Genomic DNA, 54,353 nt, shown 5'->3' with positions numbered 1-54,353 from the left:
CGAGCGCCTCCTGCATGGCGATGTGGGTCATCGCCGATTTGGCCGCGGCGCCGTGCCAGTGCTTTTCGCCGGCCGCAAAGGAGACGACGTCGCCGGCCCTGATCTCCTGGATCGGCCCGCCCCAGCTTTGCGCGAGGCCGGCACCGGACGTGACATAGAGCGTCTGGCCGAGCGGATGCGTGTGCCAGTGGGTGCGGGCGCCGGGCTCGAAGCTGACCAGCGTGGCCCTGAGCCGCGCCGGTGCCTCTTTCTCGATGATCGGCGTCTGCAAAACCCGGCCGGTGAAATATGTCTCCGGCGCAACGATCGTCGGCACGCTGCCGCAGGCAATGATCTTCATCGGCGCAATCCTCGATTTGATTCCTCGGTGTGGGGACTTAGACCCTACCACTTTCGTCCGATGCCGGCTGCATGTCCTGCCCGGCTACGGGCAAGGCGAGGCCAGAACAGGCCGGTGCGCGTGCGGTAGGCGTTGTAGGCATCGGCCAGCCTTGTCCGCGAAAATTTTCGCTCTTCGTCCAAGGCCGCGATCACATAGATCGTAACGATGCCGGCGACCGGCACCACCGCCCACACCGACCAGGTCGCGATGCCCCATCCGATCCAGAAGATGATGTAGGACGTGTAGAACGGATGGCGGACATGGAGATAAGGGCCTTCGGTCACCAGGCTGTCGGGATTGTCCGGATCGAACGCGAAACGCAGCCGCGCCTTGCGCGAGACCGAGATCGCCCACCAGAAAAGCGCCGAGCTTGCCAGTTCGATGGCGAGCCCGACGATCTTCGCTGCAACCGGCTGCCGCTCGATCCACAGCAGTGCAAGAAAGAACAGCGCCGTGCCGACCACGACGGCCGAAATGATCATGGCGCCTTGAGACATGCTCGATGACTGGAAATGCGCGCGCATCGACCAGGCATATTGGCCGAGCGTGGCGATGCTGCTGATCGAGAGGAGAAGGTCGAGTGTGGATTCCATCATCAGGGTCCCGGGGTTAGCTGTGGTGGATTCGCTGCATCATACTCGGCAGAAACCGAGAAATCATTTCTTAACCACCGTTCTAAACAACATGGTGACCTCGGCATGCGATGTTGACCTCGAGACAATCCGAAGGTCCAACCAGCTATGGCCGTTTCCCACCGCACGATCCGCACGCCGCAAGCGGATTTGCGCCTCAGCCAGTCGTCGGGACCAGGCATCCCGCTTGTCCTGATCCACGGCTCGGGCAGTTCGCGCGCCGTATTCGCCCGCCAGTTCGACAGCCCGTTGGCCGCTGCCCATCGATTGATTGCTTTCGACCTGCCCGGCCATGGCGAATCGTCTGACGCCCGCGATCCGGCGACGGACTACACCATCGCCGGCCTTGCCCAGTCGGCGGCTCAGCTCCTCGATGCCTTGGGGATCGGCCGCGCCGTCGTCTTCGGCTGGTCGCTTGGCGGGCACGTGGCAATCGAGCTCGCGAGTTTCCACCGCGCCGTCGGCGGGCTGATGCTAACCGGCGCGCCGCCGGTATCCAAGGGCCCTTTCGGCATGCTGCGCGGCTTCCATGCGCATTGGGACATGCTGCTGGCGTCCAAAAAGACGTATTCCGAACGCGATGCCGAGCGCTTCGAAACGCTCTGCTTCGGCGACACCGCCGACCCGTCCTTCCGCAAAACCATCCTGCGCACCGACGGCCGGCTGCGCGCCGCGGTGACGCGCGGCATGCTCACCGGCAAGGGCGCCGACCAGCGACAGGTGGTCGAGCAAGCCGCATATCCGGTCGCCATCGTCAATGGCGAGAACGATCCGTTCGTCCGGCTCGGCTATTTTGAGACGCTCGCCTACGGCTCGCTGTGGGAGCATTGCCAAATCGTCCCCGGCGCCGGGCATGCGCCTTTCTGGGAACGTGCGGACCTGTTCAATCCGCTGCTCGCGCGCTTTGCCGAGACGGTGGCAGTGCAGCGCGTGGACGCAACCCCGCTGGCGTCGCGCCTAGCCGGCACCGGCTGAACCCGAACGTCAACTTCAAATCCCTTCAACTTCAAATCCCTTGCCCTCCCGGCCTGCCCGTGGGACGATGCCCTTTGGGTAGGTGGCAAATTGAAAAAAGCCTCGCCCGCGACGGCCGACAGGCCGGCCGCCGCTCACAGGGAAACGCCTGAGTGGAGGTCAGCCATGGGTACTCGCGCCGGAGGACGACGCACGGGACCGAAATGCATTGCCATAGTCGGTCCCTTCGCAAGCGGTAAGACGACACTTCTCGAAGCCATACTCGCCCGTACAGGCGCCATTCCCCGCCAAAATCCCGTTTCGTCGGGAAATACCGTTTCCGATCATTCGCCCGAGGCGCGTGCCCATGCGATGAGCGTCGAGGCGACCTTCGCTACCACCGAATTCATGGGCGAGCCGTTCACCTTCGTCGATTGTCCCGGTTCCATCGAATTCTCCTTCGAAGCCGAGCCGGTGCTGGCCGCCTGCGACGTCGCCGTGGTCGTCGCCGAAGCCGACGAGAAGAAGATCCCTGCCCTGCAGCTGATCATGCGCAAGCTCGATGATCTCGGCGTGCCGCGTATCCTTTTCCTGAACAAGGTCGACAAGGCGATAGCAGGCGTGCGCGACACGCTGAAGATGCTGCAGCCTGCAAGCTCGGTGCCTCTGCTGCTGCGCCAGATCCCGCTGCGCAAGGACGGCGTCGTCATCGGCTCGATCGACCTCGCTTTGGAGCGAGCCTACATCTACCGCGAATATGCCGAGAGCGAGGTCGCGCAGATCCCGAGCGACGACAAGGCGCGCGAGCTCGAGGCGCGCTTTTCCATGCTGGAGACGCTCGCCGACCATGACGACCGGCTGATGGAGCAATTGCTGGACGAGATCGAACCGCCAAAGGATGCCATCTTCGACGATCTTGCCGCCGACCTGCGCGACGGCATAGTGACACCGGTGCTGATCGGCACCGCCGAGAAGGGCAATGGCGTGCTGCGCCTGTTGAAGACAATCCGTCACGACGCACCCGACATCGAGGCGACGCGCCAGCGTCTCGGCGCGCCCGATGGCAATGCCACCGTGGTCCAGGTGATGAAGACCGTCCACACCCCGCATGGCGGCAAGCTGTCGGTGTCGCGCATCCTGTCCGGCCAGGTCGCCGACGCCGCCGAGCTGTTCCTTTCCAATGGCGAAACGGCAAAGGTCTCCGGCATCTACAAGATGCTCGGCAAGGACCAGTTCAAGCTGACTTCGGCCAAGGCCGGCGACACGGTCGCGCTCGGCAAGCTCGACGCCGTCAGGACCGGCCAGACGCTGAGCTCGACCAAGGGCGGCATCAAGCCGCTGGTCACGCTGGCGCCGCCCCAACCGGTCTTCGCCTTCGCTCTGCGGCCGAAAGAGCGCAAGGACGAGGTCAAGATGTCGGCGGCCATCCAGCGCCTGGCCGAGGAAGATCCCTCGCTCAACCTGCATCACAACCAGGATTCGGCCGAAACCGTGCTGTCTGGCCATGGCGAGATGCATCTGCGCGTCGTGCGCGAGCGGCTGGAAGGCAAGAACCAGATCCCGGTCGAAGGCCATGTGCCGGCCGTGCCCTACCGCGAGACGATCCGCAAAGCGACGCAGCAGCGCGGCCGCCACAAGAAGCAATCGGGTGGCCACGGCCAGTTCGGTGACGTGGTGATCGAGATCAAACCGCTGCCGCGCGGGTCAGGCTTCCAGTTCACCGATACGATCACCGGCGGCGTCGTGCCGAAGACCTACATCCAGTCGGTCGAGACCGGCGTGCGCGATTACCTGAAATCCGGGCCGCTCGGCTTCCCGGTCGTCGATGTTGCCGTCAACCTTTCCGACGGCTCCTACCATGCCGTCGATTCCTCCGATATGGCCTTCCAGATGGCGGCGAAGCTGGCGATGAAGGAAGGTATGGCCGCGTGCTCGCCGGTGCTGCTCGAACCGGTGATGAAGGTCGAGATCGTCACGCCGTCGGATGCGACGTCGAAGATCATCGCGCTGATCCCGCAGCGGCGCGGCCAGATCCTCGGCTACGACGCGCGGCCTGATTGGCCGGGATGGGACGTTGTCGAGGCGACCATGCCGCAGGCCGAGATCGGCGACCTCATCATCGAGCTGCGCTCTGCCACTGCGGGTGTCGCCAGCTACCGGGCCGTCTTCGACCACATGGCCGAACTCACTGGCCGGTTGGCCGACGAAGCGCTGAACGCCAACGGCAAGGCCGCCTGAAACGGCAGCTTGCGGCCAGAACACAAGGAAGCACACAAGGAAACGGCGCCCGGATCATCCGGGCGCCGTTTCGTTGCGGACCGTCTTCGTGGGAGGCGAAACGGCAGGTCCGCCGCATGCTTGCCGCCGGTGCCTGGCGGCGGAGGAAGGTTCGGACGCGGTAGCCGCCTGAGCCCGGGTCGTCCGAGTGATGCCCCCATCTCCCGGACGAGCCACACCGCGTCCTATGCTCTGCTTAATCGATTTGGCGCGCCCGCGGCATGTTACCCGAGGTTACATGTCACTGTTACGCGCCAGTTCCGGCCGATTTTCTGGCGATGTGTTGGTTTCGGGCAACAAAAAAGCCGGATCAATGAAGACCCGGCTGAGTTTGATTGGAAGTGCCTGTTAAGGCTAACCTCCAGAGGGGAACACTCGAGAGCGCTAATGGGAGGAGAACGCGCTCAGGAGATGATCTATATATGTGCTCTTCATGCCCAAGAAACAAGCATCTATTTTGCAACACACACATGCAAAAAGGCGCCGGCTGTGGTCTAATCCGTCCCGAAGCGCAATAGGACCAGTTGAATCGCTGAAATGCAGCCTGTGGCAAGGCAAAAATTGATCTGCAGCCGCGAATCAGCAGCGATTCTTGCTCGGAAAGTCGAAAACGCAGGATGACGTGGAATCGTGCAGCACGCGTTTGTTTTTTCGGCAGCCAGACCTTGCTGGTGCATGTCGCCTAAAATCCCGCCTCGGACTTGACCCGAGAGTGCAGCGGTTTGTGATGCATGAATAAGAACAAGACCTGAGGAGCGTTGCAGGAAACCGTTCAAGGGCGCGCCTTAGCGCATGATCCCGGTCGAACAGGAAGATAGAGCCCATCCCGATTTCATCGGGATGGAACAGGCTCTAGGTAAGGAGACCTCCATGCGAGCCACTTCGGCGATCGCCGGCAGCGTCATCTTCCTTGCTGTAGCGCCCGGCGTGGTCGCCGGACTGTTGCCTTGGCTGCTGACCGATCGCTATCGCCTGCCCTGGTCGAGACTGCCCGGTTTCGTTCCTGTGGGCTGGCTGCTGATTGTCGCCGGCACAGTCGTGCTGCTGCACGCCTTTGCCCGTTTTGCCCTGGAGGGTCTAGGTACGCCAGCCCCGGTCGCGCCGACCGAGAGGCTGGTCGTCGGCGGCATCTATCGCCATGTCCGCAACCCGATGTACGTCGCCGTGCTGTCGATCGTCCTCGGCCAGGCACTGCTGTTTTCGAGCGGGACGGTCGCCGCCTATCTAGTCATCGCCGCGGCCGCCATGATCTCCTTCGTGAAACTATATGAGGAACCGACGCTTGCCCGCCGCTACGGCGACGAATACGAAGCCTACCGCCGCGCCGTACCAGGCTGGCTGCCCCGGCTGACGCCTTGGCGCGGCTAATTTCTGGACGCCGACAATTGGCGAAACCGGCGAGACAGCTCCTTCTCCCCGTCACTATACCGGGGAGAAATGGCAGAGCGGTGAGGGCGGCGCGACACATCAGGACTACCAAACCGCGGAGCCCAAGTACGACATCAGACAAAAAGGCTGGTGCTGCCCATCTGGCTGCCGCTATCTTCTCCGTTATAGTGACGGGGAGAAGGACGCTTTCGCCGATCGCTGTTTGGGGTGTTGTAGGGTCGACATAAATGAGCTTTTCAGAATTTCAGCCACGCCATGTGCTCTGCATGCTGGGAAGGCAGGGTGGATATTCTGAGCTGTGTCGCTCAATTCAGTCGGCAATCGACAATTTCGCCCCGGGGTTTGAAATTGATACGCACTTTTCGCAGGACGCGCCGGATGATCGCATGGTTGAGTCGTTCGATGTGTCTTGGGATCGGGTACATAAGGGGGGACGGACTAAAGAGGACGAAGCGGCCGTCCATGAGCACGGTTGCGTGATTTATGTACTTGGTCCCCATATGGATATCGAAAGTACCGTTGAGACGTCGGCAATCGCCCTTCGCTTAATCGTGCATGCACTGAACAGTGATGCTATTGCCGCAAAAGGCGAGAGTGCTGGCATTGCGCACGGTGCGGCTCGATGGAAACAACTTGGCCGTGATGCGGAAAACGCGGAGGACGGCCCGAGTTTAGCACGTACTTGCCGCCTTGCCTTCAGCAAGCGGCCGTTAAGTGACGGAAAGTTCCTCTGTAGCGTCGGTTTCCATCTCGTCGGTCTGCCAGAGGTCTTCGCGCCAAGGAGTCTTTCCGACGATGAGCTGGTGCTCAGCTCGATAATCGACCGCGTTGCCGATGAGATGTTTACCGAAGGCGTCGGGCTGAGTTTAGTCCGTAACAATGGGATACTGCTACCCATCGAAGCATACGAAGAAGACGACTTCAAATTCAACCCGTATGGTGCCGTCTACTTGGGCGATCACGGCAAAAAGGATACCTTGTCGACAGGATCTAGAAACTAAAACGACCAGCTGCGCGCCTTGGCGATGATGAAATCGCGGAAGACATGCAGCTTCGCCTGGTTCTTCATCGCGTCGGGATAGGCGAAATAGGTATCGAAGGACGGCACTTCGGTTTCGGGCAACAACTGCACCAGCCCGGAATCCTTGCTGACCACATAATCCGGCAGCATGGCGATGCCGGCGCCGCCCTGCACCGCTCGCTTGATCGACAGGATGTCGTTGATCTGCAGCGTCGGCACCCTTTGCCCGCCTTCGAAATCGCCGACCGTCTCCAGCCAGTTCAGTTCCGACAGATGCGCCGGCACCGGCACGCCGAAGGTGACGATGCGATGGGCCTTCAGCTCGGCGATCGAATTCGGCTTGCCGTATTTGTTCACATAGGAGGGCGCCGCGTAGAGATGGAAATGCACGGTGAACAGGCGGCGCTGGATGAGGTCGGGCTGCTGCGGCTGGCGCAGCCGGATGGCGCAATCGGCCTGGCGCATTGTGAGGTCGAGCTCCTCATTGGCGAGGATAAGCTGCAGGCTGACCTCGGGATAGAGCTCGATGAATTCCTGCACGCGCTCGGTCAGCCAGCCGGCGCCGAGGCCGACCGTGGTCGTCACCCTGAGCACGCCGGAGGGCCGGTCCTTGGTCTCGGTCAGCCGCGACTTGATGGTTTCGAGCTTCATCAGCACGTCGTGCGCCGTGCGGAACAGCATCTCGCCCTGTTCGGTCAGAACCAGGCCGCGGGCGTGGCGATTGAACAGCGGCACGCCGACGTCATGCTCGAGCGCGCTGACCTGCCGCGAGATCGCCGATTGCGACAAATGCAGTGTTTCCGCGGCATGGGTGAACGACCCCGCTTCTGCTGCGGCGTGAAACACGCGTAGCTTGTCCCAATCCAACGCCATGATTTCCCCTCGTCCTGTTTTCTGGCGTCCGCCTGTTTTGGCGTCTGAATGAAAAATCAGGCTTTTGCGCGGCTTTTCTCAGCCGCTTATTCAACAATCACTCCGCCGCTTCGCGGTGAACCTCGATCCCCGCCAGATATTTTTCCGCCTCGAGCGCGGCCATGCAGCCAAGCCCGGCCGCCGTCACCGCCTGGCGGTAGATATCGTCGGTCACGTCGCCGGCGGCGAACACGCCCGGCATGTCGGTGCGGGTCGAATCCGGTGCCGTCCACAGATAACCGTTCGGCTTCTGCTTCAGCTTGCCGGCAAACAGCTCGACCGCCGGTGCGTGGCCGATCGCCACAAACACGCCGTCGACCACGAGATGCATCTCCTGCCCGGTCACCACATTGCGCAGCTTCAGCCCTTCGACCGAAGGCGGTATCGGCGCCTTGCCGGGCCGGCCGGTGATCTCGTCGACGACCGTATCCCAGATGACGCGGACATTGTCCTTCTGCAGCAGCCGCTCGCGCAGGATGCGCTCGGCGCGGAAATCGCTGCGCCTGTGGATGACGGTGACGCTCTTGGCCAGGTTGGAGAGATAGAGCGCTTCCTCCACCGCCGAATTGCCGCCGCCGATCACCGCGACATCCTTGCCGCGATAGAAGAAGCCGTCGCAGGTGGCGCAGGCCGAGACGCCAAAGCCCATGAAGGTGTGTTCGCTCGGGATGCCCAGCCACTTCGCCTGCGCGCCGGTGGCGATGATCAGCGCGTCGGCGGTATAGGTCGTACCGGAATCGCCCTTGGCGCGGAACGGCCGCACATTGAGGTCGACCTCGGTGATGATGTCGTTGACGATGTCGGTGCCGACATGCTCGGCCTGCTTGAGCATTTCGCTCATCAGCCATGGGCCCTGGATCGGGTCGGCGAAGCCCGGATAGTTTTCGACATCGGTGGTGATCATCAGTTGCCCGCCCTGCTGCAGGCCGGCGACCAGCATTGGCTTGAGCATGGCGCGGGCGGCATAGATCGCCGCCGTATAGCCGGCGGGGCCGGAGCCGATGATGAGAACAGGCGCGTGCTTGGTGATCATGAATAACCTCTGCGGGGGAGCAGCCATGGATTGTGGCATGAACTCTCGTCGATTGTTGCGCGTAATGTAAGTGTTGCCTGCGACACCAGCAAGGCAAGTTGCCGTTCGTCCCCGGAAAGCTTCAGCGCCGGCGACGGCGACAAGCAACCCGCAGCAAGATGATGCGAAAATCCTCGATCCAGCGGATGGAATAGACAGCAAAGTCGTTTAACTACAAAGTCACGAAAGATTCTTTCGCGTCACCATGGAAGCCGCACGGAAGCCACCATGCCGATCAAGGCCGATCTCGATGCCATCGACTGGAAGATCCTCCGCGAGCTTCAGCAGGACGGGCGCATGACCAATGTCGAGCTGTCGAGCCGCGTCGGCATTTCGGCGCCGCCGTGCCTGCGCCGGGTCCGGCGGCTGGAAGAGGCCGGCATCATCCGCGGCTACCGCGCTCTGCTCAACGCGCCGGCGCTCGGCCTCGACGTCGTCGCCTTCTGCCTGATCGGCCTGCATCACCAGGCCGACGCCGAGCTCAAGACCTTCGCCGAGCGCACCCGCGGCTGGCCGATCGTGCGCGATGCCTGGATGGTGTCGGGCGAGTCCGATTTCCTGCTGCACTGCGTGGCGAGCGACCTCGGCACGTTCCAGACCTTCGTCATCGAGGAACTGGCCTCGGCAGCCAATGTCGATACGGTGCGAACCGCGCTGACCATCCGCCGGGTCAAGGATGAAGGGCTAGTGGCGTTCAACGCCTGATCGGGACCGCAGCAACGGAAGCTTTGATATTCGACAATAGGAATTCTAAAACACTTTAGAATATTAATTCCAATATTAATATTCTAATAAATCTGGTCGATTTAGGCAAAACTTCCAATATAATCGCCAGTTTAATTCGTATTATCGTCTGCACTTACACTCCGAAATTAGACAGGCGAAGCGTTGAGCACGACAGCACCGACACGCTCAATGTCAGCAAGCGACTGGGGGCAGTTGCTGCTTCTGGGTTTTCTGTGGGGCGGCACCTTCTTCTTCGCGCGTATCGCGGTAGCCGAGATTCCGCCACTTGCCCTTGTCCTTTATCGGGTGTCGATCGCCGCCTTGGTCCTGCATCTATGGCTGAGGACATGTGGCATTTCGTTCGCTCCCGCACTGGCGAGGTCCGGCTCCTTCCTGTGCCTGGCTTTGCTCAACAACGTGATTCCGTTCTCTCTGATCTTCACAGGACAAACCGAGATTGGTGCGGGTCTTGCCTCTATCTTCTACGCAACAACACCTCTCTGGACGATCCTCATTGCAAACCTGCTGACGGCGGATGAGAAATTGTCGGCAACCAAGCTTGCGGGAGTGGGGCTCGGAATCGCCGGAGCCGCCATCATGATCGGCCCCGGGCTGCTGTCCAATCTTGGTGGCCCTGCCTGGGCGAAGCTCGCCGTGATCGGGGCGGCCATCTCATACGGCTTCGGCGTCGTCTACGCCAAGCGATTCAAGAACATGAAGCCATCGGTGGTGGCGACCGGCCAACTCACTGCCTCCACCATAGTCATGTTACCGATCGTTTTCCTTCTCTACAGTCCGGCGGCGATCGTGACGTCAAGCGTCCCCATATGGGCGGCAGTGGCTGTTCTTGCGGTCTTCACGACGGCGCTGGCATTCATCCTCTATTTCAACCTGATCGCCTCGGCCGGAGCGACAAACGCTTCCCTCGTGACGCTTCTGGTGCCTGCCAGCGCGATCCTGCTTGGCACAGTGTTTCTCGGGGAAAGGCTGGAGCCGTTCGAGTTCGCGGGGATGACATCGATCATTGCAAGCCTGCTCATCATAGATGGCCGGCTTTTTCGCCGCTGGATGACGCAAAAATCCTAAACTTCGCGACATTGGCAGAAGCCAACTAATTGTGCTCTGACCCAAGCGCCTCGGTCGATACGGTGCGAACCGCGCTGACCATCCGCCGGGTCAAGGACAAAGGGCTGGTGGCACTTTCAGCTTGAGAGACCAGGCAAAGCGCCTGCGAAACAAAAACCCGGAAACAAAAAACCCGCCTCGGCGGGCGGGTCGTTGGTGGAAATCATCACCATACCCAAATTAGTAGCATAGCTGCCGGCACAAAGCAAGAACAAAATTGTCTTCAGCGTTGAAGATTGGCGAAAACCGAGGCTACATCCAATCTCCCCCCTCGTGGGGGAGATGTCCGGCAGGACAGAGGGGGGCGTGAAGGAACGCCAACCTCGTTCACCTGCGACCAGCCGATAACATGTCTGAGGGCATGATTGAAAATCCATCGACAGGTCGGCGGGACAGCGCCCCCCTCTGCCCTGCCGGGCATCTCCCCCACAAGGGGGGAGATCGGCAGCTTCAGCGCTGGCGCCTAATCGAATACCCAATCACCCCGCGTCGCAGAGGCGCGTTTCGACCATTTCGCAGAGATGGTGGTAGAGGCACAAATGCCCCTGCTGGATGATCGGCGTCGAGGTCGAGGGTACGTTGAGCAGGATGTCGGATAGCGGCTTCAGCTTGCCGCCGGTGTCGCCGGTCAGGCTGATGACCGTCATGCCTATCATGCGCGCCTGCTGGGCGGCGGCGAGAATGCTTGGCGAATTGCCGCTGGTCGAGATGGCGAGCAGCACGGCGCCCGCCGAGCCATGCGCCTCGACCTGGCGCGCAAACACCGTGTCGAAGCCGTAGTCGTTGCCCCAGGCTGTCAGCACCGCCGCATTGGCGGGCAGCGCGATGACGTTGTAGGCCTTGCGCTCCCTGAGGAAGCGGCCGACCAACTCGCCGGCAATGTGGATGGCATCGCTGGCCGAGCCGCCATTACCGGCGATCAGCAACGCCTTGCCCTGCGAAAGCGCGGCGACGACGGCGCTGACCGCCCGCTCCATCTCGCTGGTCAGGTCGCGCTCGACCATCGCCAAAATCGCGGCCGCCGAGCGGGCCAGGTAATCGTTCAGTTCGGACATGAAATCCTCAGTTCCCGGCGCGCAATCTGCCGATGGTGCCGGTCGTGCTCTTGCCGGCAACGAGATCGACCAGCACGACGCGCCCGCCGGCCTTCTGCACGACATCGGCGCCAACCACCTGATCGACCGTATAGTCGGCGCCCTTGACCAGTATGTCGGGGCTCAGCGCCTCGATCAGCGAAAGCGGCGTATCCTCCTCGAAGATGACGACGGCGTCGACGGAGGCAAGTGCTGCCAGCACGCAGGCCCGGTCATGCTGGTCGTTGACCGGGCGCCCCGGCCCTTTCAGCCGGCGCACCGAGGCATCGCTGTTGAGGCCGAGCACCAGCCGGTCGCACAGGCTGCGCGCCGCGTGCAACAGACTGACATGGCCGGCATGCAGGATATCGAAACAGCCATTGGTGAAGCCCACGCTCAAGCCCTCGTCCTTCCAGCCCGCCACCAGCCGCGCGGCGGCGGCGGCATCGAGGATGGCATCCTTGTGGGCAACCGGACCATGCGAGCGAAACAGCGCGCCGGTGAGTTCCTCGATCGTCAGCCGCGCCGTGCCGCGCTTGCCGACGACAACGCCGCCGGCGGCGTTGGCGATCGATCCGGCCATGACGCGATCCGCCCCTGCAGCAACCGCCAGTGCAAACGTCGCGATCACCGTGTCGCCGGCGCCTGAAACGTCGAACACTTCGCGCGCCTGCGTGGCGATATGCCGGGCGTCGTCCGCACCGATGACGCTCATGCCCTTTTCGCTGCGCGTCGCGACGACGAAATCGAAACCGTGCGCCGCAATCAGCTGGCGCGCCGCCGCCTCGATCTCGTCGTCGGCGAACACCGCGCGGCCGACCGCCTCGCCGAGCTCCTTACGGTTGGGCGTGATTGCCGTCGCGCCGGCATAACGCGCATAGTCGCTGCCCTTCGGATCGACCAGCACCGGCTTGCCCGCTTCCCGACAGATCGAGATCAGCTCGCCGGCGACGCCGTCGAGCAGCACGCCCTTGCCATAGTCGGACAGGATGACGATGTCGGCGCGCGCCAGCGCGTCGCGGAAATGCCCGACCATCATCGCCCGCTCGGCATCGCCCAGCGGCTTGATTTCCTCTTCGTCGAAACGCAGCACCTGCTGGTTGAGCGCGCTGAAGCGGCTTTTCGACGACGTCATGCGATCGGCATCCTGCGCCAGCCCGCCGGTGTCGACGCCAAACTCGTCGAGCATGCGCATGAGGTTCTTGCCGGCCTCGTCAGCACCGATCACCGAGACCGGTATGGCGGCGGCGCCGAGCGAAACGATATTGGCGACGACATTGCCGGCGCCACCCATCGCCAGCGTTTCGCCGCGCCCGTGCAGCACGGGGATCGGCGCTTCCGGCGAAATGCGCTCGATTACGCCATTGACGAAACGGTCGAGGATGAAATCGCCGACCACCAGCACGGTGGCGCTGCCGAAGCGCGAGATGGCGCGGTGAAGAGGTTCGGGTGAAGGCAGCTTGATCATGTCAACGCGCGGGAGAGCCGATTTCAGTGACAGGGAAATTCGATTGGCAGGGCCGGCCGTTCATGGCGATGCCGATATACCGCAATTCCAGCCAACGCAACGGCAGGCCTTCGACCGATCGCGGCAGCGCGACGGTGCGTCAGCTTTTCTGCAACGCGACATGCACGCCCAGCCCGACGAGCACCGCACCGCCGGCGCGCCGCATCAGTCGTTGCGCCCGGCTCGAGCGCCGCAGCCTGGCGGTCACCGCGCCGGCCAGCATCACGCAAACAATGTCGGCCGACGAGAACATCAAATTGACGATCGTTCCAAGCACGACGAACTGCAGCCAGACCGGAAACCCTGCCGAGGCATCGATGAATTGCGGCAGGAACGCCATGAAGAAAATCGCCGTCTTGGGATTGAGCACCTCGACGGCAACGCTCTCGAAAAAGGCGCGGCGGGCGGATTTCGGCTGAATTCCCGGCAAAACCGCATCGCCTTGGGCCTTGGCGCAAAACAGCGAAACACCGAGCCAGATCAGATACAGTGCACCGACCAGCTTGACCGCCATGTAAAGCACCGGCACGGCATGGAAAAGCACCGACAGGCCGACAGCGGCGGCGAAGACATGGACATAGCCGCCGAGATGGATGCCGAGCGCCGCCATCAGGCCGGACCAGCGGCCGCGCGCCATGGTTTGCGCGGCGGCATAGAGCATCGCCGGACCGGGGATATAGGCGAAGATCGCCGTGGTGGCGAAAAAGGCGACAAGCAGTTCGGTTGACGGCATTACCTTGCTCCTGTCGCCGGTCGGCCGGCAGGCCGACCGAAACGAGATCTTTGCGGCGCCACTATGACGCTCATCCTGCCGCCCGCCACCTGCTTTGTCGACAGCCCGGCCCGGCTCCCCTATAAGGCCAGAATCCCACAAGGCTACAACCGACACAAGGTACCAGAGGCTTTCATGATCATCGTCACGGGCGGCGCCGGCATGATCGGTTCCAACATCGTCGCCGCGCTCAACGCCGACGGTTTCAGCGACATCCTCGTCGTCGACGACCTCACCGACGGCCACAAGATCGCCAATCTCGCCGATCTCGAGATCGCCGATTATCTCGACAAGGACGATTTCCTGGCGCGGATGGAAGCCGGGGACCTCGGCCGCATCGAGGCCGTCTTCCACCAGGGTGCCTGCTCGACCACCACCGAATGGAACGGCAAGTTCATGATGGAGGTCAACTACACCTATTCGAAGCACTTGCTGCACGCCTGCCTGGCCCTGCGCGTACCCTTCCTCTATGCCTCGTCCGCTTCGGTCTATGGCGGCGGCGCCGAGTTCCGCGAGGATCCGCAATACGAACGGCCGCTCAACGTCTATGCCTATTCGAAAAAGCTGTTCGACGACTATGTCCGCCGCACCGTGTTCGATACCGACCATTCGCCGGTGGCGGGCCTGCGTTATTTCAACGTCTACGGACCGCGCGAGGCGCATAAAGGCGCCATGGCCTCGGTCGCCTTCCATTTGTTCAACCAGGTCGAACGCGGCGAAAACCCCAAGCTGTTCGGCGCCTATGACGGTTTCGGGTCCGGCGAGCAGAGCCGCGATTTCATCCATGTCGGCGATGTCGCCGACGTCAATCTGTGGCTGTGGAAACGCGGCTCGAGCGGCATCTTCAACTGCGGCACCGGCAAGGCCCAGCCGTTCCGCGCCATTGCCGAAACGGTGATCGATACGCTCGGCCAAGGCCAGATCGAATTCATCCAATTTCCCGACCACCTCAAGGGCAGCTACCAGAGCTTTACGCAAGCTGATATGTCCCGCTTGCGCGCAGCCGGTTACAATGGCCAGTTCCGCACAGTGGAAACCGGCGTCAGAGACTATGTCGAATGGCTGAAAGCCCAACGATCCTCGTGATCGGCCCACGCTGGGTGGGCGACATGGTGATGGCGCAGTGCCTGTTCCAGGCGCTGAGGGAGCTTCATCCGAACGCCGCCATCGACGTGCTGGCGCCGGCCTGGGCAGCCCCCCTGGTCAAGCGCATGCCCGAAATACGCCAGCAGATCGATCTGCCGCTGAAATCCGGCGCGTTCGAATTCCGCGTCCGCAGGCGCTTCGGCCGCCTGCTGCGCGGCCGCTACGACATGGCCTATATCCTGCCGGGCAGCTGGAAGTCGGCGCTGATCCCGTTCTTTGCCGGCATTCCGCGCCGCGTCGGCCATCTCAAGGAAATGCGCTATGGGCTGCTGACCGACATCGTGCCCTTGCCCGATCGCCTGAAACGGCGCACCGCGCAGGCCTATTTCGGCCTTGCCCAGGGCGGCGGCTTCCGGGCTCCCAAGCTTGCCGTCGATCAGGATAACCAGGCGGCACTGCTCGGCCGTTTCGGGCTGACGGCGAGGAAATTCGTGGCACTTATGCCCGGCGCCGAATTCGGCCCGGCCAAGCGCTGGCCGAGCGAACACTATGCCGGCCTCGCCCGCGAGATGATGGCGAAGGGGTTTGGCGTGGCGCTGTTCGGATCGAAGAACGACGCCGAGGTGACGGCTGAAATCGCCGCGCTTGCGCCGGGCGCCGTCGATCTCGCCGGCCAGACGCGGCTGGAGGATGCCATCGACCTGATCGCCGCGGCGAGGCTCGCCGTCTCCAACGACAGCGGGCTAATGCATGTCGCCGCCGCGGTCGGCACGCCGGTTGTCGCCGTCTACGGCTCGACCTCGCCGCAGAACACGCCGCCGCTCGCAGAGCGTCGCGAACTGGTCTGGCTCGGCCTGTCCTGTTCGCCGTGCCACAGGAAGACCTGCCCACTCGGTCATCTCAACTGCCTGAAGACGCTGGACGTCGAACGCGTCGTGGTGGCGGCGGAGCGGCTGCTGGAAATGCCGGCCGCCGCATGAAGGTGCTGATCGTCAAGACGTCGTCGATGGGCGACGTCATCCACACCTTTCCCGCGATCGAGGATGCGCGCCGCGCCCGGCCCGGCCTGTCGTTCGACTGGTGCGTGGAAGAGGCCTTTGCCGGCATCGTGGCGCTGCATCCCGCCATCCAAACCATCCACAGCGTGGCGATCCGGCGCTGGCGCAGGAAGCTGCTCGAGCCCGGCACATGGCGGGAAGTGGTCGGCTTGTGCCGCGCCTTGCGCGATTGCCGCTACGACCTCGTTCTCGATGCGCAAGGCTTGTTGAAATCGGCGCTGGTGGCGCGGCTGGCGGCAGGACCGATCGCCGGGTTCGACCGCTCGAGCGCCCGCGAGCCTTCGGCGAGCCTGTTTTATGGCCATCGCTACGCCGTGCCGCGCGACCTGCATGCCATCGAGCGCACGAGACGGCTGTTCGGGCTGGCGCTCGGCTACGAGCCGGATTTTTCCCGGCTTGACTCCGGCATCGTGCCGCCAGCCGGAAGATCGACTTTTGTCGGCGAAAAGACCGCCTTCCTGCTGCACGGCACCAGCCGCGAGGACAAGAAATGGCCGGTCGCGGACTGGATCGAAACCGCCCGCCTGCTGGTGGATAAGGGGATGACGCCGGTCACCACCTGGTCGAACGACCGGGAAAAGGCAGTTGCCGAGGCGATCGCCGGCGCCGTTTCGCAAACCGTGGTGGTTCCCAGGTCGCCGCTTGCCGAGATCGCCGCTGTCATCGGCGGCTCAGCGCTGGTGATCGGCGCCGACACCGGCCTGACCCATCTCGCCAGCGCCTTCGGCCTGCCGACGGTGGCGGTATTCCTCGCCACCGAGCCCGGCCTGACCGGCCCGCGCGGCCCGTTCTCATCGACGCTGCTTGCCAGACCCGGCCGCAGCATCACGCCGCCGGAGGTGATGGCGGAAGCCGAGAGATTGCTGGCGCTTAAATTACAAGGCGCTGCATAGGACCTTTTCAGAATTCGCTCTGGCGAGTCGAATAGCGTGGTTTTCGAGAACCGGAGCGGAGCGTACTTTAAAGTACGTGAGCACCGGAAGCGCAGAAAACCGCGCTAGTCGGCCGCCGGAGTAGAATTATCAAAAGGTCCTAGATGAACTGCACCTGGACGATCTCGTAGCCCCTGGCGCCGCCCGGTGCGTTGACCTCGATGGCGTCGCCGACTTCCTTGCCGATCAGGGCACGCGCGATCGGCGAGGAGATCGAGATGCGGCCGGACTTCACGTCAGCCTCCTGGTCGCCGACGATCTGGTAGGTCTTTTTCTCCTCGGTATCCTCGTCGACCAGCACCACGGTGGCGCCGAACTTGACCTTGTCGCCGCTGAGCTTGGTGACGTCGATCACCTCGGCCCGCGCGATCAGATCCTCGAGTTCGTTGACCCGGCCCTCATTGAGGCTCTGCGCCTCTTTTGCCGCGTGATATTCGGCATTTTCGGAGAGGTCGCCATGCGAGCGCGCTTCGGAGATCGCCTCGATGATACGCGGCCGCTCCTGTTGCTGGCGCCAGCGCAGTTCTTCCTTCAATGACGCGAACCCCTCGCCTGTCATCGGGACCTTGTTCATATGCCTGACCTTTCCTGCCGCCGCCCCCGCAATCGGGAGCGACCTTGTCGATGGTACAAAAAGAAAACGGTCCGGCAGCCTCGGGCTAACGGAACCGTCTCACCACAATTTCGCAAGATATAGCAATCTTCGCGGGTTTTTCACGTCCAAAAAGTCGGTTTTTGAAAAATCATCCACCAATTGCGCGGCTGACCCGACGTCAAGCGGGTTTCCAAGATCGCATCGTGTGTACTGTGATGCCAAATCCCGGTTGTGCCAAACGTGCGCAGCACAGCAAAAAACCGGCTGCGATCGCTCACAGCCGGTTATGACGAGCGTTCCGGAGGATCAGCTCCTCATGAAATGATCGATCTGCTCCGACAGCATGCCGTATTCGCGAGATCCCTTGCCCGTGCGCTTCTCGATTTCGCGGAGCTGTTCCTGGGCGCCGGCAAGATCGCCGATCTGCAGGTGCGCCTCGCCGAGATATTCGCGCACCAGCGTGTAATTGGGGTCGATGCGCAGCGCTTCCTCGTAATAGCCGAGGCCGACGGTGATGCGGCCGGAATGGCGGTGCGAATAGCCGAGATAGTTGAGGATGCGCGGGTCCTGCTTGTTGGCGGCGAGGCTGAGCACGGCGATCGCCTCGTCATAGCGTCCATCCATCGCCAGCGCGCGACCGGCATCATAGATGCTGTCGTCGTCCAGCATACCTTGCTTCGGCGAGACACATTTCTTCTGCTTCTTGTCCCAGGCCTCCCCCTTCTTGCACTGGCTCTGGCCGCCGCCGCCATTGCCGCCGCCGCCGCCACCACCTGCCCCGCCTTCACCAGCCGAAAACGCCGGCGCCACAAACAGCGGTAGGGCGGCGATGGCCATGACCTGAATCAGCAGTCGTCTGCGCATTACACTCTCCTTTGAACCTGACAATGCAACACTAACGCCGGGCCGAAGCCGTTTCGTCCCCGGAAAATGCCATTCTATCTCAAAACCGCGATCTCTCCCAGGAAGGCCATCTTATCCCGGGAACAGAGGGCGTCGGAAATCATGGTTCACGATTAACGCCGACGCGCAAGAGAACGTGACGAGCGCTGCAAATCCGCTATCATCGGGCCGACCGAGCACGAAGCAGGGAGACGGCCGGTGCAGCAACGCGTTGAACGAGACTGGGAGCTTTCGATCGGTCCCGACACCGTGCGCCTGTTCATCCTGAAGGCGAAGGCGCTCAGCGCCGCCGTCAACGAAGACTATGCCGACGGCGCCGAGCACGAGGTAGAGCTCGACGGCAACGCGCACGACAACCACCATCACGACGGCCTTGCCGAGGAAAGCTCCGAAAATCTCACCGAGGAGGAACTGCGCGAACTGATCGACGACCTCAATGTCGACGAAGCGGCCGAACTGATTGCGTTGGCCTGGGTCGGCCGCGGCGACTATGACGCGACGGAATGGACGGACGCGCTGACCGCCGCCCGCGAGCGCGCCAACAAGCGCACGGCAAAGTACCTGCTCGGCATGCCGCTGCTGGCGGACTGGCTCGAGGAGGGCCTGGAAGCGATCGGCGCGTGACTGCGCGGTTACCGATTGTGATCGCCGGCCCGCCTCGCCCAAGGCAACTTCCCTGCATTCTGGCCGTTGCGAAGTAATGGCGGCGTTTGGCTTTTTCAGATTGGGTAGATTGCTCCTGGCCGTTACGGCTACGTCGCTGACGGGACCCGCTCTGGCCAAGGCGCCCGAACTGCCGCAAACTGCACCGGTTCCGCAGTTCAACCAGGAAGCCACTCCGCCGTCGCCAGCCGACATCCCGGTCCCCGAACCGCGCCCGGCGGATGCCCCGGAGGCTGAGCCGCCCCAAAACGAGCAGCCGCAAAACGGGCAGCCCCAAAATGGCCAGCCCAAGACCCAGCAGCCGGAGCCGCCGGCGATTGCACCACAGCCTCCTGAAAAGCCGGCGCAGGCTGAGCCGCCGGCAAGCCCACCGGCCGCGCCACCAAACCCGGCCGAGGCAGACAAAAAGACGGAGCAAGAAATCCTTCCAGATCCTCGCTCGGCCGCCATTGCCGGGAAGGAAATGCCGGCCGAAGAATTGGCCTGCCGCAGGCGGCTGAAGTCCATGGGCGTCGATTTCGAGGAGCGCAAGCCCGAGCATGATACGGCGGTCGGTTGCTCGATCCCTTACCCGGTCGTGCTGAAAACGCTCGGCAAATCCATCGCCATCGGTCCCGAAACCGAGCTCAATTGCCAGATGGCGGAAGCGGCCGCCCGCTTTGCTGCTTCGGTCATCCAGCCTGCCGCAAAGGCCGCGTTCGGCACGGATATCAAATCGATCGGCCAGGCCTCCGCCTTCGTCTGCCGGCCGCGCCACGCCGGCGGCAAACTGTCGGAGCACGCCTTCGGCAACGCCCTCGACATCGCCAGCTTCACGCTTTCCGACGGGAAAGAGATCGATGTCGGTCCAACGCCGCCGCAGAAGGACGCGGAATTCCTGGATGCAGTGCGCAAGGCCGCCTGCGGGCCGTTCAAGACCGTGCTTGGCCCGGGCAGCGACGCCGATCATTCCCTGCATCTCCACTTCGACCTCGAACCGCGCCGCAATGGCGGCACGTTTTGCCAATGACGCCGGGCGCCGACAGTGGCGCCGCAATTTGGCCGCAGGCGTGAACGGCGCCGCTGATTTTTCCTTTACACTTCAGGTTTAGAGTCTGTGCCATCCAGGGACAGGGACCCTTCCGATGGCCGGGCTATTTGGCGCTGCGCTTGCCGCTGCGCGGCACACAGGACGCGCGCGCATGGCCGGCAGGCTTGCCGCCATGCTTGCCATTGCGGCGATCTCCGCCTGCAACACCGGCAGCGTATTGTCGCTGCAGCCGGCCGTCGATGTCGGCAGCCAGACCGCTGCCGTTCCGCCCAATTCCGACCCGCAAGATTCCGGTCCCCAAGATTCCGGCCCGGAATATTCCGGCATGCAGCGCCTCGTCCCGTCCGACCCCTATATGACGGCCGCCTATCCGCGCATGGACAACCTGATGTCGCCGGCCGAACAGATGCCGGCTACAGAGATCGATTGCCGCAAGGAACTGAAACGCCTCGGCGTCGTCTACACCGACGTTGCGCCGATCCATGAAGGCCAGTGCGGCATCGACTATCCGGTCAAGGTCTCGGCCATCGGCAGCGTCGAGATGAAGCCGGCCGCGACGCTGACCTGCGACATGGCCGCCACCTTTGCCGGCTGGACCAGGAACGAACTCGTCCCGTCGGCCCGCTGGCGCTATTTTTCAGGCGTCAAGACCATCCACCAGGGCTCGAGCTATTCCTGCCGCAGGATTGCCGGCGAAGGTGTTTTGTCGGAACACGGCAAGGGCAATGCGCTCGACGTGATGAGCATCGAGCTCAACAATGGTGACGACATCGACGTCCGCAAGCCCGGCCTGTTCGCCTTCCGCACACGCGGCTTCCTCAACAATGTGCGCGCCGACGGCTGCCAGTACTTCACCACCGTGCTCGGCCCCGGCTACAATTACGATCACCGCAACCATTTCCATTTCGACATCAAGAACCGCAAGAACGGCTACCGCGCCTGCCGCTGACCGTTCCGGTTTTCAGATGAAATTGGAACAAGCATTTCGCGAGAGCGTCCGGATCAGCTGCGTTGCGTGCCGCCGGTGGAAGCCTTGATGTGCTGCGCGACCAGACCCTGGACGTGCCACAAGTTTTTGTCGCGGATTCCGCTTTCCTCGAGCATGCTGACGGTGCGGAACAGATACTGGGCGGACGAACCCAATGTCCGGCTGCGCGCGCCAATGTCTGTGCCACCTGATCGAGCGGCAGCCGCCCGGCATAAGCCTTGCCGTCGGGTGCCGCGACGAAGGCCAGGGCGCGTAGCGGACCGTCGCTGGCCTCGACCCAGATCCAGCGCGGCACGTTGGTAGGCGGGTTTGCGTCGATCTCCCGTCGCATCAGCCGACCGAGTTGCCCGAAATGATCTTCTGCCGGAAGTCTATAGACAAACGCCTTTGCAGCTGCCGCCCCGGTCCAAAGCCAGCATCAAGGCCGGAACATCACGGGTTCCGCGCCAGCGGGTCAGCTTCAGGCAGAACGAGCGGTGCCATCCCGGCGCCGTAGCCGGGCGCCGCTCGACATAGTCGAATTCGGGATTCCAGATCAGCGAGCCGTAGGCAAAGACCCAGAGCACTTCGGGCCGGTATTCCAGCAGCAGCTGCTCGACAAGACCATCGAACTCCGCGTCGGTGTGTTCTGTCGTCCCGGGCTCGGGGCCGGGGTCGGGCTCGACACGTTCGACCAGCGCGACAAGGTCGGCGGTCAACGCCATGGCAGTGCCGCGCGCCGGTTTGCCCTTCATCACGCCCTCATTCGTGCTAGCCGGTTCTACGCCATTTCATGCTAAAATATGACGATAGACCGGCTGAGCGCCGCTTGCCAAGGATTTCCGGCCTGCCAGTTTGAGCGCCAATGCATGAGCCAACGAAGCCTTCGACGACGTGCAACGACCTGGCTGGTGGCATGCTGTGCCGCTTATCTTTCGCTCGCCTATTTCGCCGCGCCTGAGTTCTGGACGTTGCGGGACCGCAATTTTCGCAATCAGCAATTCGAGATGGTGACGCACACGCCGCAAGGCATTCCGGGCGATCCGATCAATGTCGGCCTGGTCGGCACCAGGAAGGAGCTTGTCCATGCTTTTGCCGTCGCCGGCTGGGATACGGCAGACGCGATCACGCTTAAGACCGCGATCGAGATCGGCGAAAGCGTACTGTTTAACCGCCCCTATCCCGACGCGCCGGTCAGCCGGCTGTTGTTCGAAGGCCGCGCCCAGGACCTCGCCTTCGAAAAACCGGTCGGCGCCAGCGCCGACCGGCGCCACCACGTCCGCTTCTGGCAGACCGATGCGACCGGCGACGACGGCCGGCCGCTTTGGCTGGGCTCGGCAAGCTTCGATCGCGGCGTTGGCCTCAGCCACGATACCGGCGCGATCACCCATCACATCGGCCCCGACATCGACGCCGAGCGCGACGAGTTGATGCGCGACCTCGCCGCTGCCGGCATACTGATCTCGACCAGCCAGATACCAGGCGTCGGCGCCACAAAGGCCGGGCGCAACGGCGAAGGCGATCCCTATTTCACCGACGGCAAGGCCATCATCGGCGTGCTGCTGCAACTGCCGTAGGCGCGCCATCAGCCTTCCCGTCTGACAGCCATTCGCGCCGACGGGGTTCAGGGCACGGTGATCACGATCTTGCCGAACGGTCCCGTCTCCAATCGCTCAAATGCCTGCGGCACCTCGTCGAAGCCAAACAGCTTGTCGATCACCGGCTTGATCGCAAGCGTCTCGATCGCCTGGTTCATCCGCTCGAAAGCGCGGCGATGGCCGATCGATATGCCCTGTACGACGATCCGGTTGCGCAGGAACGGAATGATTGGGAAGCTGAGCTCCATGCTGCCGAGAAGGCCGATGAGCGAGAGCCTGCCGTCGGCGCCCAGCGCATTGAGCGAGCGCCGCGCATTGTCGCCGCCGACCATTTCCAGCACATGCCTGACGCCAGCCCCGTTTGTCAGTTCGCGCGCCGCCTCGTCCCATGCCGGCTGGCTGCGATAATTGATCCCCTTCCAGGCGCCCAGCGCCTTCGCCCGCTCAAGCTTCTCGTCGCTGCTCGAAGTGACGATGGCGCGCAGGCCGAAGGCGGCGGCAAATTGCAGCGCAAACAGCGACACGCCGCCAGTGCCCTGGATGAGAACGGTTTCGCCCGGGATCGGCTTGGCCGCCTCGACCAGCGCGAACCACGCCGTCAGCGCCGCGATCGGCAGCGTCGATGCCTCGATGTCGCTGAGCGACGGCGGCGCCGCCACGGCGGCATCCTCATGAAACAGCACATGCTCGGACAGCGTGCCGGGCAGTGACGAACCCAGCGTATGCTTGTGCAGCACCGGCGGCGCGTCGCCGTCCGGCCAGTCGGCGATGACCTGGCCGAGCACGCGCTGCCCGATGCCGAAGCGGCTGACTTTGCCGCCGATCGCCACCACCTCGCCCACCGCGTCCGACGTCGGCACGAACGGAAAGCTGAGGTCCGGTATCAGCACGCCATCGACGATCATCCTGTCCTTGTAATTCAGCGATACCGCTGTGACGCGTACCCGAAGGTCATGCGGCCCGGGTTGGGGCAGCTTTCCCTCAGCCGGCTTCAGCCTGGACAGGCCGAAACCGTTCATCTGCCAGGATTTGTTTTCTGTGCTCATTTGGTTCGCGCTCCGCGGTTGATGGCTGCGCGGACATTTACGCCGTTTCACTATGGAGAAAAGCGCTTCGATGTGGCATGTTTCGCAACAGATTAATGAGCGAAACTCTACAATAGGAGCGCTTCATTGGAATCGGCCAATCTGCAGGGCATCGTCGCATTCGTTCATACCGTGGAGGCTGGCAGCTTCACCGGCGCCGCTGTCCGGCTGCATGTCACGAAATCGGCGGTCGGCAAGTCGATCGCACAGCTGGAACAGCGATTGGGCGTTCGCCTGCTCAACCGTACCACCCGTAGCCTCAGCCCAACCAGCGAGGGCCTGAGCTACTATGAAGCCTGCGTCAGGGCGCTGGCCGAGATCGAAGCCGCCCAGTCACTGCTCGCTTCCCGCAAGCAGGTGCCTTCCGGGCGGCTGCGCGTCGACCTGCCTCTGGCTTTCGGCCGGCGATGCGTCGTCCCGGTGCTGTTCGACATTTCCAAAAAATTCCCGGATCTGACGATGGAAATCTCGTTCAACGACCGGCGCGTCGACCTGATCGAGGATGGCATCGATCTAGCGGTGCGCATGGGCGATCTCGACGACAGCCTTTCGATCGCCGCGCGCCGCATCTATGCCCAGCGTTCGGGCATCGTCGCCGCCCCCGCCTATCTCGACGCCCATGGCAGGCCGCAATCGATCGAGGATCTCGCCAGGCACAGCCTCATCGGCTACGGCCGCGACGGCGCTGTCCATCCCTGGACCGTCAGGCATGCCGACGGCCCTCTCGAAAAATTCGCGCCCAAGGCGCGGCTGGTGCTCGGCCACGGCGAACCGATGCTCGATGCGGTACTGGCCGGCTGCGGCATCGTCTTTCTGCCGACATGGCTGACGGCCGACAGCATCAGGCGCGGTGAGCTCGAAATGGTTCTGTCGGACTGTCTTGTCGAAAATACCGTGGTGCATGCCATCTGGCCGGTAACACGCAACCTCGCGCCAAAGGTGCGCGTCGTCGTCGACACCCTGATCGAGCATTTTTCCGCGCCGCCCTGGGATGCCGCTTGATTGCTCCGCCGGCTAGTTGAAAAGACAAAGGGCCATTGCTTAAGGTTTGCGCTGCCAGGGCGGCGCCGACTTCGACAATTGATAACCTCCAACACGAATTGGGCATTATCTTTTCTGTCTGAAGCGATTGCCCTGAAAAATCGCGACCGTCCTATTTTCGAAAACCGCGTGGCAATGCTATGGACCCGGCATGCTTTATGCTGAAATTGCCATCGTGGTCGTCCTCATCTGTGTGAACGGCCTTCTGTCGATGTCCGAGCTCGCCATCGTCTCGTCGCGGCCGGCGCGCCTCAAGGCGATGATCGACCGCAACGTCAAGGGCGCTGGCCGGGCTCTGGCGCTCGGCGCCAATCCGGGAAAATTCCTGTCCTCGGTGCAGATCGGCATCACTTTGGTCGGCGTCTTGTCCGGCGCCTTTTCCGGCGCCACGCTTGGCGAGCGGTTGGCCACCTTCCTGGCGTCGGCCGGTATCCGCGAAAGCCTCGCCGACCCGCTCGGCGTCGGCATCGTCGTCGCCCTAATCACCTATGGCTCGCTGATCATCGGCGAACTGGTGCCCAAGCAGATCGCCTTGCGCGACCCCGAACGGGTCGCCGTCAGGGTCGCTCCGGCAATGACCATCCTCGCCGGCTTCTCGGCGCCGCTGGTCTTCCTGCTCGACTTTTCCGGCCGTGCCCTCCTGTGGCTGCTTGGCCAGCGCGGCCAGAGCGAGGAGAAGGTCACCGACGAGGAGATCAAGATGCTGGTCGCCGAGGCCGAGCACCACGGCACCATCGAATCCGACGAACGCCGCATGATCGCGGGCGTCATGCGGCTCGGCGACCGTGCCGTGCGCGCGGTGATGACGCCGCGCACCGAGGTCGACTGGATCAATTTGCAAGCCGACGAGGCCGCCATCAGGAAGCTGCTGATGGATACCCAGCATTCGCGCCTGCCGGCCGGCGACGGCGGCGTCGACGCCATGATTGGTGTCGTCCAGACCCGCGACGTGCTGGCCGCGATGCTGGGCGGCCGCGCCCTGGACCCGCGCCGGCACGTGCGCACCGCCCCGATCGTGCATGACCAGGCCGACGCGCTGGATGTGCTTGCGACGCTGAAGGAATCCGACGTGCCCATGGCGCTGGTGCATGACGAATACGGCCATTTCGAAGGCATCGTCACCCCAGCCGACATACTGGAAGCGATCACCGGCGTCTTCCGCTCGGACCTCGATGCCGGCGACGAGGAAAACGCCGTCAAGCGCGAGGACGGCTCATGGCTGCTCGCCGGCTACATGCAGGCCGACGAGATGGCGGAGGTTCTCCGCATCGACCTGCCCGAGAACCGCGACTACGAAACCGTCGCCGGCTATGTGCTGTCGCACATGCACCATCTGCCGGCGACCGGCGAATGCGTCGACGCGCAAGGCTGGCGCTTCGAGGTCGTCGACCTCGACGGCCGCCGCATCGACAAGCTCATCGCCACCCGACTGCCCGGCGCCCACCGCGAGGTCGTGCGGTAACGATCGACGCGACTTATGGGCTATATGCTCGCGGCGACACCGCTCGCACAATCAAAGTTGATTGGGAATACCGCCTATGGTCGACCACCTTTTCGCCGACCCGTATCTCGCTGCCGTCTACGATGCCTGGCACCCGAGATCTGCGCGCGACGACTATGATTTCTACCTGCCCCGCATTCTAACAGCAGACGCGGTGCTTGATGTCGGATGTGGAACGGGCACCCTCCTTCACGAGGCACGCCTGGCCGGACATTCAGGGCGGCTCTGCGGCATCGACCCAGCACCCGGCGTGTTGAATCGCGCACGAACGCGCACGGATATCGAATGGGTCCTCGGCGATCTCCAATCGGCCGGCTGGACAGCCGAGTTTGATCTCATTGTGATGACGGGGCATGCATTCCAGGCCCTTGTCAGCGACGAAGACCTGCGGGATTTGATGGCGGCTGCGCGACAGGCCCTTGTGCCAGGCGGATGCTTCGCGTTCGAGACGCGGAACCCTTCTGTGCGGGCGTGGGAGCGCTGGACACCCGAAAATGCGGTCGTCGTTGAGCTACCTGACGGGTCTCTGGTGCAGATCACAACAGAGGTGATCATGCCGTTCGATGGACAGACGGTGACATTCACCCACAGGTTCGGCGGAAAGCATCCGAGCCTTCCGCAAGTTAGTCGCAGCACCTTGCGATTCCTCGACACGGACGCCTTATCGAGCCTGCTGGGGAACGCGGGGCTACGGATCGAACAGCAATTCGGCGGCTTTGACGGCAGCCCACTTGGCCCTTCGAGCCCCGAGATCATCACGTTCGCGACGAGATGAAAAGGAGCATCCGCTCTCCAACCTGCAAGGAACGACAACTCGCGGACCCATTGCGGACGTGGAGCCGTATTTCGCGGCGACTGCCGCCGACCGTAGGTCAGAGCCAAGCTTGGCAATCGCAGGATTTAGCGATCAATCGATTGCCTCGATGCCTTGCGCCTTCAGCCGTTCGATATGGTCCTTCATCTCTTTCAGCCGCTCGGGGGAGTGGCCCTGCCACTCGGCGACCTCGCCCGTGATCCTGAGCGGCTCACGGGAGCGATAGGACTGCGTCGGATTGCCGGGAAATTTCTTGCCCGTAAGATTGGGGTCGTCCATGATCGGGCCGGTTGGCTCCACGATATAGACCCTTTCCCGTCCGTCACCAGCGGCCAGCTCTGCACCCCAGATGGCCGCATCCAGAGTGCCGGTCAGATAGACCCAGGCTGCCTGCTTTCTCGCGCCGTAATTGGAGCTGTAGCCGGCTTCTATCAGGTCTCCCGGTTTAAGGTCGACCCGGGTGCCGTGGTAGAATTGGCGTGCGTTGTCGGGGGCTGTCATCGGCTCGCTACCCATCCTCGCTGTCTCAGGCATCATGGTGCCGTGGTGCGCACTATTTCATGCACGTCACCAAATCAAGCATCTGGCCGTGCGGTTATCGGCTCCCGACACCCATTCCGGTTGTCCCGCCCGATGCACGCTATCGGTCGGCTGCCGGTGCAGGTATTATCGGCGCCCTGTACGTTGCTAGGGTGGAAAAATGGATCTGCAAATCTTCAGGGATTCGATTGCAAAACCACAGCCGCCAGCCGGCTTGAGCCCTGCCCTGCAGGCGCTGTGGTGGGAGGCAAAGGGCGATTGGGCTAAGGCGCACGAATGCGCGCAGCAGCGCGACGATACGGCGGGCATGCACGTGCATGCCTATCTCCACCGCAAGGAAGGCGACCAGTCGAATGCCGAATATTGGTATCGGCGCAGCAATGCCGCGCCGTCGACCTCAACGCTTGACGAGGAATGGGAAGAGTTGGCGCGTGCACTTCTAGGGCAAAGCTGACGCCTGCTCGGCCCCTCGCAAAATAGCCGGTCCTGCAACCACTCGCCGGGGCTTCAGCTGGCGCCCCCTGTGGCTTGTCCCTGCCGTTCCATTCCGCAGTGCGCGCCCGCGCCTCTTCGGCGATCAGCTTGAACTCCCGCATCTTCGCAGCCTCGATGGCGAATGCGCTGCTTGGCAGGACGCCGGGGTCCTCCTGACTGTTCTGAAACTGAAAACGGGCCTCCAGTTCGGCCCATATTCGCTCGGGTGCCGTATCCTTGCTGGCAAGCAGTGCGACGACCAGCGCCAAAGTCTCGCGCTGGGCGTTCAGCCGCCCTTCGATCTCTTCATTCGGCAATTCGGACATGCGGGTCGCTTCCAGTTTCTGGCTCAACGGCAAAATCGCACCCTTGTTCCGGAATTCAGCGCCTGCGCGATCGGGCTGAGCGGCAGATGCTCGCGATCGCCATCGCGCTGATCTTTTCTCCTCCGTCCTATTGACTCCTAAATATATGACGTGTCATACGATGACATATCATCTAATGGAGAGGAAAAAATGAAAGTACATGCCATCCGGACCGGGTCGGTCCGCATCAAGACGGCCCAGATCGAAGGACGCGGTCATGGGCTTGCCAGCATCTTTGCCGACAGGAACTGGTCCGGCTGGTTGCCGACCTTCGCCTGGGCCATCGAGCATGACGAAGGCGTCATTGTAGTCGACACTGGACAGGCGGCGCATCTGCTGAACGGGCACGGACGCTCGCTGCATCCGTTCTTTCGCTGGGAAGTGCACTTTCGTATCGAGCCGGAAGAAGAGATCGGGCCGCAGCTGCGTGGCCTGGGTATCGGGCCGCGCGACGTCAAACGGGTGGTGCTCACGCATCTGCACATGGACCACGATGCGGGCCTGGTGCATTTTCCCCATAGCGAGATACTCGCCGCCCCCAGTGAGATCGACACGGCGTCGGGTTTCATGGGAATGCTCCGCGGCTACCTGCCGCAGCGCTGGCCCGACTGGTTCAACCCCATACGGCTCGAGCTCGACGACGGGCCGTTCGGCCCGTTTGCGGCGAGTAAGCGCTTGACCAAAGCGGGCGACGTCATTGCGATCGCTACCCCCGGTCACACTGCCGGTCATCTTTCGGTGCTGGTGGAGGATGGCGACGCAACGCTCTTTCTCGCCGGCGACACCTCATACAACCAGGCACTGATGCTTGCCGGCAAGGTGGACGGCGTGGGACCCGATACCCAACTTGCCGCGACGACCCTGAGGGCCGTCCGGCAGCTCGCCCAGCAGCGGCCGACGATCTATCTGCCGACCCATGATCCGGAGAGCGCCGTGCGGCTGGCGACGCGTCAGCTGGTGACCGCCCCGCTCGAACTGGGAGCGGCGGCATGAAACCGGAAGAGGAGCTGCGATTCCTCATTCTCGGCGCCCAGCGCGAAGGCAACAGGCTGCTTACCGACTTGCTCTCGCCGCTTGGCGTCACCCCTTCCCAGGCTGAAGTCATCAGCTGCCTGAAGGCCGGCGGACCAATGTCGCTCAATGCCGTTGGCAAGCTGCTGGTCTGTGAGACCGGCAGTCCGAGCCGGCTGGTAAGCACGCTGGTCGAGCGGGCGCTCGTCGTCAGGCGCGAAAACCCGGAGGACCGCCGGGAGGTGGAACTCGAACTGACACAGGAGGGGCACCGGCTCGCCGCCGAAATCCGGCAGGTCGAATCCCGGCTTTACGGATGGCTGGGCCAGCGGCTCACCCTGGACGAGACCACAACCGCCGTCGGGCTGCTGCGAGTTCTGGTTGCCGGAACAGCCGCCGGCAATGCGATCGCCCGGCGCGATGGGCCATCATCCGATCTCCCGAAGGAATAAGTCACAAATGTTCGACATATCAATCGAGATCGACAGGCCTGCCCAGACCGTCTTCCGCCATATCGAGGATATTGAAGCGGCTCCCGCCTGGTACTCGGCGGTGCAGTCGGTAGCCAAGCTCACGACCGGCCCGGTCGGACGCGGCAGCCGCTATCGCTTCAGCCGCAACCTTGCCGGGCGGGTCGTCGAAAACATCGTGGAGGTCACCGAGTTCGAAGTCGACGCCCTGCTGACTTTGTCCTGCTTGAGCGGGCCGACGCCATTCACCTACCGCTTTCGGCTGGCGCCGACAGGCCACAAAACGCATCTCCACCTCGAGGGTTCGATTACCGGAAAAGGGCTTCCCGGGCCGATGGCGCTTCTCGCTCTGCCCGCGTCCAGCTTCTTCGAACGCGGCATGCGAACAAATCTTGAGAGCCTGAAGCGAATTGTAGGGACCGCTCGTCCAGCAGAGTGATCCCTGAAGTTCTGTTGCAACCCTGTGCCAGCGTCTGCACGCATCGCCACTTCGGTCCTCAAGCGACCTCGGGCAAGCCTTCCAAACGAAGCCATTTATGTTTCCTGTCAGGCCAGTGGAGCGTTGCCGGGGCCGGAAAATGCGGGTCCTCCAGACAGCCGACCGAGACCGACAGCGCATCCTTCAATCCTTCTGCCCGCATGAAAACGACCGATCCGCAAATGCTGCAGAATGTCTGCTCCAACCATTGTCCCGACGACCCGGTTCTGCGCCACGATCTGGTCTCCCCTTTCTGTCCGACGAGGGCCGCGTCGGCGTAGATGGCCCGGTACGAAAACGCCGTCCCGGTACATCGCTGACACTCCAGGCAACTGCACGCGTAGACACGCCGCGGCTCTCCGGTGAGGATAAGTTCCACCGCCCGGCATGAGCAGGTCGCGGTTCGTCTCGTCTTACCGCCGCTATGCATGCGCCGTTTCCCTGCTCTGATGCGGCGAACCGTTCCGAAACAGAGGCGCGAGAGATGCAAAATCATCTTCCATGCGCCCGAGCGAAAGCGCCTGCCGAAAGATCGTATCCATCGCGCGAGGCATAGCCGCGTCGAGCCCTCGCTCGTCACAAACCTCGAGCAGGTGCTGGAAGGCGCTGTAGTGGGCGCCCAATGATGCCAGCGTTGCGTCGTCGCCGGCAAAGCGCCTGGCATTTGTCCTATCGACCAGGTCGAAGAGAGCCGCATCGACCACCGGCTTGAATGCCGAGAGATGGCTCCGGAACATCTCCAGGCTGAGACCTTCGACCTCGGCAACAGCCATCCCCTGCAATGCTCCGAAGAGCCCGCCCCACATCTGGGTGAGCAGTGCAATATCGAGCGCCGAAGCCTGGCCGGGAATCTCCCCGACATAGCTGGTACCGCCGCCGAGCGCGAGAAGCAGGGGTTTGTGCGTCTCGTAGACGCTGCGGGAACCCGAATAGAGCAATGCGGTCTCGGGTTTTCCGATGAAATCCGGAGTGGCCATGATTGCCCCGTCCAGATACCCGGCACCATGCGCCTCCACCCAGCGAGCTTCTTCCCGCGCCAGACGCGGTGAGCCGGAGGTGAGTTGCACGACGGCTTTACCGGCCAGTACCGAAGCGACGCCGTCCTGCTTCAGCAAAGCGTCGCTGGCGGCATAGTCGAGAACATTGATGATCACGACATCGGCCGCTCGGAACCCATCCGCCACCGAAGGGGCGACCTTGGCGCCCAAAGCCGTCAGCGGGCTGCACTTTGCCGCGGTCCGATTCCAGACCAATGTTGGATAGCCGCGGTCGAGCAGTGTTCGAATAATGGACGAGCCCATTCGGCCCGCGCCGAGCACGCAGACATTCGATACCATGATAACTTCTCCGATAGGCGTTGGCCCTCGCGACGAGGGTTGGTTTATGTTTGGCGCGCCGGAGCCGAAGATATAAATTCTCAATGCGCTGAGAAGTACGCACCTTGAGGTAAGCTAGCGGCATCATGACAGGGACTGCCAAATGAGATGCAAGGAACCGGACAGCTGCGGTTTTGCCGCCGCACTGCAGGCCATCGGCGGAAAATGGAAAACCTCGCTGCTGTGGGAACTGCATCTGCGGCCATACCGCTTCGCGGAATTGCGCCGGTTGTTGCCCGGCGTCAGCGAGAAAATGCTCACGCAACAATTGCGGCAGATGGAAGCCGACGGCCTGATCAGCCGGCGCTCTTACGACGAGGTTCCGCCGCGCGTGGAATACTCGATCACGCCGCTGGGCTTTAGCCTGAACGATGCCGTGACGGTGATGTCGGCGTGGGGAAAGCACCACGAAGCATGGAAATCCCAGCGGAAGGCGGCCTGAGGCAGTCGCTTCGGGAAAAGCGATGTCAGGCCGACCTTGCAGCTAATTTAGCGCGGCGCTTCTCCAAGCCCAGGCGCTGTTGGCAGCTGACCATCTCGAGCGGACGCTATGAAACCTTCTGATTTTTAAGCCGTTATCGCCGGATGCCCGAGGCTAGATTCAAGCCGAAATCGGTTGACGCCGCCCAATTGCGCGATGCCGAGAAGTCGCGCCACGAGAAACAATCGACTGTCGAAGCCGCGTCCGAGGTCGTCGGCGAGGCCGCGCCGCCGCCGGATTTCATCGAACCCGATCCGGAGCTGACACCCGAAGAGGCCGAGCAGGCGCGCAAGAGGTACCTGCTGAAGCGTTTCTGGATCAGCGCGCGCGGTTACTGGGGCAGCATTGGCGATAGGCTCGCTTGGCCGTGCACGATCGGGCTGTTGGTCCTGATCGTCACCAATGTCGGCTTCCAGTATGGGATCAATGTCTGGAATCGCGCAATTTTCGACGCCATTGAGCAACGCGACGCCCATACCGTATATCGGCTGAGCGCCGTTTTCGTGCCGCTCGTGCTCGGAAGCACAAGCCTTGTGGTGGCACAAGTCTTCTTTCGTATGACGATACAGCGCCGCTGGCGCTCCTGGCTCACCACCGCAGTCATCGCGCGTTGGCTTGCAAGCGGCCGCTACTATCAGCTGAACCTCGTCGGCGGTGACCACAGCAATCCCGAAGCCCGCATCGCCGAGGATTTGCGGATTGCCACAGAATCGCCCGTCGATTTCATTGCCGGTGTCATCGTCGCATTTCTGTCGGCCTCGACCTTCATCGTGGTGCTGTGGACGATCGGCGGCGCCTTGACCCTGCCGATTGCAGGTTCGACCGTCACCATTCCCGGCTTCCTGGTCGTCACCGCGGTAATCTATGCCGCAATCACGTCCACCTCGATGGCGGTCATCGGCCGCCATTTCGTCCACCTCTCCGAGGAAAAAAACCAGGCGGAAGCCGAGTTCCGCTACACGCTGACGCGCGTGCGGGAAAACGGCGAGAGTATCGCATTGCTCGGCGGCGAGGAGGAGGAGCGCAGCGGCATGGACAAGACATTCGCCCATGTGCTCAGGCAATGGGCGCTCCTTGCAGGCCAGCACATGCGCACAGCGCTGGTGTCGCAGGGGTCGAGCCTGTTTGCGCCGGTCGTGCCGGTTCTGCTTTGCGCTCCAAAGTTTCTCGAAGGCAGCATGACACTTGGACAGGTAATGCAGGCTGCCTCGGCCTTTGCCATCGTGCAGGGTGCGTTCGGATGGCTGGTCGACAACTACCCCCGTCTCGCTGATTGGAATGCCTGTGCACGGCGCATCGCCTCGCTGATGATGTCGCTCGACGGGCTCGAGCGGGCGGAACAGAGCAACACCCTTGGACGCATAAAGCGCGGCGAAACAGAAGGCGATGCGATGCTTGGTCTGAACAATCTCTCCGTGTCGCTCGACGACGGTACCGCCGTGGTCAAGGAGACCGAAGTCGTGATCAAACCAGCCGAGCGGGTGCTCGTTGCCGGCGAATCCGGCTCAGGCAAGAGCACGCTGGTGCGGGCCGTCGCAGGCCTGTGGCCGTGGGGTAGCGGCAGCGTCAACATCCACGCCGACAGACGGTTGTTCATGTTGCCGCAACGGCCTTACATCCCCACCGGGACGCTTCGCCGCGCAGTCGCCTATCCAGGCGCCGCCGACAACTGGACGCTGAAAAAGATCAAGGCGGCTCTCGACAAGGTGGGACTCGATTATCTCAACGCCAAGATCGAAGAGGACGCGCCATGGGACCAGACCTTGTCGGGTGGCGAAAAGCAGCGGCTCGCCTTCGCGCGTCTTCTGCTGCACAGCCCCGATATCATAGTGCTGGATGAAGCAACCTCAGCACTTGATGAGAAGAGCCAGGACAAGATGATGGAGATGATCATTCGCGAATTGCCGAAGGTCACCATCATCAGCGTAGCGCATCGCGCCGAGCTGGAAACCTTTCATAGCCGCAAGATCACGTTGGAGCGTCGCGAGGGCGGCGCAAAGCTTGTCAGCGATATCGATCTCGTCCCGCGCAAGGGCAGACGGAACTTGCTTGTGCGCCTCCTGAGGCACCGGGGCGCCCAACCGAAAGCCAGCACGCCCTTGAGCAAAGCGGCGCTGCCCCAAACAAAGCTGCCCCAGACAAAAAAGTGAAGGCCACCGGTCGGGACCCGGCGGACCGTCGCCCGTTCGAGTCACTGCCCACATCTGGTCTTAAAAGTGCCAGCCGTGATACCTTGATGCCGTGCAGGTGTTGCTGTCGGAACGTCAGATGGCACGAGCGCATTCCATTTTCGTAGTGCAACGCCGAGGCTGGCTGTGCAAAAGCCCGGATTGACTTCAAGGCCCGGGTTGATTTCAAAAGCCCAGGTTGTTTCCAAAAGCCCAGGTTGATCAAAAGCCCAGGTTGATTCAAAAGCAAAGGGACCAGCAATGACAATCGCCAAGAACACGATCTGCCTTTGGTATGACAAGGACGCCGAGGCTGCGGCCCGCTTCTATGCCGAGACTTTCCCCGACAGCTTGGTGAAATCCGTCCACCGCGCTCCCAGCGACTACCCGTCCGGCAAGGCGGGCGACGTGCTGACGGTCGAGTTCACGGTCGCCGGCATCCCCTGCCTCGGCCTCAATGGCGGTCCCGCGTTCAAACACAACGAAGCCTTCTCCTTCCAGATCGCCACCGACGATCAGCAGGAGACCGACCGCTACTGGAACGCCATCGTCGGCAATGGCGGCCAGGAAAGTGCCTGCGGTTGGTGCAAGGACAAATGGGGCATCTCCTGGCAAATCACGCCGCGCGTTCTGACCGAGGCGATGGCTGCCGGCGGCGACGAAGCAAAGCGCGCATTCGAGGCGATGATGGAGATGAAGAAAATCGACGTTGCCGCGATCGAGGCAGCGCGGCGCGGCTGGTAGTGCTGGGGTGACCCGAAGCAGAAGTCGGTGCATCACCCGGCTGAGGAGATCATCGACAAGATCAGAGCGGAGCGGCTGGGAATGCCGCCGTGCCCATCATGTCCAGGCAGGCGTGCGATGGTGTTGAACTGCGCCGAGTTTTACGACGCCGAGCTGCGACGGCACAACGAGGTCTTCAGGGCTGCCGTCAAGGCGGGAACGCGTGATCGCGTGCTCGATATCGGATGCGGCTCGGGACAATCTTCTCGCGATGCTGCCCGCGTCGCGGTGGAAGGCACCGTGCTCGGGGTGGACGTATCGGCCGAGATGCTCGAGTTCGCCCGGAGGCGTAGCGCGGACGAGGGATTGCGAAACGTCGCCTTCGAGCGCGGCAATGCGCAATTGCTGGCGTTTCCGCCTGCCGGCTTCGATCTGTGCATCAGTCGCTTTGGCGTGATGTTCTTTGCCGATCCGGCGGCGGCGTTCGCCAATATCGGCCGGGCGATGCGACCAGGGGCACGTCTTGTGTGGATGGTATGGCAGGGCCAGGACCGCAACGAGTGGGCGACTGCCATTCAGCGGGCGATTGCGCCGGGGACCGCCATATCGGCAGCCGCCGCCACCCCGTTTTCGCTCGGTGACCCCGTCATCACCGCGGAGGTCTTGCGTGCGTCCGGTTTTGTTTCGGTCGACTTTGCCGAAGTGCATGAACCGGTTTTCTATGGCCTGGACGTCGATGCGGCTTATGACGCTTTGCTTGGCCTGCAACTGGTGAAGGATCCGCTGGCTAGCGCGGATGTGGATGTCGCTGCGGCGCTGCGGCGGTTGCGCGAACTGCTCGACGCGCGCTTGACCGCGGACGGCGTGCTTTTCGACTCGCGTGCCTGGATCATCACCGCAGTTCGGGCGAGCTGATAGTAGCGGTTTTTCGGACATTGATCTGTAGGCGAACTGTCCCCTCGGCTCGGCCTTCCCGTCACCCTATTTGCGGCGTGACTTCTGAAAGCAGCCAATCCCGAAAAGCCTTGACTTTGCGCTGACGGATCGCCGCTGGCGGGTAGACGAGATAGAAGCTGGAGGGGGATTTCAGGGCGTGGCCGAAGGGGCGGACAAGTCGCCCGGCGGCAAGGTCGGCTGCAACGAGCATGGTCCGGCCCAGCACCACCCCTTCGCCTTGTGCTGCCGACTCCATCGCAAAGGTGGCAGAGTCGAAGGTAATCCCGCTCTGCGGGTCCACGCCGTCGACCCCGGCGCTTGCGAGCCAGGTCGCCCAGTCGATCGGAAAGCTGTCACGGATCAGCGTGTGATGTTTGAGATCCTGAGGCGTGCGGAGCGGATGTGCACCCTCAAGAAGCTTTGGGCTGCACACTGGAAACACCTCCTCGCCGGTCAAGAACTCTGACGTGAGCCCCGCATAATTTCCGCTGCCATAGCGGACCGCGACATCGATGCCGTCGCCGAGGAAGTTGGTCAGCTTCCCGCTCGTCGAAACCCGCACATCGATGTCGCCATGCGCACGGTGAAAGCGATAGAGGCGTGGCACCAGCCATCTCCCCGCGAAGCCATCGGAGGTACTGACGTTCAGTGTCGAGCTCGAATAGCGGGCCGTTGCTGCAGCGGTGGCGGCAGCCAACTGGTCGAGCACCTCGCGCACCGCCCGCGCATAGGGCTCGCCGACGGCGGTCAGGCTCACCGAACGCGTACCGCGCTCGAACAGCTGCACACCGAGCTGATCCTCAAGGTTCTTGATCGCCCGGCTGATGGCGCCGTGGGTGACATGAAGTTCCTCTGCCGCCTTGGAGAAACTCAACAGGCGCGCCGCGGCCTCGAAGCTCGGCAAGGTGGTGAGGGGAGGCAGCTTCCGGGGCATGATCGATACCTGCATGTGTGAGCGTTGCTCACATACTGTCGCCGATAAGTCGTTTGTCGTCCAGACCGGAAGACGGCATGTTTGCTCACGTAATCAGTCATCCGCCGCCGCTGCAAGAGGCAAGTCTGATGTGACTGATACTCTCGCTGACGAAAGTCGCGGGGCAACCGCCCACATCCACGGAGAGCACCATGAGCGCCAAACGAGTTGAACCCATCGTCGACGTCCTGACCGGCATGGCCGGCCGCATCCTCGCCTCGAGCAGCCGGCGCCGGACCGAGCGGCTGATTGCACGCTTCTCGACCCGCCGGCTCGAAGACCTCGGGTTTGCCCGCGACTGGGACGGCTCGATCTATCGGCAGTCGGACCGCCGCTAGCCTGAACGAAAGTAACGGCGGACAGGTTCTTCGCGAAAGATCGCTGTCGCAAGGAATTAACGGAGAACGGACATGGCCACCATCCATCCATTCCTCTGGTTCAACACCGACGCCAAGGAGGCCCGCGATTTCTATCTCTCGGTCTTCAAGAACGGCAAAGTGCTCGAGACGATCGAATACACCGACTGGGTGTCCGGAACCAACAAGACGGTCCCGCATGCCACCTTCGATTTCGAGCTCGAGGGACTGCACCTTACAGCGCTCAACGCCGGGCCGCAGCCGCCCTTCAACGAGCGGCTCTCGCTCTACATCGAGACCAAGGACCAGGCCGAGACCGACTACTACTATGAGGCGCTCACCGCCGGCGGCGGCAGGGAACAACCCTGCGGCTGGCTCACTGACAAGTTCGGCGTCTATTGGCAGGTCATCCCGGAAATCCTGCCGCGGCTCAGTGCCGATCCGGATCGCGAAAAGGCCAACCGCGTCCGGCAGGCGATGTATGGGATGCGCAAGATCATCATCGCCGACCTCGAAGCCGCCTACGCCGGCAAGGCTTGACCCTCACCTACATCGCAAACGAATGGAGACCTCCCGTGACATCGCTCGTGGACAGGAAAGTCGTCGTCGTCGGAGGCAGTTCCGGCATCGGTCTTGGCGTCGCGGAAGCTGCGCTCAACAGCGGAGCTAAGGTCGTGATCGTCGGGCGGTCGCACGAGAAACTGCAGGCCGCCGAACGGGCGCTCAATGCGGGTAATCGCGTGACAAGCTTGGTCGCCGACATGACCGACGAAGCGGGCGTCGCTCGCCTGTTCGACAAAGTCGGTGCGTTCGATCACCTCGTATCGACAGCCGGAACACTGCCGCCCGGCGACCCCATCGAGCGCGCCGACATGGAGGCGGTGCGGCGCTTCGTCGACAACAAGCTGATTGGCGCCGTCATGCTCGCCAAGCACGCTGTGCGCACCCTGAGGGCCGGCGGCTCCATGACCTTCACGTCGGGTATCAACAAGGACAAGCCGCCGGTGCCGGGAGGTGCAGTCGTCTCCGCGATTGCCGGCTCATTCAGCTACTTCGCCCGCGCCCTGGCGCTCGAACTGGCCCCGACACGCGTCAATGTCGTGTCTCCCGGATGGGTCGACACACCGATGTGGGACATCGTTGGAGAAGCCAAATCCGGCTTCTTTGCCGACATGGCTGCCCGGTTGCCATCGAGAAAAATTCCGACCGCTGCGGACGTCGCCGCCGCCTACCTCTACCTCATGGAAAGTGACTTCACGACCGGCGAGACAATCCGCATCGATGGCGGCCATAACCTGATCTAGCCGCCATTTGCACGCCGCCTGAATGGGTTGAGGCGGCATGACCGCCAGTCCGGCGCACTCCTGCCGGAGGCGGCGAGCGCCGGCGGCGTCATACCGACGTAGCTCAATCGGGGTTTACATCGGCAGCCAGGCACCTAGTTTTAACGTCTCGCGCCGTGCACTTGAGTGCGTGGATGATCGAGGACGGGACCGTGAGCTCTGGCCGGCCCCTCAAAACCTTCCAAAAGGATGACTACCATGACACAGGCCAAGAATGGCGACACCGTGCGCATCAATTACAATGGCCGCCTCGCAGACGGCACCCAATTCGATTCTTCCGGCAACGAACCGCTGCAATTCACGCTGGGTGAAGGACAGGTGATTCCCGGTCTTGAAACCCATGTCGAGGGCATGGAGGTGGGCGCGAAAAGCACCGTGACTGTTCCCGCCGAGGCCGCCTATGGCCCCCACCGCCCCGAAGCGGTCATGACCGTTGACCGCGCCCGCGTACCAGACAACATCAACGTCGATATCGGCACTCGATTGCAGGTCAGAACCCCAGAAGGGCGCCCCATGCCGGTAACAGTCGTCGGCGTGGACGACGCCAGCGTCAAGCTCGACGGCAATCATCCGTTGGCCGGGCGGGATCTGGTGTTCGACGTTGAACTGGTCGAGATCGTTCAGGCGGCGTAGGGCACGGTCAAGGCCGTGTTGGCTATGACCTGGGGTGACGCACTTGCGCCGGAGATTTCGGCGGTGCGTCACCTGTCGGAGGAAAAGACCGCGAGCAGCGCGGCGTTCGCGGTCGGTTACGAAAGCGTGTCACAATTCACCCGGGAGCACGGTCGTCTGTTCGGTCTCGCTTGACAGCGGACTTCTCGTGACCGCAAAGTCTCATGATGCGGGCGATTGGTTGGAATAGAATTGCGCGTGTCGGGGCAATCGTGCTGATGATCGGCACAAATGTTCCTGTGCCGGCACGTTCCGATTCGCTCCTTCTCACAAGCCCGTCCCAGCCAGCCAATGTCGGCGATGCGATGCTGGCGGCTGCCAATTATCATGATTCCGGCGACTATGACCGCGACCTTGCCGCAGTGGCGAAGCAGGCCGGCGACTGGGTCGTCAAGCGCGCGACGGAGGTGCCTCGCCCCGCACTGGTGCTCGACATCGACGAGACGGCTTTGGCCAACTGGGAAGTGATCACACGTGACAATTTCGGCCGCCCGATCAGCGGCGCCTGCGATATCGCAATCGACGGTCCCTGTGGCTGGGCCGCCTGGGACCAGCTTGCGAAGGATCCGGCCATTGACCCGGTGCTGGAGGTCTTCCGGCAGGCGCAAACGGCGAAAGTCGCGGTGTTCTTCATCACCGGACGTCCGGAGGACCAGCGTCAGGCAACCGAACAGAACCTGCAGTCGGCCGGCTATGCCGGCTATGAGCACCTTTACATGGTCCAGCCTGGGGCCAAATACGGCTCCGCCGCAGATTTCAAAGCACCCATAAGGGCCGAAATCGAAAAGGCCGGCTACACGATAATTGCCAATGTCGGCGACCAGCCATCCGACTTGTTCGGGGGGCATGCCGAGAAGCTGTTCCTGCTGCCAAATCCGTTCTATCGGGTTCGCTGACGGCCGGAACGGCACAAGCCCGGATCCCCGGCTCCTTGCCGAGCACCTACTAGGGTATCAAGACGACCTTGCCGGTCGCGCCGCGCTCGTCCAGCAGGCGATGCGCCTGACTGGCCTGGTCGAGCGGGAAGCGACCGCCGTTGGTCACTTTAAGCTCACCATTTGCCGCCAGATTGAAGAGCCCCGACAGGCCGTCACGGAGCACGTCTGGAGAAAGCAGCGGCAGCAGTGCAAAACCCCTCAGCGACTGGTTGCGGCCGATCATCGCCTCCATCTCCGGGGCGCCGAGCGCGTATCTGCCAAGTGCGGCAAACGCCAGCTCTCCGCGAGGTGCCAGAGCCTCCAGCGCAACCGCCGTCAGCGGGCCGCCGACAATGTCGTAGACGATGTCGACGCCGGCGCCGCCTGTCGCTACCCGGATGCGCTCTGGCCAGTCCGTTTTGCTGTAGTCGACGGCAACGTCGGCCCCCAGCGACAAAGCAAGATCGAGCTTGGCCTTGCTGCCGGCAGCCGCGATGACATTGCTCGCCCCTGCCCGCTTCGCAAGCTGGACAAGCAACGAACCGACGCCGCCCGCGGCAGCGGCGACCAGCACCGATTTGCCGGCCGGCGGGCTTTGCCGCGACAGATGCAACGCCGTCAGTCCTTGCACCATCAATGCCGTCGAGGCTTCGAACGAGAGCGCATCCGGCAAGGGCACGGCCAGGCTTGCGTCAATCGTCACATAATCGGCATAGCCGCCTAACGGGCGGCTCGAGGCGAACAACGGCGCGGCGACGCGCGTGCCGAGCAAGGAAGCATCCACCCCATGCCCGAGCGCCTCCACGATCCCGGCGGCCTCGACGCCAAGGATCATCGGCAGTTGCGGCGTCACCGCGTAGCGATCTGCGCGCATCAGCACTTCGAAGAAATTCACCCCGGCCGCACGAACGCGGACCAGGACCTCGCCGGCTTGCGGCTCGGGCTTCGGCACCTCAACCATTTCGAGAACGTCAGGGTCGCCGAAACGGTTCAGTTGAATGGCTCTCATCACATGCACCGATCGTTATTGGCATCGGCCGCTGTTTGCCACTATCTGCCTGGCTTCGACCACACACCGATTTGTCCGCCGCTGACCGGGAGGTGACCATGGCCAAGCTGATCAAGAGACTGCCGATGCTGCCGGCCGAGCGCGCGCTGAAAGTGATTTCGGGCCGCTGGAAGGCGATCATCCTCTACCATCTCTTCGACGGGCCGCGGCGGCTGTCGGCGCTGCAAGGATTGATGCCCAATATCACGCAGAAAGTGCTGATCCAGCAGCTTCGCGACATGGAAGAGCACGGCCTCGTTCGCCGCGAGATCTTTGCCGAGATCCCCTCGCGCGTGGAATATTCGGCGACGCGGCTCGGCCTCAGCCTCGAGCCCATCCTGCTGGCACTTTGCCAGTGGGGTCAGCACCACGCCGACGAGTTGAATGAGATGGACCGCCTTGCCGATTGCATCATCAGGCCAAGGCAAGCGCAGGACGCGCATGCCGTCTGAAAAAAAACGGGCGGCGCATGCGCCGCCCTGAATCCTTGGGAGAATTAATCCTTGGGAGGATTGTTCGAACCTGCGCTCAGGCCGCCTTGACTTCCTCGGCGACGGCATCGGCCTGACGCGCCGTCTTCAGTACCCTGGCCCACCATGCAATGTCGTTGACGAGCGCGGTTGCCGCCTGGTTGAGGTGCTCGAATTCATCGAGCTTCTTCTCACCTTGCTTGACGGCAAGGAAATCGGCCCAGGCGATGTGGACGGCGGACTTCACCGGCGCCATCTGCAACTCGACCGCATGCAGCCTCAGCTGCTCGACCGCACGCGCGCCACCAACGCTGCCATAGCCGACGAAGCCGGCCGCCTTCTTGTTCCACTCGTTGGCGGCGTAGTCGATGGCGTTCTTCAGCACGGCCGTCGGGCCATGATTGTATTCGGCGGCGGTGAAGATGAAGCCGTCGAATCCGGCGACCTTCTTTTGCCAGCGCTGCGCCACTTCGTTCTGCGACGGCGCCCAGGCGGAGGATGCGACCTCATCGAAGAACGGCAGCGGGAAATCGCGCAGGTCGACGACTTCGACATCGATGTCGGCATGCGACCTGGCGATCTTGGCAATCCATTGGGCCGGGACGTCGGCAAAGCGCGCGGCGCGGGTCGAACCAATGACGATGGCGATTTTGGGTTTTGACATAGAGGGGCTCTCCTTACAGGAATACTGGTATCGTTTAGATACCTGCGCTATATGAGTAACTGGCCGCTCAATGTGCAAGGAGGCACTTTTTTGTTACCAAGGCACCCGCACCGCACCGAGGACTGCCGCGCCATCTCGGAAATCCTGCAGCGCGTCGGCGACAAATGGACCGTGCTCGTCGTCGGCAAGCTCGGCGACGGGCCGCTGCGTTTCAACGAGCTGCGCAGCGCGGTCGGCGGCATTTCACAGAAGATGCTGACCACCACTTTGCGCGGGCTCGAGCGCGACGGCTTCGTCACGCGCACCGTGTTCGCGACCATCCCGCCGCGGGTCGACTACGAATTGACCGACCTTGGCTACGAGCTTCTGGTGCCGGTCGGTGCACTCGGCGAATGGGCGCGCAAGAACACCGAGCGTGTCAAGGTCGCGCGCGAAAAATTCGACGCCATGCACAGCTGAGCCCTTGCGCTGCAAGGGTTTGAACCTGTCGCGGATCCTCCGGATGAGCCCTACTGCTGTAATTGCATCTTGCTCTTCGGCAGCTTCTCGATCCGGTTCCATTTCGGGTTGGGACTGACCACCTTGCCGCCAATCGTGCAGGTCGTGGTCGTCTCCTTCCGGCAATTGCTCACCGTCGTACCGCTGGTGTCGCATTTCGTCGCCGAGCAGATCTCGCACTTGGCCGCCTGCCCGTTGATGGTGCGGTTTTCCGACGTGCAGGTGGCGCCTGGATCGCCTTTTTTGACCTCGGCAAAAGCGCTTGCGGACGACAGGCAGAGCAAGGCTGCAAACGCACCGGCCAGGGCAGCGTTCAGCATGTGTTGACGCATTGTCTTTCCTCCCAAGATCCCGTCGCTCGCGCTGCAGGCGCGCATGCGGGAACCCGTTGGTCAAAGACCACGCCGGATCGCTGCCCGCATCCCCCGCGCGGGAGAGACGGCTGTTTAAGTTCGTCTTCTGGAATCAGGCCGGTCAGCCTTCGGCCGGAACCGCCTTCGGCTTGCCTTCGCCGTCCAGCGCCACCATGACGAAGTCGGCATGGGTGACCTTCTCCATCAGGTCGGAGAGATAGCGCTGCGCCCAGGCCTCGACCTTGAGCGTCATCGAGGTGCGGCCGACGCGTTCGACATGCGTATAGATGCACAGCGTGTCGCCGATCTTCATCGGCTTGGCGAAGGACATTTCCTTCACCGCCGCCGTCACCACGCGGCCCTTGGCGCGCTCGGCGGCGCGGATGCCGCAGGCGAGATCCATCTGCGCCATCACCCAGCCGCCAAAAATATCGCCCGCCGCATTGGCGTCGGAAGGCATGGCCAGCGTCCGCAGAGTCAAATCGCCGATCGGCCGCCCGTCCGCGTAATGCACCATTTGGCCAATCCTCTCGAAGCCGATCGTCCGACCCCGTACCGTCCTGGCACGGACAGGTCAACGCCACTGAATGGTGTCGCGGCCTGACGTTCGGCGATGCATTCTATGGCCGAGGTGAGAAAGCTGGCGCGCCCGAGAGCTTACCAATAGGCGCGCTTTACAAAGCGGGCCACGGCGTCGGGACGTAGGCGTAGGCGTTGCCTTCGCGGATCACATGACCGATGCCTGGGAAGGGCAGGTGCATGCCTGCGACGAGCAGGTCATCCGCCGACACCATGTCGAGCACCTTCTTGCGTGTGGCGATTGCGGCCGCCTGGTCCACGTCGAAAGCGATTGCCCATTCCGGATGCGCAAATTGCAGCGCGGAGGCGTGGATTACGTCAGTGAAGAGCAGCAGGTTGGCGTCACCAGAGCCAATCCGAAGCGCGAGATGCCCCGGCGTATGTCCGGGCGCAGGCAATGCCCTGATCCCGGGCGCGATCTCGACCTCGCCTTCGATCTTCCTGACTTTGCCATGGTAAGGCACCAGCGATTTGCGCGCTATTTCGAAGTACGGCTTCATCTGGTCGGGCGCCTTGGATAGGATCCCGTCATCGTGCCAGAAAGCGAATTCCGGCGCGGCAACCACGACCTCCGCTCCCGGGAAGGCGGCCTTGCCGCCAATTCCGACAAGGCCGTTGGCATGGTCGGGATGGAGGTGGGTGATGATTACCGTGTCGATTTCTTCCGGCCTGACGCCGGCGGCTGCGAGCGCCTCAGGTATATGTCCCAGTATAGGCCCCATCGCCGATGCCGTGCCGGTATCGATCAGCACCCGCCTGTCGCCCCTGGTGACAAGGTAAGCGTTGACCGAGGTCGGGAGTGCCTTTGGCAGGAATGCCTTTGCCAAAAGCGCTTCAGCGGCAGCCGGATCGGCGGAAGGGAAGAGTTCAAGGCCGAGATTGAGATAGCCGTCGCTCAGTGCTGTGATTTCGAGGTCGCCGAGCATGAACCTGTGGGCACTCGCAAGCGAAGCCGGAGACGGGGCGGCGATAGCCGCAGCGTTGCTCCCAAAGAAGCTGATCGGGGAAAGTAGCAGGGCGCCGGCACTAAAGGTCCCGAGGCCGAATGTTCGACGGTCGATATTCATGGTCTTGTCCTTCGAATTGCAGATGAAGCTAGTCCCAGACTACGTCGTCGCTGCCAGTGCGGATGCCGACCCCTCGGACCACTCTTCGAGCGGGGTCGGCGCGGGTCATGGCGAACTCCTTGCGACATCAATAATGCGCCTCACAAGCAGCTGGAATAGCGACGGGATGCAGTTCACTGCTGCAAATTATGCAGCAATCAATTTAGGCGGGTAAGGCCGCTCGTTTGGCCGTCCGCTGAACGGCCTGGCCGAGCCCCGGCTTTGCCTACTGGACAGGCTTCCGAGGCTCGAGCGCTCGACGCAACGTCGGCGCCTCTTGCTCGATATGATCCCACAGACGGTTGGAGATCGGCCCGTGCGGCCGGTCGCGGCGGCGCGCCACCGCGAACTCCTCGGTACGGCCTGGCAGATGACGGCCGGACGCTCCACGCGAACGCAAGGAATGGCCGGATTGCTGGACTAGCCGGACGTTGAATGTGGATCAATTCGGGCTGAAAAGAAGCAAAGTTCTGGCTCCATGACGACGGCAGAGCCGATGGTCCCGCCAGCGCAATTCCTTTCCCTGCCCGTTTCGGACCGACGCTTTTCAGAACGCGAAATCCGCGGACTGAACGACATCGGCTGGGAGCCAGGTTTCATGAACCTGCAAGATCTCGGGCCCGCGGCTGTAGCCGCGATCGCGGACCACCATCGTCGTGACCCGGCCATTGTTCGGTTCATCGGAGTCCTTCGCGTCGCGTTGCCATTCGTGGTAGTTCACGACCGCCAGGTCGGCGCTTTGATGGCTGATCCGGATGTCGCGTATTTTGATACGGAAGGCCGGATTCGATCCGTAGATGCTCTTCATGTAACCTGCGAAGTCTTTTTTCCCGAACGCCCTGCCGCCTGGCATGATGGCGACCAGATCGTCGCTGATCCGGTCGAGCGCGTTCTTCTTGAACGTCGCGTCGTCGCCAGGGCATCGGCCCGCCACCCAGTCGGTGAAGAATTCGTGGATGTCGTGGATCGTCGCCTCGATTTCCTTCGTTTGAAGGGACATTTTTTCCTCCTGTCTCAAGATGATGCTGGATCAGGCGCTTTACGCCGTGGCTTGCCCCGACCGGACGCTGCTTGAGGACAGCCCGTACCACGCGAGCCACAGGCACATGAGAAGCGAGGAAACCAGCCAGATCGGACCCCCGATGCCGATCCCGAGCTGCTCACCGAGTGTCCACCCGGTTGCCGAAAGGATACCGAACGCCGAGCCGACGATCGCGGCCCATCGGGGCAGTATCCCGACGTTATCGCGGGCGTCGTGATACGCGACAAGCGCTGTCGCCAAGGCCAGCGCCCAGAATCCGTTACCCATGCCGCCGGAAAACGCCCACCAGGTCATGAAGGCGTTGGTGTCACCCCGGTCGGCCACGACCGCGACCACCGATGCCTCGGCGACTGCGGTGGAGAACGTGGTCAGGGCGCCGAGAGCCATCACCATCCAGGCGGAACTCAGCATCGGCGAATGCCGGACCCGGGGATTGAGCGCCAGGTTCAGGAACGAAGCGCCGGCGATCAGGAACAGCGCCGCTGCCGCCGTCCAATGGACCGTAGCCCATCGCCCATGGCCCTCGGCGATATTCTGCATCTGAACAGACAAATCCGCGTCCGGTGGCCCGTGAAAGACGAGCGCAGCCGCCAGCAGCAGCGTTCCGGTGGCGAGCCAGACACCGCCGGGCCCGCTCATGCTGTTATTATTCGTTTGCATCGGGAAAACCTCCTGTGGCCTTTGCCACGCCATGAAGTTTAGACCCGCGCCACGGTTGCCCGCTTCGGCGTAAATACCCACGCAGCGAGAAATTTTGGCTTGGGTAGGATTACCCAGATACGCCCATGCCGATCAGGCCGTGCTCGACCGCAAAGGCCGTGGCTGCCGCGCGCGTGCGCACGTTCAGCCGCGTCAGGATATCGCTAACGTGACGGTCTACCGTCCGCTGGCTCAGACTGAGCTCGCCGGCAATTTCCGGGTTGGTCAGGCCTGACGCGATCAGGCGCAGAACCTGCGTCTGTCTGGGGGTGAGAGCTTCGCTGCCTGTCGCCGTCATGATAGCCCGCAGCTTGCCGGCAACGGCTTCGTCGGGGCGCGCGCCGAGCTCGCTGAAAAGTCTTATCGCTTCGTCCAGTTCGGTCTGCGCCGCTTCAGTATCGCCGGTTGCGAGACAGGCCCGCGCTGTCAGCACCCGCATCCGGGCAAGATGATAGGGCGCCCGAAGGTCCCAGAGGATCTCCACTGCGCGCCGGATATGGGCCAATGCCTCCGCGGCTCGACCAGCATGGATCAGCACCCGCGCGGTAGCCTCGGCGGCTGCGGCGCGGACTGCATCCGCGGAATATTGGCGCGCGCAGTCGCGCAGTGTTTCGCACAGTTCCCAGGCGTCATCGGCCGAACCGACAGCGAGAGTGATTTCCACCGCAGCCGGCAAGAGGCGGAGTTTGTCCGGCATGTCATCGACCGACTGCAGTGCGCGGCGGATCGCCGAAAGGGCCGGCTGCTCGTGCCCCTGCTGCAATCGCATAAGCGCCAGTCCCGGCTGCGGATCGAACCCGAGCCTGCTCGCTGCGCGATAGGCGGCATCGGCCTCGTCCCATTGGCCGCGGAGGCGAAAGACCTCGCCCTTCTGGTAGAATGCCGGACCGGCGTGGTGCTTCGAGGGCCCCTGCTGAAGGCGGATGCTGGCGACACTGGCCTCGCGGCCGGCCTCGTCCCAGTGGCCGTCGAGGATCAGGATTTCGGCCCGGTGGATCAGGCATCGGCCGGTGAAGGCAACGATGTCGGGCTGTCCCGCGCACCATCCGATCAGCGCCGATGTCCATTCCCTCGCCCGGCTCGTGGCATGAAATTTCTGACAGATCTCGATCACGCTGCAGTAGACCAGCCCGGTAACGATCGGTGAGAGCCGGCCCGAGGTGACCGAAACCATCGCTTCGTCCAGCAGTTCGAAGCCGCGCACATAGTCGCCGCGCACGATCAATATCCGACCCTGAAGGTGGCGCGCGATAGCCAAGAGGTCCGGATCTTCGCAGCGCTGTCCGATCTCCGCGGCACGTGTTGCGTGGGTGAATGCTTCGTCCGGACTGTCGGCGGCGAGGCATTGTTCGACCATTGGGAGCTGAAGGTAACCTTGTTCTGCACATTCCGGCGCATGATCCGCGACCAACCGGTTGGCGCGGGTCAGCCATCCGCTGCCTTGGGCGAATTCGCCGCGAAACATCAGGGTGAGCCCGATCCAGAAGCCGCAACGCGCTGCGGATCGTTCGCGTCCGTTCCGGAGATGCTCTTCGAAGGCCCTCTCGTAGTCCCGAACGAATTCCTCCTCGCGCCCAAGCATGTAGGCGGCTTCCCCGAGGCGCTGGAGCTCGGCGCCGCCAAGTTCACTGCGGCGGTCTCTGTCTGACAGTTCGCGGTGAAGCCTGGACCAATCTCCGCGATTGGCTAGCTCCGCATACGGATCCGATGCAACTGCACCGTCTTCCGGCGACTTGTCGGGTGATCGGTCGGAGGGCGCGGGCATATCCTCAGAATAGCACATATCTTGCTGAGGAGGTGGCGGCAGGTTACCGATATGGCAGAAGTTCGTTTCGGGCTCAATCGAGCCGTTCATCGCGTCCGCCGCCGAGGACCGGGAAGGGTCGCACCCTGCCGTCTGCAAGGTGTTTGTCCAGCGACTGTTGTGTGGCGAAACCGGCTAAAATCCCAGTCGTGTGAAACTTGTCATGGCCGCTTAGGTGTCATTTCGCCCTCTACCGGAACCGCCCCCAACGTCGGCGCCTCTTGCTCGATATAATCCCACAGACGGTTCGAGATCGGCCCGTGCGGCCGGTCGCGGCGGCGCGCCACCACCAACTCCTCGGTACGGCCTGGCAGATGACGGCCGGCAATAGATTGCAGGCGTCCGTCGTGCAGCTCCTCCTCGATCAGGAAGCGGGGCATATGGCCCCATCCGAGGCCCTGCAAGATGATTTCCTTCTTCATGCCCTGATCGGCCACCATGCATTGCGGCGCACCCTCGATCATGAAGTAGTCTTGTCGCGGTGAATGGCGGGCCGTGTCGCGCATGACACATTGGGTGAACGCGTGCATCTGATCCGGCGTGATTGGGTGCTTGATGCGCTCCGGCAGAAAGCCCGACGCCACTACCGGAACAAATTGCACCTTGCACAGATCGATCCATTCCACCCGCGGGTCGCTCTTGTCGATCCAGTGCAGGATCAAATCGGCTTCGTCATCGAAGAGGCGCTCCCACGGGCCGCCCACCGCCTCGAAGTGCAGATGCAGGCGTGTGCCCGGACACTGGGCGAAGAACCGTCCGAGCATGCCCAGTGCCTGCGGACGCGGGCACAGGTCACCGATCACCACATGGATCTCGCTTTCTTCGCCCATTGACAGCTGAGCAGCATGAAGCCGCAAGCCCTCGAGCTCGCGCAGCAGCGATTGTGCCCTGCGATGGAACGACAGCCCTGCCTCGGTGGGGCGCACGCGATAGCCGCTGCGATCCAAAAGAACGAGGTCGAGTTGCCGTTCCAGCTTTGCCACGGCGGCGAATATAGCCGGGTGCGAGCGATGCAGCATGGCCGCCGCAGGCTGAAAGCCGCCGCAGCGGACCACCGCATCGAAGCATTGCAGGTCGTGCAGGGTAAATTCGGCCATGTCAGCTTACATTACAGAGATTATCCTATCTTTGTAATATCATCAAAAGCGTGCCGCAGCTAGGCTTCGCCACATTCAACGCTCCAAAAAGGAAGGCGTATTCACCATGAATGAGATGGATTTCGTGATCGTCGGCGACGGCACGCGCATCGCCTACCGCATCGACGGCGACGCCGGGCAACCTGTGCTGATGCTGTCGAATTCCATCGGCACCACGCTGCGGATGTGGGACTTGCAGGTCAACGAGCTGTCGAAGCATTTCCGTGTTCTGCGCTATGACTTTCGCGGCCACGGAGGGTCGAGTGTTCCGGCCGGTGCTTATTCGCTCGACCGGCTTGGCCGCGACGTGATCGAGTTGCTCGATGCCCTGGGCATTGAACGCGTACACTTCCTCGGTCTGTCGTTGGGCGGCTTCGTCGGGCAGTGGCTCGGCATCCACGCGCCCGAGCGGATCGAGCGCTTGATCCTGAGCAACACCTCATCCTACCTCGGACCGGCAAAGCAGTTTGACGAGCGGATTGCCGCCGTGCTGCAGGCGCCGGACATGGCGGAAACAGCCGAGATGTTCCTGGGCAACTGGTTCCCTGCGCGTATGCTGGCGGCCAACGGGCCCGTCATCGAAGAATTTCGCGCCATGCTGCTGGCTATCGACCGGCAAGGCTTGGCTGGCTTGTTCGCGGCGGTTCGCGATGCGGACCTTCGCCGAACCATAGCCCTGATTTCCAGGCCAACGCTGGTGATCGCCGGCCAGCACGACACTGTCACAGCCGCCAGCCACAGCGAGTTGATCGCGGCGACGGTGCCCGGCGCGAAACTGGTTGTTCTGCCCGCGGTTCACTTGTCGAACGTAGAGTACCCCGCCGAATTCATGGAGGCCGTGCTCGGTTTTCTGCGGTGAGTTGGTGCAGGAAGGGGATGCTGAGTGACTCCGTTTTCGCCGGTCGCTTTTTTCACAAGCGATGGCGGGCAGGCTAGGCGAAAACCATCATCCCACTTTGTCAGACAAATTCGTCTGGCCGTAGTGCCCCTGTCTTCAACAGGTGCTGGAGTGTGTACGAGACGGACAGCGCGTCATCGAGTGCATCGTGCCCCTGTAAAGGAGGATGTTGGACCCCGTAGTAATCGGCCAGTTTGTTGCTGGCCGTCTTCGCCAAATCCTCGACCGGCATCCCTGCCGAGAGCAGCAGCTTGACGGCGTTGTCGAACCGATGTGCCGGAATAGAGGGCTGAACACCAGCGACATAACAACTGATCGCGACCATGTTCAACTCATCCTTGCCCCACGACCAGAACCGCGCACCGCCTGAAAAAATATCAACGTCAGCAAGGGCCGTCTCCAGGCAGATGCCTTCGGTTTCGATCTTCTCCCCGGTGATGCCGGTCAATTTGGTGAAGAACGGATCGATAGAATACCTTTTTCCATACCGGTCGATCGGTTGAATGTAAGCCATGAAAGTGTCCAGGAGAGGATAGTCGCCCTCAAGGCCAAGCTTGACGGCACCGATCTGAGCAATAACTGGATCCGGGTCGTGGGCGGCACACCAGAATCTCCGTTGAGATCCTTCAAGGCAAAGAAACTCGCAGTCGAATATGATCGCCGTATTCATACCAGTCTCTCGCTTTTGCACTAATGCGCTCGTTGTAACCGAGTTTGTCGCGAGCACTGGCAAGCCATAGAGGCGTGTTGCCGCGTCTGGAAGACATCATTCGCATGAACCGAAAGCGATGATGCGTCGATGCGCAGTGCAGGCTAGACTGGACAGGTAGATAGCGGATTACGGCTGATATGGAATTTAGCTTTCGCCCACTAACGCCCGATCTGTGGCCCGCGCTCGAGGACCTGTTCGGCGAGAGCGCCGTCTGCAGTCGCTGCTGGTGTATGTACGGGCGGATCGGCAGGGCCTATCGAAAGAGACCAGGCGAGGAAAACAAGGCCGCGTTCCGGCAAGCCGTTCAGCATGGTCCGCCTCCAGGTCTGCTTGCTTTCGACGGCGATACCGCTGTCGGCTGGTGCCAGTTGACACCGCGAGATGCCGTGCCCTGGCTCGATCGGCTGTGGCAGCTCAAGCGCGTGGATGACAAGCCGGTCTGGTCGTTGTCCTGCCTCTATGTGCGAAAAGAATACCGCCGGCAGGGCGTCACGTCCCACCTGATTGCACAGGCCCTGGAGGCTGCGCGGCGCGCAAATGCGCCTGCGCTCGAAGCCTATCCTTTCGATGCCGACATATCGCCGAGCGCATCCGGCAGCGGATATGCCTCCACCTTCGCGCGCGCCGGGTTCGGGGTCGTCGCTCGCAGGGTACCGGCCCGTCCGATCATGCGCTATGATTTCAGGTAGATTGCCGATCGTCGCCTGTAATGCTTGGATCGCTTGTCGAGGAAGCGCAGGCACTTCGAAATGAAGCCGGATCGTTTTCAACTTTTGGTCAGAGGCACAACGTGGATTGGTTCACACGACGCAAGCCGTTCTCGGGCGCTGCGAAGTCAGCTTTCCCATTCAGCTTGTTGACCACAATGGCAGAGGAGGAGCTGACGCCCTTTGTCGACGACACTTACCGAACGACGTCCCGGCATCTCATTTCTGATGGAGCGGGCATCTATATTCCTTATCGGTTACATTTTCTGCCAAGCGTGCGAGAGCATCACCTTGGCTTTTCATTTCCGTCGCATTGCCTGCTGACACGATCGACAGATGGCTTTTTGCGGCAGAAATCAGCCAAGGTAATCCTGTCGCTGAACGAAAGTTGGAGCATCGCCTTCGTCGTTCTGCTGTTGGGCGAATATGTCGTCGAAATCGCCGAAGACATCTACGCCGCGTTACCTGATCTGGACGCATTAGCCTATGCCAGTTTTGTCCGACAGAACCGAGACGTAATGCGTGCAATGCGCAGCAAGGCCACAAGCTATTGGAATGCCGATTTCAGGCGTGCTTATCCCAACCGAAAATCCTATCCAGCCATTGCTGTCCTCAATCAACTCGATGCGTGGGCAAGTTAGGTCTTCAGCAATCTTCTTGGCGCTGAAAGTCGAAATTCAAACGAAGTTGCCCGTCGCTTTTTTCACATCGGATGCCGGAAGACCCGGCGACGCCGCGCCGCGCCGAAGCCTAGGTTAGAGCCCGAATTCCGGAGCCGCCCGCAGCCACCATGCAGACCTATGACTTCATCATCGTCGGCTCCGGTTCGGCCGGCTCGGTCCTGGCCGAAAAACTGTCGGCCTCCGGCCGCTTCTCGGTGCTGGTGCTCGAGGCTGGCGGCAGCGACCGCCGCTTCTACGTGCAGATGCCGCTCGGCTACGGCAAGACCTTCTTCGATCCGGCGGTCAACTGGAACTACAAGGCCGAGCCGGATCCCGGCCTGGCCGGCAATGTCGACCACTGGCCGCGCGGCAAGCTGCTCGGCGGCTCGAGTTCGATCAACGCCATGGTGTGGATCCGGGGCGCGCGCGAAGACTTTGACGCATGGCGGGATGCAGGCAATCCCGGCTGGGGCTTCGACGATCTCCTGCCCGCCTTCAAGGCGCTGGAGGACAACCAGGGCGGCGCAGACCAATGGCGCGGCGTCGGCGGGCCGCTGCACGTCACCGACTGCTCGACCTCCGTCCACCCGCTCACCAAGCGCTATCTCGCGGCCGCCGGCCAGGCCGGCCTGCCGCTCAACCCGGATTTCAACGGCGCTTCCCAGGAGGGTGTCGGCGTCTACCAGATCACCACCAGGAACGGCCGCCGCATGTCGGCGGCGCGCGCCTTCCTGCGCCCGGCGATGAAGCGCAAGAACGTCCGCGTCGAGCTCAATGCGCTGGCGACCAGGATATTGTTCGAAGGCAAACGCGCCGTCGGCGTCGAATATCTCCAGAATGGAGAGACGAAAACCGCACGCGCCGGCCGCGAAATCATCCTGTCGGGCGGCGCGGTCAATTCGCCCCAGTTGCTGCAGCTTTCCGGCATCGGCCCGTCGGCCCTGCTCGGCGGGCTCGGCATTCCCGTCATCTGCGCCAACGAGAATGTCGGGGCAAACCTGCAGGATCATGTCGGCATCAACTACACCTATCGGGGCAGGCTGCCGACGCTCAACCAGATCCTGCGCCCGTGGTGGGGCAAGCTGATGGTCGGCATGCAATACATCCTGACGCGCTCGGGCCCGCTGTCGCTGTCGATGAACCATGCCGGCGGCTTCTTCCGCACCGATCCGGCGGCGGCACGGCCCAACATGCAGCTCTATTTCCAGGCTTTTTCGACGGTCATTCCGAAGACCGGCGAGCGCCCGATCCTGACGCCCGATCCGTGGCCGGGCTTTTCCATCGGCCTGTCCAATTGCCGGCCATCGAGCCGCGGCGAGATCATGATCCGCTCCGCCAATCCGCGTGACTACCCGAAGATCGTCGCCAATGCCTATTCCACCGAAGCGGATGTCGCCGAAATGCTGGCGGCGGTGAAGTTCGTCAGGAAGATCGCGTCAATGCCGGCGATGGCCGAGATTATCGAGGAGGAGGTTCTGCCCGGGCCGTCGGTCACCTCCGATGCGGACCTCATTCAGGATTTCAGGAAGCGCTCGGGCACCGTCTATCATCCGGTCTCGACCTGCCGCATGGGGCCG

The 54,353-nt window shown here is 62.5% G+C and carries 61 protein-coding genes and 2 pseudogenes (2 of these 63 cut by a window edge); 37 read left to right on the top strand and 26 right to left on the bottom strand.

Translation table 11 applies throughout. The features are described 5' to 3' along the window. Positions 1-340 carry the 5' portion of a (R)-mandelonitrile lyase gene (locus tag NKH01_RS20330; RefSeq protein WP_023719378.1) on the bottom strand. Its footprint begins 56 nt before the window's first position, so only the first 340 of its 396 coding nucleotides appear in the window; its start codon is at positions 338-340; its stop codon lies off the left edge, out of view. 44 nt (positions 341-384) lie between these two features. Next, on the bottom strand, positions 385-975 hold the full coding sequence (locus NKH01_RS20325) for a methyltransferase family protein (protein ID WP_023719379.1): 591 nt from the start codon (positions 973-975) through the stop codon (positions 385-387). A 147-nt stretch (positions 976-1,122) separates the two neighbouring features. On the opposite strand from NKH01_RS20325, the gene NKH01_RS20320 reads away from it, so the two are divergent. The 4 genes from NKH01_RS20320 to NKH01_RS20305 all read left to right on the top strand — a co-directional run bounded on the left by NKH01_RS20320 (position 1,123) and on the right by NKH01_RS20305 (position 6,635). Then, positions 1,123-1,989, top strand: coding sequence for an alpha/beta fold hydrolase (locus tag NKH01_RS20320; protein WP_353022007.1), 867 nt, complete (start codon positions 1,123-1,125; stop codon positions 1,987-1,989). A gap of 165 nt (positions 1,990-2,154) precedes the next feature. Then, positions 2,155-4,206 carry an elongation factor G gene (locus NKH01_RS20315; RefSeq protein WP_353022004.1) on the top strand — a complete coding sequence of 684 codons (2,052 nt, stop codon included), beginning with the start codon at positions 2,155-2,157 and terminating at the stop codon, positions 4,204-4,206. A 909-nt stretch (positions 4,207-5,115) separates the two neighbouring features. Continuing rightward, positions 5,116-5,613: a methyltransferase family protein gene (locus tag NKH01_RS20310; protein WP_353022001.1), complete on the top strand. Its 498-nt coding sequence runs from the start codon at positions 5,116-5,118 to the stop codon at positions 5,611-5,613. 248 nt (positions 5,614-5,861) lie between these two features. Continuing rightward, complete coding sequence (locus tag NKH01_RS20305) at positions 5,862-6,635, top strand: hypothetical protein (protein ID WP_353021998.1); 774 nt, start codon at positions 5,862-5,864, stop codon at positions 6,633-6,635. Here the strand turns inward: NKH01_RS20305 and NKH01_RS20300 are convergent. Both NKH01_RS20300 and trxB read right to left on the bottom strand, forming a co-directional pair. Continuing rightward, entirely contained in the window at positions 6,632-7,528 is an 897-nt protein-coding gene (locus NKH01_RS20300; protein ID WP_023719100.1) for a LysR family transcriptional regulator, read from the bottom strand. The genes NKH01_RS20305 and NKH01_RS20300 overlap by 4 nt on opposite strands. Before the next feature lie 97 nt (positions 7,529-7,625). Then, positions 7,626-8,600 carry a thioredoxin-disulfide reductase gene (trxB, locus tag NKH01_RS20295; protein ID WP_353021995.1) on the bottom strand — a complete coding sequence of 325 codons (975 nt, stop codon included), beginning with the start codon at positions 8,598-8,600 and terminating at the stop codon, positions 7,626-7,628. A gap of 267 nt (positions 8,601-8,867) precedes the next feature. Here trxB and NKH01_RS20290 point away from each other — a divergent pair, with 267 nt between their 5' ends. Together NKH01_RS20290 and NKH01_RS20285 are read left to right on the top strand one after the other, a co-directional pair. Continuing rightward, complete coding sequence (locus NKH01_RS20290; protein ID WP_352815480.1) at positions 8,868-9,344, top strand: Lrp/AsnC family transcriptional regulator; 477 nt, start codon at positions 8,868-8,870, stop codon at positions 9,342-9,344. A 210-nt stretch (positions 9,345-9,554) separates the two neighbouring features. Then, the gene (locus NKH01_RS20285; protein WP_352494919.1) at positions 9,555-10,451 is read left to right on the top strand and encodes a DMT family transporter; all 897 of its coding nucleotides are present in this window, start codon (positions 9,555-9,557) and stop codon (positions 10,449-10,451) included. A gap of 518 nt (positions 10,452-10,969) precedes the next feature. On the opposite strand, the gene NKH01_RS20280 is transcribed toward NKH01_RS20285, so the two are convergent. The 3 genes from NKH01_RS20280 to NKH01_RS20270 form a co-directional block, all read right to left on the bottom strand. Further along, on the bottom strand, positions 10,970-11,545 hold the full coding sequence (locus NKH01_RS20280) for a D-sedoheptulose-7-phosphate isomerase (protein WP_353021990.1): 576 nt from the start codon (positions 11,543-11,545) through the stop codon (positions 10,970-10,972). Positions 11,546-11,552: 7 nt separating this feature from the next. Continuing rightward, the gene (rfaE1, locus tag NKH01_RS20275) at positions 11,553-13,031 is read right to left on the bottom strand and encodes a D-glycero-beta-D-manno-heptose-7-phosphate kinase (RefSeq protein WP_353021987.1); all 1,479 of its coding nucleotides are present in this window, start codon (positions 13,029-13,031) and stop codon (positions 11,553-11,555) included. Positions 13,032-13,170: 139 nt separating this feature from the next. Then, positions 13,171-13,803 carry a LysE family translocator gene (locus tag NKH01_RS20270; protein ID WP_353021985.1) on the bottom strand — a complete coding sequence of 211 codons (633 nt, stop codon included), beginning with the start codon at positions 13,801-13,803 and terminating at the stop codon, positions 13,171-13,173. Between the two features lie 174 nt (positions 13,804-13,977). On the opposite strand from NKH01_RS20270, the gene rfaD reads away from it, so the two are divergent. Genes rfaD through waaC form a run of 3 tightly spaced genes read left to right on the top strand, consistent with a single transcriptional unit; the run spans position 13,978 to position 16,879 of the window. Continuing rightward, complete coding sequence (gene rfaD / locus NKH01_RS20265) at positions 13,978-14,928, top strand: ADP-glyceromanno-heptose 6-epimerase (protein ID WP_353021983.1); 951 nt, start codon at positions 13,978-13,980, stop codon at positions 14,926-14,928. Further along, positions 14,901-15,908 carry a lipopolysaccharide heptosyltransferase II gene (gene waaF, locus NKH01_RS20260; RefSeq protein WP_352815474.1) on the top strand — a complete coding sequence of 336 codons (1,008 nt, stop codon included), beginning with the start codon at positions 14,901-14,903 and terminating at the stop codon, positions 15,906-15,908. The genes rfaD and waaF overlap by 28 nt, the downstream gene beginning before the upstream one ends. Next, the gene (gene waaC, locus NKH01_RS20255) at positions 15,905-16,879 is read left to right on the top strand and encodes a lipopolysaccharide heptosyltransferase I (RefSeq protein ID WP_352483138.1); all 975 of its coding nucleotides are present in this window, start codon (positions 15,905-15,907) and stop codon (positions 16,877-16,879) included. The genes waaF and waaC overlap by 4 nt, the downstream gene beginning before the upstream one ends. Before the next feature lie 139 nt (positions 16,880-17,018). Here waaC and greA read toward each other — a convergent pair whose 3' ends face one another. Beyond that, positions 17,019-17,492 (bottom strand): transcription elongation factor GreA, encoded by a 474-nt coding sequence (gene greA / locus NKH01_RS20250; RefSeq protein ID WP_023719113.1) that lies wholly within the window; start codon positions 17,490-17,492, stop codon positions 17,019-17,021. A gap of 327 nt (positions 17,493-17,819) precedes the next feature. Next, positions 17,820-18,377, bottom strand: a complete 558-nt coding sequence (locus tag NKH01_RS20245; protein WP_353021979.1) for a tetratricopeptide repeat protein — start codon at positions 18,375-18,377, stop codon at positions 17,820-17,822. Between the two features lie 237 nt (positions 18,378-18,614). Here NKH01_RS20245 and NKH01_RS20240 point away from each other — a divergent pair, with 237 nt between their 5' ends. From NKH01_RS20240 to NKH01_RS20230, 3 genes are all read left to right on the top strand, one after another. Then, positions 18,615-19,040: a DUF3775 domain-containing protein gene (locus NKH01_RS20240; RefSeq protein ID WP_023719115.1), complete on the top strand. Its 426-nt coding sequence runs from the start codon at positions 18,615-18,617 to the stop codon at positions 19,038-19,040. A gap of 76 nt (positions 19,041-19,116) precedes the next feature. Next, positions 19,117-20,088 (top strand): extensin-like domain-containing protein, encoded by a 972-nt coding sequence (locus NKH01_RS20235; RefSeq protein ID WP_353021976.1) that lies wholly within the window; start codon positions 19,117-19,119, stop codon positions 20,086-20,088. A gap of 115 nt (positions 20,089-20,203) precedes the next feature. Further along, entirely contained in the window at positions 20,204-21,058 is an 855-nt protein-coding gene (locus NKH01_RS20230; protein ID WP_353021973.1) for an extensin-like domain-containing protein, read from the top strand. Between the two features lie 53 nt (positions 21,059-21,111). Here the strand turns inward: NKH01_RS20230 and NKH01_RS20225 are convergent. Further along, positions 21,112-21,831, bottom strand: a pseudogene (locus tag NKH01_RS20225) (gamma-glutamylcyclotransferase). Between the two features lie 114 nt (positions 21,832-21,945). Here NKH01_RS20225 and NKH01_RS20220 point away from each other — a divergent pair. Further along, entirely contained in the window at positions 21,946-22,653 is a 708-nt protein-coding gene (locus NKH01_RS20220) for an LssY C-terminal domain-containing protein (RefSeq protein ID WP_352787707.1), read from the top strand. Between the two features lie 47 nt (positions 22,654-22,700). On the opposite strand, the gene NKH01_RS20215 is transcribed toward NKH01_RS20220, so the two are convergent. Next, the gene (locus NKH01_RS20215; protein ID WP_353021969.1) at positions 22,701-23,720 is read right to left on the bottom strand and encodes a zinc-dependent alcohol dehydrogenase family protein; all 1,020 of its coding nucleotides are present in this window, start codon (positions 23,718-23,720) and stop codon (positions 22,701-22,703) included. A 126-nt stretch (positions 23,721-23,846) separates the two neighbouring features. On the opposite strand from NKH01_RS20215, the gene NKH01_RS20210 reads away from it, so the two are divergent. The 3 genes from NKH01_RS20210 to NKH01_RS20200 all read left to right on the top strand — a co-directional run bounded on the left by NKH01_RS20210 (position 23,847) and on the right by NKH01_RS20200 (position 27,076). Next, positions 23,847-24,761 carry a LysR family transcriptional regulator gene (locus NKH01_RS20210; protein WP_353021966.1) on the top strand — a complete coding sequence of 305 codons (915 nt, stop codon included), beginning with the start codon at positions 23,847-23,849 and terminating at the stop codon, positions 24,759-24,761. A gap of 190 nt (positions 24,762-24,951) precedes the next feature. Next, positions 24,952-26,262: a hemolysin family protein gene (locus tag NKH01_RS20205; RefSeq protein ID WP_352846673.1), complete on the top strand. Its 1,311-nt coding sequence runs from the start codon at positions 24,952-24,954 to the stop codon at positions 26,260-26,262. 76 nt (positions 26,263-26,338) lie between these two features. Next, complete coding sequence (locus NKH01_RS20200) at positions 26,339-27,076, top strand: class I SAM-dependent DNA methyltransferase (protein ID WP_352592485.1); 738 nt, start codon at positions 26,339-26,341, stop codon at positions 27,074-27,076. A 132-nt stretch (positions 27,077-27,208) separates the two neighbouring features. Here NKH01_RS20200 and arr read toward each other — a convergent pair whose 3' ends face one another. Next, positions 27,209-27,616, bottom strand: a complete 408-nt coding sequence (gene arr / locus NKH01_RS20195) for an NAD(+)--rifampin ADP-ribosyltransferase (protein WP_502895871.1) — start codon at positions 27,614-27,616, stop codon at positions 27,209-27,211. A gap of 199 nt (positions 27,617-27,815) precedes the next feature. Between arr and NKH01_RS20190 the strand changes: the two genes are divergently transcribed. The 4 genes from NKH01_RS20190 to NKH01_RS20175 all read left to right on the top strand — a co-directional run bounded on the left by NKH01_RS20190 (position 27,816) and on the right by NKH01_RS20175 (position 30,414). After that, positions 27,816-28,109, top strand: coding sequence for a hypothetical protein (locus NKH01_RS20190; protein ID WP_352639965.1), 294 nt, complete (start codon positions 27,816-27,818; stop codon positions 28,107-28,109). Between the two features lie 535 nt (positions 28,110-28,644). Further along, positions 28,645-29,487, top strand: a complete 843-nt coding sequence (locus tag NKH01_RS20185; protein ID WP_353021961.1) for an N-acyl homoserine lactonase family protein — start codon at positions 28,645-28,647, stop codon at positions 29,485-29,487. Beyond that, a complete protein-coding gene (locus tag NKH01_RS20180) occupies positions 29,484-29,957 on the top strand; it encodes a MarR family winged helix-turn-helix transcriptional regulator (RefSeq protein ID WP_353021958.1) in 474 nt (157 codons plus the stop codon). The genes NKH01_RS20185 and NKH01_RS20180 overlap by 4 nt, the downstream gene beginning before the upstream one ends. 7 nt (positions 29,958-29,964) lie before the next feature. Further along, entirely contained in the window at positions 29,965-30,414 is a 450-nt protein-coding gene (locus tag NKH01_RS20175; RefSeq protein WP_353021955.1) for an SRPBCC family protein, read from the top strand. Positions 30,415-30,472: 58 nt separating this feature from the next. Here the strand turns inward: NKH01_RS20175 and NKH01_RS20170 are convergent, their stop codons facing one another. Beyond that, positions 30,473-30,883 (bottom strand): GFA family protein, encoded by a 411-nt coding sequence (locus tag NKH01_RS20170; RefSeq protein WP_353021953.1) that lies wholly within the window; start codon positions 30,881-30,883, stop codon positions 30,473-30,475. Then, positions 30,876-31,790, bottom strand: coding sequence for an NAD(P)-dependent oxidoreductase (locus NKH01_RS20165; RefSeq protein WP_353021951.1), 915 nt, complete (start codon positions 31,788-31,790; stop codon positions 30,876-30,878). Before NKH01_RS20165 ends, NKH01_RS20170 begins: the two co-directional genes overlap by 8 nt. Before the next feature lie 142 nt (positions 31,791-31,932). On the opposite strand from NKH01_RS20165, the gene NKH01_RS20160 reads away from it, so the two are divergent. Next, positions 31,933-32,271 carry a winged helix-turn-helix transcriptional regulator gene (locus NKH01_RS20160; protein ID WP_352592494.1) on the top strand — a complete coding sequence of 113 codons (339 nt, stop codon included), beginning with the start codon at positions 31,933-31,935 and terminating at the stop codon, positions 32,269-32,271. A 143-nt stretch (positions 32,272-32,414) separates the two neighbouring features. Next, positions 32,415-34,460, top strand: a complete 2,046-nt coding sequence (locus NKH01_RS20155) for an ABC transporter ATP-binding protein/permease (protein WP_352592497.1) — start codon at positions 32,415-32,417, stop codon at positions 34,458-34,460. Positions 34,461-34,501: 41 nt separating this feature from the next. Here NKH01_RS20155 and NKH01_RS20150 read toward each other — a convergent pair whose 3' ends face one another. Beyond that, the gene (locus NKH01_RS20150; protein ID WP_156948077.1) at positions 34,502-34,753 is read right to left on the bottom strand and encodes a hypothetical protein; all 252 of its coding nucleotides are present in this window, start codon (positions 34,751-34,753) and stop codon (positions 34,502-34,504) included. Here NKH01_RS20150 and NKH01_RS20145 point away from each other — a divergent pair. Both NKH01_RS20145 and NKH01_RS20140 read left to right on the top strand, forming a co-directional pair. Then, entirely contained in the window at positions 34,746-35,222 is a 477-nt protein-coding gene (locus NKH01_RS20145) for a VOC family protein (RefSeq protein ID WP_353022030.1), read from the top strand. The two genes, NKH01_RS20150 and NKH01_RS20145, sit on opposite strands and share 8 nt — an antisense overlap. A 117-nt stretch (positions 35,223-35,339) precedes the next feature. Continuing rightward, on the top strand, positions 35,340-36,116 hold the full coding sequence (locus NKH01_RS20140; protein WP_353021949.1) for a class I SAM-dependent methyltransferase: 777 nt from the start codon (positions 35,340-35,342) through the stop codon (positions 36,114-36,116). Positions 36,117-36,177: 61 nt separating this feature from the next. On the opposite strand, the gene NKH01_RS20135 is transcribed toward NKH01_RS20140, so the two are convergent. Continuing rightward, on the bottom strand, positions 36,178-37,071 hold the full coding sequence (locus tag NKH01_RS20135) for a transcriptional regulator GcvA (RefSeq protein ID WP_353022027.1): 894 nt from the start codon (positions 37,069-37,071) through the stop codon (positions 36,178-36,180). A 191-nt stretch (positions 37,072-37,262) separates the two neighbouring features. Between NKH01_RS20135 and NKH01_RS20130 the strand changes: the two genes are divergently transcribed. The 6 genes and pseudogenes from NKH01_RS20130 (at position 37,263) to NKH01_RS20105 (ending at position 40,377) form a co-directional block, all read left to right on the top strand. Then, positions 37,263-37,448, top strand: coding sequence for a DUF1127 domain-containing protein (locus NKH01_RS20130; protein ID WP_352483125.1), 186 nt, complete (start codon positions 37,263-37,265; stop codon positions 37,446-37,448). A gap of 72 nt (positions 37,449-37,520) precedes the next feature. Next, complete coding sequence (locus tag NKH01_RS20125; protein WP_352483124.1) at positions 37,521-38,006, top strand: VOC family protein; 486 nt, start codon at positions 37,521-37,523, stop codon at positions 38,004-38,006. A gap of 35 nt (positions 38,007-38,041) precedes the next feature. Continuing rightward, complete coding sequence (locus NKH01_RS20120) at positions 38,042-38,770, top strand: SDR family oxidoreductase (RefSeq protein WP_353021946.1); 729 nt, start codon at positions 38,042-38,044, stop codon at positions 38,768-38,770. A gap of 237 nt (positions 38,771-39,007) precedes the next feature. Continuing rightward, positions 39,008-39,442: an FKBP-type peptidyl-prolyl cis-trans isomerase gene (locus NKH01_RS20115; RefSeq protein WP_023719136.1), complete on the top strand. Its 435-nt coding sequence runs from the start codon at positions 39,008-39,010 to the stop codon at positions 39,440-39,442. A 90-nt stretch (positions 39,443-39,532) separates the two neighbouring features. Further along, positions 39,533-39,616: pseudogene (locus tag NKH01_RS20110) on the top strand (helix-turn-helix domain-containing protein); the annotation flags it as partial. Positions 39,617-39,699: 83 nt separating this feature from the next. Continuing rightward, the gene (locus NKH01_RS20105; protein ID WP_156948082.1) at positions 39,700-40,377 is read left to right on the top strand and encodes an HAD family acid phosphatase; all 678 of its coding nucleotides are present in this window, start codon (positions 39,700-39,702) and stop codon (positions 40,375-40,377) included. A 49-nt stretch (positions 40,378-40,426) separates the two neighbouring features. Here the strand turns inward: NKH01_RS20105 and NKH01_RS20100 are convergent, their stop codons facing one another. Continuing rightward, positions 40,427-41,407: a quinone oxidoreductase family protein gene (locus NKH01_RS20100; RefSeq protein WP_023719139.1), complete on the bottom strand. Its 981-nt coding sequence runs from the start codon at positions 41,405-41,407 to the stop codon at positions 40,427-40,429. 98 nt (positions 41,408-41,505) lie between these two features. On the opposite strand from NKH01_RS20100, the gene NKH01_RS20095 reads away from it, so the two are divergent. Further along, positions 41,506-41,898, top strand: a complete 393-nt coding sequence (locus tag NKH01_RS20095) for a winged helix-turn-helix transcriptional regulator (RefSeq protein ID WP_352483120.1) — start codon at positions 41,506-41,508, stop codon at positions 41,896-41,898. Positions 41,899-41,974: 76 nt separating this feature from the next. On the opposite strand, the gene NKH01_RS20090 is transcribed toward NKH01_RS20095, so the two are convergent. Then, the gene (locus NKH01_RS20090; protein WP_023719141.1) at positions 41,975-42,580 is read right to left on the bottom strand and encodes an NADPH-dependent FMN reductase; all 606 of its coding nucleotides are present in this window, start codon (positions 42,578-42,580) and stop codon (positions 41,975-41,977) included. A gap of 90 nt (positions 42,581-42,670) precedes the next feature. Between NKH01_RS20090 and NKH01_RS20085 the strand changes: the two genes are divergently transcribed. Further along, positions 42,671-43,039 (top strand): winged helix-turn-helix transcriptional regulator, encoded by a 369-nt coding sequence (locus NKH01_RS20085; protein WP_023719142.1) that lies wholly within the window; start codon positions 42,671-42,673, stop codon positions 43,037-43,039. Positions 43,040-43,089: 50 nt separating this feature from the next. Here the strand turns inward: NKH01_RS20085 and NKH01_RS20080 are convergent, their stop codons facing one another. The 6 genes from NKH01_RS20080 to NKH01_RS20050 all read right to left on the bottom strand — a co-directional run bounded on the left by NKH01_RS20080 (position 43,090) and on the right by NKH01_RS20050 (position 48,214). Beyond that, complete coding sequence (locus NKH01_RS20080) at positions 43,090-43,455, bottom strand: hypothetical protein (RefSeq protein WP_245278591.1); 366 nt, start codon at positions 43,453-43,455, stop codon at positions 43,090-43,092. 97 nt (positions 43,456-43,552) lie between these two features. Then, on the bottom strand, positions 43,553-43,948 hold the full coding sequence (locus NKH01_RS20075; RefSeq protein ID WP_023678380.1) for an acyl-CoA thioesterase: 396 nt from the start codon (positions 43,946-43,948) through the stop codon (positions 43,553-43,555). A gap of 157 nt (positions 43,949-44,105) precedes the next feature. Further along, a complete protein-coding gene (locus NKH01_RS20070; protein WP_352483118.1) occupies positions 44,106-45,077 on the bottom strand; it encodes an MBL fold metallo-hydrolase in 972 nt (323 codons plus the stop codon). Positions 45,078-45,663: 586 nt separating this feature from the next. Next, a complete protein-coding gene (locus tag NKH01_RS20060; protein WP_352483117.1) occupies positions 45,664-46,116 on the bottom strand; it encodes a nuclear transport factor 2 family protein in 453 nt (150 codons plus the stop codon). Positions 46,117-46,155: 39 nt separating this feature from the next. Continuing rightward, complete coding sequence (locus NKH01_RS20055; protein ID WP_353000103.1) at positions 46,156-46,797, bottom strand: hypothetical protein; 642 nt, start codon at positions 46,795-46,797, stop codon at positions 46,156-46,158. 130 nt (positions 46,798-46,927) lie between these two features. Then, positions 46,928-48,214 (bottom strand): LuxR C-terminal-related transcriptional regulator, encoded by a 1,287-nt coding sequence (locus tag NKH01_RS20050; protein WP_353021940.1) that lies wholly within the window; start codon positions 48,212-48,214, stop codon positions 46,928-46,930. On the opposite strand from NKH01_RS20050, the gene NKH01_RS20045 reads away from it, so the two are divergent. Then, entirely contained in the window at positions 48,203-48,505 is a 303-nt protein-coding gene (locus NKH01_RS20045; RefSeq protein ID WP_352846658.1) for a hypothetical protein, read from the top strand. The two genes, NKH01_RS20050 and NKH01_RS20045, sit on opposite strands and share 12 nt — an antisense overlap. Before the next feature lie 317 nt (positions 48,506-48,822). On the opposite strand, the gene NKH01_RS20040 is transcribed toward NKH01_RS20045, so the two are convergent. Beyond that, on the bottom strand, positions 48,823-49,758 hold the full coding sequence (locus NKH01_RS20040; protein WP_353021938.1) for a LysR family transcriptional regulator: 936 nt from the start codon (positions 49,756-49,758) through the stop codon (positions 48,823-48,825). 106 nt (positions 49,759-49,864) lie between these two features. On the opposite strand from NKH01_RS20040, the gene NKH01_RS20035 reads away from it, so the two are divergent. Then, positions 49,865-50,656, top strand: coding sequence for an alpha/beta fold hydrolase (locus NKH01_RS20035; RefSeq protein WP_353021935.1), 792 nt, complete (start codon positions 49,865-49,867; stop codon positions 50,654-50,656). A 100-nt stretch (positions 50,657-50,756) separates the two neighbouring features. Here NKH01_RS20035 and NKH01_RS20030 read toward each other — a convergent pair whose 3' ends face one another. Next, complete coding sequence (locus NKH01_RS20030) at positions 50,757-51,365, bottom strand: 3'-5' exonuclease (protein WP_353021933.1); 609 nt, start codon at positions 51,363-51,365, stop codon at positions 50,757-50,759. 179 nt (positions 51,366-51,544) lie between these two features. Here NKH01_RS20030 and NKH01_RS20025 point away from each other — a divergent pair, with 179 nt between their 5' ends. The 3 genes from NKH01_RS20025 to NKH01_RS20015 form a co-directional block, all read left to right on the top strand. Next, positions 51,545-52,096 (top strand): GNAT family N-acetyltransferase, encoded by a 552-nt coding sequence (locus NKH01_RS20025; protein ID WP_353021931.1) that lies wholly within the window; start codon positions 51,545-51,547, stop codon positions 52,094-52,096. Positions 52,097-52,116: 20 nt separating this feature from the next. Further along, positions 52,117-52,755, top strand: coding sequence for a hypothetical protein (locus tag NKH01_RS20020; protein ID WP_353021929.1), 639 nt, complete (start codon positions 52,117-52,119; stop codon positions 52,753-52,755). Positions 52,756-52,904: 149 nt separating this feature from the next. Beyond that, positions 52,905-54,353, top strand: the 5' portion of a protein-coding gene (locus NKH01_RS20015; RefSeq protein ID WP_353021927.1) for a GMC family oxidoreductase. The gene runs 168 nt beyond the window's last position; 1,449 of the gene's 1,617 nt are visible here — the first part of the coding sequence; its start codon is at positions 52,905-52,907; its stop codon lies off the right edge, out of view.

The organism is Mesorhizobium sp. M1403 (assembly GCF_040317695.1).
Lineage (GTDB): Bacteria > Pseudomonadota > Alphaproteobacteria > Rhizobiales > Rhizobiaceae > Mesorhizobium.
This window is presented reverse-complemented; position numbering and strand designations above follow the sequence as displayed.

Bases quoted from the DNA above. Each gene is read 5' to 3' on its own strand.
- NKH01_RS20325 (WP_023719379.1), bottom strand. From the start codon at position 975: ATGGAATCCACACTCGACCTTCTCCTCTCGATCAGCAGCATCGCCACG.
- NKH01_RS20320 (WP_353022007.1), top strand. From the start codon at position 1,123: ATGGCCGTTTCCCACCGCACGATCCGCACGCCGCAAGCGGATTTGCGC.
- NKH01_RS20315 (WP_353022004.1), top strand. From the start codon at position 2,155: ATGGGTACTCGCGCCGGAGGACGACGCACGGGACCGAAATGCATTGCC.
- NKH01_RS20310 (WP_353022001.1), top strand. From the start codon at position 5,116: ATGCGAGCCACTTCGGCGATCGCCGGCAGCGTCATCTTCCTTGCTGTA.
- NKH01_RS20305 (WP_353021998.1), top strand. From the start codon at position 5,862: ATGAGCTTTTCAGAATTTCAGCCACGCCATGTGCTCTGCATGCTGGGA.
- NKH01_RS20300 (WP_023719100.1), bottom strand. From the start codon at position 7,528: ATGGCGTTGGATTGGGACAAGCTACGCGTGTTTCACGCCGCAGCAGAA.
- trxB (WP_353021995.1), bottom strand. From the start codon at position 8,600: ATGATCACCAAGCACGCGCCTGTTCTCATCATCGGCTCCGGCCCCGCC.
- NKH01_RS20290 (WP_352815480.1), top strand. From the start codon at position 8,868: ATGCCGATCAAGGCCGATCTCGATGCCATCGACTGGAAGATCCTCCGC.
- NKH01_RS20285 (WP_352494919.1), top strand. From the start codon at position 9,555: ATGTCAGCAAGCGACTGGGGGCAGTTGCTGCTTCTGGGTTTTCTGTGG.
- NKH01_RS20280 (WP_353021990.1), bottom strand. From the start codon at position 11,545: ATGTCCGAACTGAACGATTACCTGGCCCGCTCGGCGGCCGCGATTTTG.
- rfaE1 (WP_353021987.1), bottom strand. From the start codon at position 13,031: ATGATCAAGCTGCCTTCACCCGAACCTCTTCACCGCGCCATCTCGCGC.
- NKH01_RS20270 (WP_353021985.1), bottom strand. From the start codon at position 13,803: ATGCCGTCAACCGAACTGCTTGTCGCCTTTTTCGCCACCACGGCGATC.
- rfaD (WP_353021983.1), top strand. From the start codon at position 13,978: ATGATCATCGTCACGGGCGGCGCCGGCATGATCGGTTCCAACATCGTC.
- waaF (WP_352815474.1), top strand. From the start codon at position 14,901: ATGGCTGAAAGCCCAACGATCCTCGTGATCGGCCCACGCTGGGTGGGC.
- waaC (WP_352483138.1), top strand. From the start codon at position 15,905: ATGAAGGTGCTGATCGTCAAGACGTCGTCGATGGGCGACGTCATCCAC.
- greA (WP_023719113.1), bottom strand. From the start codon at position 17,492: ATGAACAAGGTCCCGATGACAGGCGAGGGGTTCGCGTCATTGAAGGAA.
- NKH01_RS20245 (WP_353021979.1), bottom strand. From the start codon at position 18,377: ATGCGCAGACGACTGCTGATTCAGGTCATGGCCATCGCCGCCCTACCG.
- NKH01_RS20235 (WP_353021976.1), top strand. From the start codon at position 19,117: ATGGCGGCGTTTGGCTTTTTCAGATTGGGTAGATTGCTCCTGGCCGTT.
- NKH01_RS20230 (WP_353021973.1), top strand. From the start codon at position 20,204: ATGGCCGGGCTATTTGGCGCTGCGCTTGCCGCTGCGCGGCACACAGGA.
- NKH01_RS20220 (WP_352787707.1), top strand. From the start codon at position 21,946: ATGAGCCAACGAAGCCTTCGACGACGTGCAACGACCTGGCTGGTGGCA.
- NKH01_RS20215 (WP_353021969.1), bottom strand. From the start codon at position 23,720: ATGAGCACAGAAAACAAATCCTGGCAGATGAACGGTTTCGGCCTGTCC.
- NKH01_RS20205 (WP_352846673.1), top strand. From the start codon at position 24,952: ATGCTTTATGCTGAAATTGCCATCGTGGTCGTCCTCATCTGTGTGAAC.
- NKH01_RS20200 (WP_352592485.1), top strand. From the start codon at position 26,339: ATGGTCGACCACCTTTTCGCCGACCCGTATCTCGCTGCCGTCTACGAT.
- arr (WP_502895871.1), bottom strand. From the start codon at position 27,616: ATGACAGCCCCCGACAACGCACGCCAATTCTACCACGGCACCCGGGTC.
- NKH01_RS20190 (WP_352639965.1), top strand. From the start codon at position 27,816: ATGGATCTGCAAATCTTCAGGGATTCGATTGCAAAACCACAGCCGCCA.
- NKH01_RS20185 (WP_353021961.1), top strand. From the start codon at position 28,645: ATGAAAGTACATGCCATCCGGACCGGGTCGGTCCGCATCAAGACGGCC.
- NKH01_RS20180 (WP_353021958.1), top strand. From the start codon at position 29,484: ATGAAACCGGAAGAGGAGCTGCGATTCCTCATTCTCGGCGCCCAGCGC.
- NKH01_RS20175 (WP_353021955.1), top strand. From the start codon at position 29,965: ATGTTCGACATATCAATCGAGATCGACAGGCCTGCCCAGACCGTCTTC.
- NKH01_RS20170 (WP_353021953.1), bottom strand. From the start codon at position 30,883: ATGCATAGCGGCGGTAAGACGAGACGAACCGCGACCTGCTCATGCCGG.
- NKH01_RS20165 (WP_353021951.1), bottom strand. From the start codon at position 31,790: ATGGTATCGAATGTCTGCGTGCTCGGCGCGGGCCGAATGGGCTCGTCC.
- NKH01_RS20160 (WP_352592494.1), top strand. From the start codon at position 31,933: ATGAGATGCAAGGAACCGGACAGCTGCGGTTTTGCCGCCGCACTGCAG.
- NKH01_RS20155 (WP_352592497.1), top strand. From the start codon at position 32,415: ATGCCCGAGGCTAGATTCAAGCCGAAATCGGTTGACGCCGCCCAATTG.
- NKH01_RS20140 (WP_353021949.1), top strand. From the start codon at position 35,340: ATGGTGTTGAACTGCGCCGAGTTTTACGACGCCGAGCTGCGACGGCAC.
- NKH01_RS20135 (WP_353022027.1), bottom strand. From the start codon at position 37,071: ATGCCCCGGAAGCTGCCTCCCCTCACCACCTTGCCGAGCTTCGAGGCC.
- NKH01_RS20130 (WP_352483125.1), top strand. From the start codon at position 37,263: ATGAGCGCCAAACGAGTTGAACCCATCGTCGACGTCCTGACCGGCATG.
- NKH01_RS20125 (WP_352483124.1), top strand. From the start codon at position 37,521: ATGGCCACCATCCATCCATTCCTCTGGTTCAACACCGACGCCAAGGAG.
- NKH01_RS20115 (WP_023719136.1), top strand. From the start codon at position 39,008: ATGACACAGGCCAAGAATGGCGACACCGTGCGCATCAATTACAATGGC.
- NKH01_RS20105 (WP_156948082.1), top strand. From the start codon at position 39,700: ATGATCGGCACAAATGTTCCTGTGCCGGCACGTTCCGATTCGCTCCTT.
- NKH01_RS20100 (WP_023719139.1), bottom strand. From the start codon at position 41,407: ATGAGAGCCATTCAACTGAACCGTTTCGGCGACCCTGACGTTCTCGAA.
- NKH01_RS20095 (WP_352483120.1), top strand. From the start codon at position 41,506: ATGGCCAAGCTGATCAAGAGACTGCCGATGCTGCCGGCCGAGCGCGCG.
- NKH01_RS20090 (WP_023719141.1), bottom strand. From the start codon at position 42,580: ATGTCAAAACCCAAAATCGCCATCGTCATTGGTTCGACCCGCGCCGCG.
- NKH01_RS20080 (WP_245278591.1), bottom strand. From the start codon at position 43,455: ATGCGCGCCTGCAGCGCGAGCGACGGGATCTTGGGAGGAAAGACAATG.
- NKH01_RS20075 (WP_023678380.1), bottom strand. From the start codon at position 43,948: ATGGTGCATTACGCGGACGGGCGGCCGATCGGCGATTTGACTCTGCGG.
- NKH01_RS20070 (WP_352483118.1), bottom strand. From the start codon at position 45,077: ATGAATATCGACCGTCGAACATTCGGCCTCGGGACCTTTAGTGCCGGC.
- NKH01_RS20060 (WP_352483117.1), bottom strand. From the start codon at position 46,116: ATGTCCCTTCAAACGAAGGAAATCGAGGCGACGATCCACGACATCCAC.
- NKH01_RS20055 (WP_353000103.1), bottom strand. From the start codon at position 46,797: ATGAGCGGGCCCGGCGGTGTCTGGCTCGCCACCGGAACGCTGCTGCTG.
- NKH01_RS20050 (WP_353021940.1), bottom strand. From the start codon at position 48,214: ATGGTCGAACAATGCCTCGCCGCCGACAGTCCGGACGAAGCATTCACC.
- NKH01_RS20040 (WP_353021938.1), bottom strand. From the start codon at position 49,758: ATGGCCGAATTTACCCTGCACGACCTGCAATGCTTCGATGCGGTGGTC.
- NKH01_RS20035 (WP_353021935.1), top strand. From the start codon at position 49,865: ATGAATGAGATGGATTTCGTGATCGTCGGCGACGGCACGCGCATCGCC.
- NKH01_RS20030 (WP_353021933.1), bottom strand. From the start codon at position 51,365: ATGAATACGGCGATCATATTCGACTGCGAGTTTCTTTGCCTTGAAGGA.
- NKH01_RS20025 (WP_353021931.1), top strand. From the start codon at position 51,545: ATGGAATTTAGCTTTCGCCCACTAACGCCCGATCTGTGGCCCGCGCTC.
- NKH01_RS20020 (WP_353021929.1), top strand. From the start codon at position 52,117: ATGCTTGGATCGCTTGTCGAGGAAGCGCAGGCACTTCGAAATGAAGCC.